The organism is Streptomyces sp. NPDC051452 (assembly GCF_044454765.1).
In the GTDB taxonomy this organism is placed as follows: Bacteria; Actinomycetota; Actinomycetes; order Streptomycetales; family Streptomycetaceae; genus Streptomyces.
On record NZ_JBITEB010000028.1, the window covers coordinates 1 to 56,041 of the forward strand.

Consider the following 56,041-nt stretch of genomic DNA (forward strand, 5'->3'; position numbering starts at 1 on the left):
CGATCCCCGTAACTACCTGGCATTTCTCGGGCTTGCCGCCGCCCTGTGCTGCTACAAACGACTAGTCCGCCTCACCACGTAGGACACGGTCTAAGCACCTAAAGGCTGTCCCTTGTTGCCGGCGAACGCCGGGGCGCCGGGCTGATTAGGTCGGGTTTACGCGGCCTGGAGCAGGTTGTGGAGACGGGCGATGCCGAGCATGGCGGTATGGACGCCGTCGCCCTTGAGGCGGCAGTCGCGGAGGATCTTCCAGGTCTTCATCCGCGCGAAGACGTGCTCGACGCGGGCGCGGACCTGCCTGTGCGAGTGGTTGTGCTCCTTCTTCCAGCCGCACAGCTCGCCGTCGGTCTCGGGAGTGAGGGCTTACCCCTTCACGCTCGCCGCGTAGACGGGCACGTACTCCTGGCCAGAGACCTCGGCTATGGCCTGAATGATCAGGTCAGAGACAGCCCTTCGGGCACGGGCGTCAGCGGCGGATCCCTGGTACAGGGAGAGGTCGACGGGCTTGCCGAAGGTGACCTTGACCTTGGCCGGACGTGGAAGTGCGCGCCCGGGCGGCAGAACGCGGTCGGTACCGCTCATGGCCACCGGCACCACGGGCGCGCTGGACATGAGAGCCAGCCATGCCACGCCCGTTTTTGCCCGGTAGAGCCTGCCGTCCGGGGAGCGTGTGCCCTCGGGGTTGATACAGAAGACACCGCCGTCCTTCACCACCCGAAGACACGCGTCAAGCGAAGCTACCGCCGCCCGTTGGTCGGCCCGGTCGACTGGAACCTGCCCACTGCCCCGCATGAAGGACGAGACGATCCGCGTCGGGCAGGAACTTCCCTCGAAGTACTCCGCCTTCGCCATGAAGGTCACCTGCCGGTCCAGCACCAGCGGCAGGAACGTGGAGTCCGCGATGGACAGGTGGTTGGACGCGAGAATGACGCCGCTCGACTGCGGCACATTCTCCAAGCCCACGGCTTCGAGCCGCGCCGCGGCACGCAGCACCGGGCCGGCCGACCGCTTCAAGTGCTCATACATCAATTCATTCCTCTGTGATCCGTGTCCACGAGAAGCGGAGCCGAGCGCCCCCCGGGTCGCCCGGTCATGAGGCCATCGGCCCGAGATGGGCGTCCAGCGCAGCTTCGATCAGCCGGTCGTGACTGTCGGAATCCTGGCCGCGGAGGGCGAGTTGCCCGCTGCCCCAGGACCACAGTTGGGCGATGCCGTGCAAGTTCGCCCACAAGGCGGCCGCGGTGACGGCCGCCGAAGGCTCCAGCGCCTGTGTCCGGCACCGAGCGACGAGCTCGGTGACATGCTGAAACATCGGGGGCGCACGCAGAATGCATTCGATAGGTACGCGATGTGTTCGCTTGCCGGGCTAGAGTGGGAGGAGGTGCCACATGTCCGGATTGTTCTACGCCGTGGACGCATTGATCACGTCCCGCTCCCCGCTGCCACCGCCGGCGAAGCGCAGGCGGCTGCGCCAGGCTCACGCGCTCCACCCTGGACGAGGTGGCCGCCGCCCTGGGCGTGCGGCGGGCGACCATCGGCGCCTGGGAGTCCGGCAAGACCGAGCCCGGCCGCCGGAGCGGGAGGCATACGCGCGCCTGGTGGAGCAGCTCGCCAAGCTCTACCCCGCCTCCGAGGGCACCGCTGCGCAGGAGAACACGCCGGCGCCTTCCTCGCCCGGCACACGGTCGCGGGCGACGAAACGGACGAGCGCGACGCGGTACACGGCGGCTGCTTCGAACCCCACCTCGGTCCCGAGGGCTACGTCGACTACGACGGAACCCCCCTCTGATTCCGCGCAGCGCGAAGCACGCGGGAACACTGCCGACCTGGCGCAAAGCGAGCACGCGAGACCGACCCGGCCCCCACACAGGCCGTATAAGGAGCGTCATGGACTTCCGCCCCATCCCCCGCGCCCCCGAAGCCTTCCAGCAGCCCGTCACGGCCGAGGACATTGAAGCGATCGCCCTGCGATCCTTCGGCCGCACCGTCCGCGTCACCTCGGCAGTCGAGCTGGGAGGAGGCATGTACAACAACACCTACCGTCTCGCGGCGGATGGCCTCGACGAGCCGGTCATCCTGCGCATCGCCCCCGCTCCGGAACGCCAGTTCGCCAGCGAGCACGAGCTGATGCGCAACGAGTACGCCACCGTCCCCTTCCTCGCTCCCATCGCCGACCTCGTTCCGCGGGTCCTGGCCGCCGACTGGTCGCAGGAGATCACCGGCCGAGACTGGATGGTGCAGAGCCACCTCGGCGGCACGCCCGCCCCCGACCGTCTCGGCGACTACCCCCGCACCCTCTGGTCGGGGTTCTTCGCCCAGCTCGGCACAATCACGAAGAACATCCACGCCGTAATCGGCCCGCGCTTCGGGCCCGTCGCCGGGCCCGGCTACGCCACGTGGAGCGAGGCCGTGCTGGCCTCCCTGTCCGCCATCGCGGACGATGTCAGCCGTGTCGGGCTGGACGCCACAGACGTACGCAAGGTCGCCGACCTCGCCGCCGAACACCACAAGGTCCTGGACGAGATCACCGAGCCCCGGCTTCTCACCGGCGATCTGTGGACGGTCAACACGATGCTCGCGGCCGCGCCCACGCCGGTCATCAGCGGTGTCCTCGACCTGGACCGCACCCTGTGGGGCGATCCTGCTGCCGACTGGACCAATCGCATGGCCAGCGCCAAGACGGATGAGCGCACGGCGTTCTGGGACACCTACGGGCCCCGCGCGGCCACGGCCGCCGACACGTGGCGGGCCTTGGTCTACGAGGCGCGGCATCTGGGGGCGATCCGGCTGGAGCGGCACCGTCTCCACAACCCCTCCGGCGTCGACGACACGTACACCTCCATGGCCGCCGTTGTGGCCCAGCTGATCTGAACGTCGCAGCTGGCCGCCGGGTACCGCCGTCTTCGTCGTCCTCGTACGAGCGGTTCCCGCGGACTTGTCTGCGCGTCGCGCCGCATTCGGCTCGGCCGCAGCGTAAAGGTGAGGGCGTGGATCAGGACTGCGGCATGAGCCTCACCGTCGCGATGGGCAAACTGTTCGGCCACCCTCTGGAAGGGTGGCCGGCGAGCACCCGGTACGTGCACCCGTATCTCGGCATCATCATCCGCAGCGTCGGCCTGGACGGGGCTGGTGGACTCTTCGAGGCAGCCCGCCAGGCCTACCTGCGTGAGCAGGAGTCCGAGCGGATCGGCGGATACCAGTTCGGCTTCCCCGCCTACCTTTCGACCGAGCTGGGCGATGTCGAGCCGACTTTGGCCCTGGCCGCGGCCGGGGAGGCGATCAAGGCTGTACACGAGATCGCCCGCCGCGACTCCGGCGCGGACTTCGGGCAGTACATCGACTGCGCGATCGTGGCCTGCGAACCAGCCTTGCCCGCCACCGTGTAGGGACACGGCGCGCTCGAGCGCCTGTCGCGGCCTCTTCCGTTCAGTCTCGTACGGCAGTGACGGCGACGCGGTGCAGCAGATGCGCGGTGGGCAGGCGCCGACGCGCCTCGCCCTGCAAGCCGGCGAGCGCCGAGCCGGGCTCGCCGTCCCAGCCCAGCGCGGTGCGGTAGATCCCCTGGTAAGCGTCGTCCCAGGCCGGGCTGGCGGCGCAGTGCACGTCGGTGAAACCCGCCGTGTGCAGCACACGGGTCCAGTCAGTGTGCCGGTGGCGTGGTGGCAGGCGCTCGTCGCCAGGGATGTGCGGGTGCCAACCGGTGAGCACCAGGCGGCCGCCGGGCTTGAGGATGCGCCGGGCCTGGCGGGCGGCGGCGACGCGGTCGGGGGCGTACTGCAGGGCGTCCAGCGACAGGGCCCGGTCCACGCATTGGCTGGTCAGGGGGATGCGGGCGAGGTCGGCCACGGCGAAAGCCGCATCGGCCGCGAAAGGCAGAGCCCGGTGGCGGGCCTGGGCGATCGCCACCGGGGAGAAGTCGATGCCGACCAGGGCCGCGTGCGCGCGGCCGGCGAGCCACAGCCCCGGACCGCCCCGGCCGCAACCCAGATCGGCCAGGATCTGCCGCGGGCGCAAGTCGAGCTGGCGGGCGATGTGGTGGAGCAGGTCGGCGCAGAGAAACGAGAACAGGTCGAGGTCCGGCGGAAGGCCCGGGTCGACCAGGCGCGCGATCCGGCTGAACGCGCTCTCCTGTCCCTCAGTGGTGAAGAGGCGGTCGAACTCCGACGCACTGGTGGTCTGGTGGCCCGCGGTGTCGACCGCGCGGGCGCCGGGTGGTGTGCTCACGTCCTGCCCCCCGGGGCGACCGTGACGGTGATCTGGCGCAGGATCTGGTCGGCCTGCTCGTCGACTGTGCGCGGATCGTGGCCGGTGACGATGACGTGGCCGAGGCGACCGCGGTTGGACGTCGCCGGGCCTACGTCCGAGCCCGCGGCCGCGCGTACGCGGGCAGCGGGGACGGTGCGGGTCACCGCTGGCAGGCCGGTGACGGCGACCAGCTGTCCCTCTTGGCGTGTGGTCAGGAACCGTACGGTGGCGTATCCGCCGCCGGGCGCCGGTGCGAGGGTGACCGGCCTGCCGAGGGCGATGTCCCACAGGGTGCGCCACGGGTCGATGCCGAGAGCGTGCTGGATAAGGACGCCGATGTGCCCGGCGCCGAGGCGAGCGCCGATCTCCAGAACGGTGCACCGGCCGTCCGGCCCGAGGACGAGTTCGGTGTGGGTGGCGCCGTTGCGTACGCCGACCGCGGTGATCGCCCGTCCGGCCTGGTCGAGCAGGGCCCGCTCGGCGGCCGCGGGCAGTTGGGCGGGCAGCGTGTGACCGAGTTCGACGCGGTGGATGCCGTCGGTGGTGTGCTTGCAGGTGATACACAGATGGGTGGTGACGTCGTGCTGGGTGACAGACTCGACGCTGAACTCGCGGCCGTGGACGTGTTCTTGGACCAAGACGCGAACATCGCGCGGCATGCCGTACATCACCTTCGCCATACGGGCGGCATGCCAGGCCGGCTCCAGCTCTTCAGGACCGGCGACCACGGTGACGCCGGCCGATCCGGCGCCGTCGGCTGGTTTGACGACGCACGGAAAACCGCCCTTCCCGGCCTCGTGCAGGTCCTGCAGCTCCCGCAGGTCCGCGACGACCGTGGTGGGGGGCATGGTGACGTGGCCGGCCTCGAACGCGGTCGCCATGAGGGCCTTGTTGCGGGCGGCGGCCGCACGGTCGGGATCGTTGCCGGGCAGGCCGAGTGCCGCGCACGAGCGGGCGGCGACCTCGGTGAGGTACTCGTTGACGGTGAGCAGGGCCCGCGCGCCGATCCGGCGCCCGTAGCCGGTGATGTCCGCGACGGTCTGGCCGGGCCGGGTGAAGTCGGTGACGAGGCAGCCCGCGAGGAGCTGGCGCAGTTCCCCGGAGTAGCTGGCGAGGGTGGCAGCGTCGGTGACGGCGTGCACTCGGTGGCCGGAGGCGGCCGCGGTCCGGGCAAGCACCTCGGACTCGGGGCCGGCCGCCTCCAGCAGCAGGACCGGCACGCTCACCGGTAATCCACCGGGCCTCCCGCGCGGTGCGTGTCGAGGGTGAAGCAGTGCGCGCCACCGCCGAAGAGCCTGCGGTGGCGGTGCTGGAGGGGGATCACGGTGAAGCCCGCATTCTCCAAGGTCTTGATCAGACCGGGGCAGTCGGCGTTGACCAGGACCCGCTCCTCGTCCAGGGACAGGACGTTGATGTCGATGTACGGGCTGGTCAGCAGCAGCTCGGCGTCCGTGTAGACGGGGAACTGGCCGGGCTCCGGTTCGGGCGGCACGATGAACTTCCAGCTGCGGAAGGGCGCGGGAAGCATGTCGCGCAGCCCAGCGTGCCGGGCGAGGAACACCCCGGGGCGCAGGGCCAGGAGCATGGAGTCGATGTGGTTGTCGGCCATCCGGTACACGGTGTGCACGCGGAAGCGGTCTTGAAGGTGCCGCGTCAGCCAGTCGACCGCGGCCCGGTGGTTGTCCTGGGCGACGTTGACGAGCAGGTCCTGGCCCAGGCGCAACACCTGCGCGCCGTCGAGCATCATCTCCACGCCCACGTCGTACGGGCTGGGCTGTGGGTCGGTGATCGGCTCGGTCGGTCCGCCCAGGGTGGTGGCTGCGGACTGGGCGTAGCTGAGGTCGAAGGAGCGGTCGGTCAGGGTGGGGCGGGGCATGGTCGTCCAGCGGGCGCCGGTGTCGAAGTAGGAGCGGAAGACATTGCTGAGGAGCCGGGTTTCCAGGTAGCGGGAGCGGATGGCCGGCGGCGTCTCGATGATCTCGTCGCCTAGGACGAGGGTGTTGTCCCGCACGTTCAGGGCCGGGATCGGGGCGGCCTGCCAGCCCAGTCCGGCGATCGGCAGGGCGTCTTCGGGCAGCGGCAGCGGCCGGTGCACGGTGATGCCGAGCGAGGTGAGCGTGGCGGCGAGGTTCTCGACGTCCTCGTGGAGTTCCTCCGTGTACTGCTTGCCGATCTTCCAGGTCTCGGCCTGTTCGCCAGCACGGGCGGCCAGGCGCGGATAGGCCCAGTCGGAGCGGTAGCCGCCGATGGACTCGTGGAAGAACAACTCGAACGTGAGGTCCCGGTCGTGCCCCACGTAGTTCTCCGCGGACCCCACGATGATCTCGCTCAGCGGGGTGAAGTCGTCGTAGCTGTTCAGCATGTGCGTCCTCGATTCGTCGTGTCAGGCGCCGGCCGGGATGCCGTCGGCGGCCGGGAGGGAGATCTGCTGGCTGGTCACGGCACGGCCATGGCGGGCGTGGAATACGACCTGGTCGTTGCCGAGCTGAAGGGTGCGCTGCTCGCTCCAGCCGGCGTAGCGGTACTCGCCGTCGACGACGTGCTCCAGGGCGAAGCTGCGCTCGGCCGCGGTGAGGACCCGATGGCCGGCGCGCTCGGTGAGCCGGATCGGCACTGTGGGGCCGTCCAGCGGGGTGTCCCGGCTGAAGTCGGTGAATCCGGAAGGCAAGTTCACGGTGCGCGGCAGCGCCGGGCCCGGCCGTACGGCCGGGGCGGGCAGCCGGTTGAAGAGAACGTCGGCGCCGGGAAGCGACTCCTGCCACTGGGCGGGAAACAGGGCGGCGAGTTCCCGGGTGAACAGCGCATCGATGACCGCGTGGACGCGCCGTACGGGCCCGGTGTTGCGCACCAGGTGCTCGTGGGAGAAGTCGCCGTACCAGAACTCGCCGGGCTGCCACCGGTGTTCGGTGCCGTCCAGGACGAGGACCGCGTCGGGATGGGTGACGATCGGGATGTGCAGGCGCACCATGCCCCGCTCCAGCGCGTACTTGGGGTCGCAGTGCGGCTGGGAGGCGGCGCCCGGGCCGAGGGCGAGCAGTCGTACGGCGTTCAGCGGGGCCGGGATCTGGTCGAGAATGTTGCGCAGGTACGGCATCTGGCCGAGCCAGTGGGTGGCGGCGTAGGGGTCGGGGCCGGGGCCGCCCGGGTCGGTACGGGTCGGGTCGCCGTCGGGGCTGCGCAGCGGCAGCACACGCCAGTCGGTCGGTGTGTCCGGGCCGATGTGGCCGGCCGCGTAGTGGGTGCGCTGGTGCTGCCACGGATGGCTGGTGACCGCGGCGAGTTCGTGGGCGAGCCGGTCCGCGTCGAAGTCCGGGGTGAGGCGGGCCGTCGGCGCCGGTCGGGCAGGGGTCGTGATGGTCATACGACGAGTGCCTTCCTGGAGTCGGTCCGCCGCGCGGTGGTGGTGAAGCGGTCTTCGAGGGCGTGCCAGATCGTGTCGCGCTCGTCCGGGCCGGCGTGGACGGTGGAGAACGTGAACTGCGCCCCGAGGGAGGGATGGTCGACGATGGGCATCGACACGATCACGCCGCTGCGGGTGGCGCGGTCGTAGCCGATGCCGAGCTCGGCGAGCGCGCGGTGGAAGGTTTCGCCGTCGGGCACGGTCCACTGCGGCGGGATGTGGGATTCGGTGACGGTGCGCTCGGGAGTCTCGTTCGCGTGCACGATGTGGTGCGCGAAGACCTCGTAGATGTGCCACGAGCCGGAGACTTGGGCGTTGACCTCGGTAAACAGCACCTGTCCGTCCGGACGCACGATCGCGTCGGTGCTGATACGGCCGCGATAGCCGACGGCCCGGTAGGTGTCGGCGAGGCGGGCGGACCCGTCGAGCAGCTGCTCGTCGACGGCTGCGGGCAGGTCGCGCAGGGGGACGCTTTCGTGGCTGAGGCGCCGGTCGGTGTAGCGCAGTTCCCCTTGCTCGGTGGGTAGGGTGCCGGTGTCGGTGAGGTGCTGCTCGCAGTAGACCGTGCGGGCGCCCGGGACGAACTCTTCCAGGACGACGGGGAACCGGCCGTCGGCGGAGGCCCACGTCCAGCGCTCGCGCCAGTACGCGGCGGCCGCCGAAGGAAGGTCCGTACGGTCCAGGTGATGGAGGTGGCGGGCGCCCGCGTGGCCGGTGGCCAGGCTGGGGTCGGTGACGAGCAGTTCGTTGCCCACCCCGGCCCCGTTGTGCGCCTGCTTCACGACCACAGCTCCACTGCCCTCCAGCAGGGTGAGGGTGGCGACGGCGGCCTCGCCCGGGTCGCGGACGACGGTGCCGGCCGCCACCGGCACGTTGGCCGCGGCCGCGAGAGTGCGGAAGACGGCCTTGTTGTTGACGAGTTCACCGCCACCCTGGGCGAGGAAGGCGCAGCCGGGCAGTTTCTCGGACAGGCCGAGCGCCGCGGCGAAGCGGGCGACGGACGCCGACGGCCACAGCGCCCAGATCTCCCCCACCGCGCCCGGGCCGCCGCGTGTGGCGAGGTACACGCGGACTTGGTCGAGCACGGCGGGGTGGGTCAGCATCTGCGGGTCGAGCAGCCGACCCTCGTACGCGCCGGTCGGCGCCACGACCAGGTGCAGCCGGTTCGGGTCGGTGCCGGTCAGCGCGGTCGCGTACCGCAGGAAGTGCGGGTCCGGCGGGACGCACAGGACGACCAGGTCGTCGTCGCGGGCGCCCCACAGGGCGCGCTGCGTCCATGCCCGCAGGTCACGGCGGTCGCGGATGGCGGGGTCGATGTGGTTGGCGATGATGATCCTCAACACGTGCTCCAAGCAACGAAGTTGACGGTGCGGGTCAGGGCTGGAAGGTGACGGGAAGCTGGTCGAAGGCCCGCATGGTGGCGGTGTTGCGGCGCCGCGAGACTCCGGCCGCCTGCAGGAGGCCCGGCTGGTCGACGAGGGCGTCGACGAGCGCGACCAGGACGCGCTGGGCGACCCTCGTGCCGAGGCAGGCGTGGGTGCCCCAGCCGTAGCCGAGGTGCCGGTTCGGCGAGCGGTCCAGCACCAGCCGGTCCGGGTGCTCGAAGTAGGCGGGATCGCGGTTGGCGGCCTGGAACAGCACCGTGACTGTTTCGCCGCGGTGCACCGTCGTCCCGCCGAGCAGGACGTCGGAGACGGCGAGGCGGCTGGTGCCCTGGACGGGTCCGTCGTAGCGGATCAGTTCGTCGACGCCCGTGGCCCGCAGCTGCGGGGCCTCGCGCAGGCTGCGCTGGACCTGCAGGTTGCGGACCAGCGTGTCGACGGAGTTGCCGATCGCCGCGGCCAGGGTGCTGTATCCGCCCTGGAACATCACGCGGGCCGTGTGCACGACGTACCGGCCGAGCTCCGGGCCGGAGTCGGCCGTACGGGCGCGGACGTGGCCGAGCAGCCCGGCCGTGCTGCCGGTGGCGGTGAACCAGGAGGCCACCAGATTGCTCAGTTCCTCCCGCGCGCGACGGCCGGGCTCGACCAGGCCGGGGTTGAGGCCGCCGTCCATGCTCCGCATGATCGTGTCGGATACCTCCACCCAGGCGGACAAGGGCGGCGGGCTGACCCCGAGCAGGTCGGCGATGGCGTTCAGGGCGACGGGCTGGGCGAGTTCACGCATCACGTCCCACGCGGGCCGCGAGGCAAGGACCTCCAGCCGGGCGGCGATGTCGCGTCGGGCCCGCTCCTGCAGCGCCGGCAGGTCCTGCGCGTGCAGCGAGGTCATGAAGGCCGACCGCACGGCGGCCTGATGGGGCGGGTCGAGGACCTGCACGCTCAGCGAGGCCTCCGGCACCACACGGTGCAGCCGTCTGGGGTCACGGGCGAAGGACTCGTGGTCACGCAGCACGCGTACGCAGTCGTCGTAGCCGGTGACCAGCCAGCACTCCATGGTGTCGTGCCACACCAGCGGCGCGTGCGCACGAAGGGCCGCAAGCACGGGATACGGGTCGGCGAGGGTGGCTTCGTCCAGCGGGTCGTACCGGACCGGGCAGGTGGGCGTCACGGCCACGGTGGTTCTCCTTCACACGGTAGAGAGCGGACCGGTCCCGGCCGGCGGCGAGAAACCGGCGGCCGGGACCGGAACGGGTTGCGGAGCACGATGCGCATCAGTGGTCGTACGTCATGGCCAACCCCCCTTCCGGTCTGGGGCGGACAGCCGCCGTGTGCTGCGACATCATGAGAATGGGCTCAACTGTTCGAGTTCGTCGACCAGTTGAGGGGGGTCCCGCGGGGGTCCCGCCTTCGCGAAGGTGTCACCGATCCTGTGCGCTGAGTGATTGGATGGAGACGTGGAAGAGACCACCGGTCACCCGTTGGTGGTGGCGCGTCGTGCGGCCGGCAAGACGATGGAAGAACTCGTCTCCGGTATCCATGCCGCCGCCGCTCGGCGGCATCTGCGCTCCGGGATCGACGAAGCACGGGTGCGTAAATGGCAGCGCGGCGTCCGCCCCAGCGATGACTCCCAGGTCTATATCGCTGAAGCACTCGGCTGGCCTGCGGACATCGTCCGCGCTGACGACTGGCCGAACTGGCTGCCGCTCACGGCCAACGGGGTGGTCCCCCTCGGTCCCCACAGCTTTGTGCCCGCCCTGAGAGAGGCCCAGCGAACAGCGATGGAACGCCGAACCTTCCTGACGATCTCCGGCGCTGCCCTGTCCGCCCTGGCCGCGGACTGGGCCGGCGGCCCTGCAGGCGCGCTCGCCCAGGCCCACGACGGCAAACCCATCGGCGAAGACCTCGTCGCGTTCCTGGAAGACTCCACCCGGCACCTGGCCGGCCTGCCCACCGAGCAGCGGCAGCACACCCCCGCTCTCCTGGACGCCCACCTCGCCACGGTGACCGAATTCCTCGAGAACGGCCGCTACTCGCCCGCCCTCGGGCTGCGCCTGCACACCCTGGCGGCCTCCCTCTCCCAGACCGTCGCCTGGCACGCCTTCGATCTGCGCCGCCACACCCACGCTAGCCAGAGCTGGATCGCGGGCCTGCACAACGCCCACGCGGCCGGGGATCGCGACATGGGCGCCGGCCTCTTGGGCGACCTCGCCTACCAGGCCGCCTGGCGCCACGACCACACGACCGCAGCCAGCATCCTCAACTACGCCCTAACCCGCGTTCAGAATCCTGCCGCCCGCTGCCTGCTCCACTTGCGCCTGGCCCGTACTCTCGCCGCACGCGGCGACCGCAATGAACGCGGTGCCGTGCTCCGAGCCCTCACCGCCGCCGAGCACCACCTCAACGACGCCGGCACCGACCGGCCCGCCTGGTGCGCCTGGGTATCCGAAGCCGACCTCGCCGTCGACTCCGGACAAGCCCTCCTCGACCTCGGCGACACCAGCCGCGCCCACCAGCTCATCAGCGAAGGCGAACGCCTGCTGCCGCCCGCCCGGGACAAGACCAAGGGCGTCTTCCTCGCCTACCGCGCCGCGAGCTACCTTGACCTGAAAGAACCCGAACCCGCCGCGGCCGCCGCGACCCAGTCCCTGCTCCTGGCCCGCCGTATCGGAGCGCCCCGCTGCGCCCGTCTCGTCGACGACCTGCTGCCCCGTTTCGAGCCCTACGCCCGCGCGCAAGGTGTACCAGAGCTCCTACAACTCGCCGCCGCCTAGTAGTGCTTCGTTAGGTTCTGGACTGCTGGTTGGCAGGGGGCGGCCGCAGGTGGTGCAGGTGCCGGTCCAGCACCTCAGCAGGTCCTGAAGGACGTCGAGGACCTGGTAGAGGGTCAGGCCGGCATCTGGGCTTTTGGGTCGAGCCGCCGGAGGGTGAGGAAGGCCTGGGCGGCGGTGACGAGGGTGACGTGGTGGTGCCAGCCGAGCCATGTCCGGCCCTCGAAGTGGTCCAGGCCCAGGCCGTGCTTGAGTTCGCGGTAGTCGTGCTCGATCCGCCAGCGCATCTTCGCCCACCGCACCAGATCGGCGATGGCCGTGGTGGCGGGCAGGTTGGTCATCCAGTAGCCGGTCGGCTCTTCAGTTTCTTCGGGCTGTTCGACCAGCAGGGTCCGCAGCGGCAGCACACCGTCCCACCGGCTGCGTCCCCCGGCCTGTTCCTGGGCGGTGCGGCAGGCTTCCTTGCGACGGCCTGACCTGCACAACGGCGAAGCGCGAGGTCATCGTGCCCTTGCTGCCCTGCCGCCAGGTGACCTCCTTGAACACGGCGGCCTCGGCAACGAGGCCCGGCAGCGAGCGGGGCGGATGCCCATGTCGTGCGGGACACTGTCATGCGCAGATCGACAGCGCAGCCTACCGTTCGCCGCCGCCTGGCGAAGGCCGCGCTGCAAATCACTCGACAACGGCGTTTGCCATCGCGTCCCGAAGTGAGGCGACGCGCCGTTCGGCGGTTGGTCCGGACGGCACGGTGTCGCCGGGCTGTGCGGGTGAAGAAACTTCCCGGGCCGCTACTCATTCAAGCGGGCCCCAGGATCTGCGCCCGCTGCGCGACCTGGGTGCGCCGGAGCTGGACGAGGACGATGACGGCGGGGAGCAGTGAGTACCAGGAGCCGGCAGGCCCGGACCCGTGTCCAGTGTTCAGGTATCGTTCCGGCGGCAGAACTTCGCCTCAAGTAGATCGGTGAAGATGCCGATGGGGTCGTCCCAACCGCCGTTGCTCCAGTCGCCGTTGGCGTTGGTGGTGACCATGTGTTCGCCATCGCGAGCGCCGTAGGCGTAGGACCACGATCCGAAGAGCGCACCTCCCATACCCCAGACCGTTTCCCCGCAGGGCAGTTTCACTGAGGAAACGCCGAGGCCGTAGGCGGCGTCGGGAATCCAGTCGCGGGTGGGCACGGTGGTGAACATGTCGCGTTGCTGGTCCGGTGGCAGTATGCGGCCCCCCAGCAAGGCGCGGAAGAACCGGTTGAGGTCCCCGGCGGTGGAGATCATGCCGCCGGCTGCCCAGAATATGGATGAATCAAATTCGGTTGCGTCGTGGACCGGCGCGCCGGGGTCGGTCTGGAACAGCTTGGTGTAGTGCCGGGAGTGCGGCCCGTGGATCGTCGGGTCGCTGCCGTGGGGCAGGTACGTATCAGCCAGGCCGAATGGGCGGGAGATCCGCTCTGTGACCTCCTCGGCGAGCGAGCGGCCGGTGGCCAGTTCGATGATCATTCCTGCGAGGACGTAGTTGGTGTTGGAATACGCAAAGCCCGAACCCGGTGTGCAGGTGGGCGGATGGGACATGGCGATCTGCACCAGTGACTGGGGCAGGTGTGTCTCGTGACGGTTCAGTGCTTTTTGGTCATCGGTGTAGTTGAAGATCCCGCTGGTGTGGTTGAGCAGCATCCTGATGTTCACCCTGGCAGCGTCGCGGTGATGGTCATGGACCACGCCGGGCAGCCATTGTTCCGTGGTGTCATCCAGGCTCAGCCTGCCTTCCGCCGACAGCTGTAGTACGACGGTGGCCACGAACGTCTTGCTGATGCTGCCGATGCGGAACCGATCCTGCTGTGAACGCTTGCGGCCGGTTCGGGTGTCGGCCACTCCTGCGGTCCCGAACCACTGCCGGTCGCCGTCGCAAACCTCAGCAAGAATGCCGGGAAGGCCGCCTTGAGCCACGGCTTGCTGAAGTAAGCGCTGGATCGCCTCATAGCCCTCCGTCCCTGACGCCGGCGCGGATTCAGATACCGCGCCCCCTGCTCTGGCCGGTTCGGCGCCCGGTCGGCTGCTGTCTTTCTGAGTGGTGTCTTGGTGCATGTAGTCCTCCTTGACCGTGTGTGACCCGTAGATGGCCGCCCGGCCCTTCTCCATCACGTGATTCACTGGTCCACCGGCTCTCACCAGGGGCTTAGCGCCCAGCGCAACGTGCGGATCCGTGGCGCACGCCCACCGGAGCCACTGCACATCACGGCAAGGGCAAGGCCGCGGGCGAACTGGCTGCGTCAGCTGATTCCGGTGGTCACTGATCCTGGCTGTTGAGCGTCTGCCGTACGCGGTCCGCCAGCTCGGCCTGATCGATGCCTGCCAAGGCAAGAGCACGTGGCACGGTGCCGATTTGAGCCTGCAGGACCCCAAGCAGCAGATGCGCTGACTGCAGGTCCTTCTTGCGAGCGGAGGCGAAGCTCCGCTCCAGAGCGAGTCTGGCGGACGCACCCATCTTGGGCTGCTGAGAAGCATGGCTCGGCCTGGGGAGATCATAGGCGGCCGGAGACACCCCAACCATGCTCAAGCTGTGCTCGAACTCTCGATCCAGTGCCCCGCGGACAGCAGCGCGATCGAGCCCGACCGAGGCCAGGACCTGCTGAGCGGTCGACCCCTGATCGGCGGCGAGCGACAACAGCAGATGGTGCGCGTCGATCGTCGCCGACCCTTCATCCTGAGCTTCGTTCATCGCCCGCACGATGACCGCATGGAGGTACTTGTCAAACGCGCTCATCGCCGCGCCTCCTCAGCTTGACTCCGGCGGCGATGAGCCGCTTGGCGTGCTTCTTGTGGACGGCTTGGCGGGTGACCCCGAGCGCCTCGGAGACCTGCGGCCAGCTCCAGCCCGCCCGCATGGCCTGCTCGACAGCGGCGTCCTCCAGTTGATCGGCAAGACGCCGCAACGCCACGACAGCCGCCAGGGCGTCAGCGGGCTCATGGGGAAGGGAATTATCGCCGACGGACATGCAAGCAACTGTAGTTGACTAACGACGATAGTCAACCTGAGTTGCTAATGGCTGGGACGGGGTTCACCGATCCCTTCGGAGGCTCGTAACTGGCCACCCTGTCGGCAAACGAAGGCACCCTCAAGTGATCAACGCACCGTGTGGGGCTCGGAAAGTCGTCGCTGCAGGTCAGGCCGCGTATCGGTACTCATTGATGACACCGCCCAGGATGCGGGCGCGTAGGAGCCTGCGGTGTTCGAGCTCGTGCACGGTGATGGGCTGCTGGTCGGCGCCCGGAGGTCGTTGGTTGCGGGCCGGGTGGGGGCGGTGGTCGTTGTAGTGCCGCTCGTAGGCGGTCAAGACGTGCCGGGCGTGGGCCTCGTTCGGGATAAGGACGTGTTCGAGGGCTTCGTGCCGGGTGCTGCCGATCACCCGCTCGCAGTGGGCGTTCAGCCGAGGTGTTCGCGGCGCACTCTGGAGGATCTCGCTCTCCTCGGCCTTGAAGACGGCGTCGAAGGACTGGCCGTACCTGCCGTCGCGGTCACGCAGCAGGAAGTGCAGGGACTCCACGCGCGTGCCAAGGTCTGCGGCAGGTTCCGCGCTTGCTGCACCGTCCACTCACGGGTTGGGCTTGAGGTGACGCCGGCGATGTACAGGCGTCGGGCGCCGTGTTCGAGGAACGCCAGCGCGTAGAGTCGGCGTCCGAGGGCAGTGCCGAGGCGGAAGAAGTCGACGGCCATGATGCCCTGAGCCTGGTTGGTGACGAACTCTCGCCAGGTTGGCCCGGTACGACGCGGGGCTGGATCGATGCCCGCTGCGTGGAGGATCTCCCATACCGTGGGGGCTGCGATGCGGTGCCCGAGTCGGGCCAGTTCGCCCCGGATCCGCCTGTGTCCCCACACCGCGTTCTCTCGAGCGAGCTGCAGGATCAGCTTTTTGAGCGCTGCCCTGGTGGACGGGCGTCCGGTGCGGCCGCGTCGGACGCTGTAGTCCCACTTTGCGGCGATGAACCTGCGGTGCCAGCCCAGCAGGGGTACCGGGACCGCGAAGACCTCGCGCCAGCGGCGCCGGGGTATCAGGCTGGAGAGTGCGGCCAGCCAGAACCGGTCGGCGGGCTCGTAGCGGACCGGCTGGCGATCTGACGCCGTAGCACCGCATTCTCGTGGCGGAGGACAAGCAACTCGGCGTCCTTCGAGGTGTCGCGGCGAAGCAGCACTGCGGGGACGGACAGCAGCCTGCGGGCTACCTTGTACAGCATCGAGAGGATCACGGCGGACACGGTCCCAACCGGGACCGCTCTACCGTCCTAACCTGCGGCGATGACTTTACGCGCCCCACAAGTCCGCCGGAAGCATGGTCTCCTCTATGTCCGGCGTTCGGTGCGGGATCAGCATCACCGCTTGTTCGGCCACCTGCCCCGGTGTCGGCGACGGAACGACAGCGGCGCGCTCGTCGGCGAGCTGTCGCTCATCCGCTCAAGGACCCGCTCGGCGACGGCGAGTTCGTCCCGCTCGGCCTGTACCTCCGCCAGCTGCTGGGCCAGCTGTTCCTCGAGTTCGGCCAGCTCCACGCGCCGCGCGGTGATCCGTTCCAGCAGCTCGGGATCCATGCACGGGATCGCAGAAGGCCGCCCGGCCCGGCGCGCGGGAATCATCGAACCGTCCGGCTCCGTCAGACTATCTACCTCGCAGACTCCCGCCCACGACCAGCACGAGCACCCCGGGAGCCGGTCACACCAGCTCTTTGGCCTGCGGTTTCAAGTTGGCGGAGGCTCAAGGGGCCGCATCTACAACCTCGAAGGGCAACTGATCGTGTCCGTGGTGCAGGAGGGGCTGTTCCGCAAGCTGGGCTGACCTTCGCGTACATGACGACGACAGGCCGTCGCCCGGCACTAAAGGCGTGGCTGCACCAGCAGCATCCGCACGACGTCCGCCAGTGGATCACGTTGCCGGTGACCGGCGGGTCGTAGGCATACCAGTGCTGCGCGCTCCTCGCCCGTCGTGTTGGGCTTGGCCTGTGCCGCCGCCGCTGGTGAGATACGTGAGCGCCTTGGTCGACGTCGCCTCCACGCAGCGGGGCCGAAGCGAGTCCGCCAAGGACTTCGGCGCCCCCGTCCGGTAATTCGTCCCTGAGGCGTGCAACCGCGGACCGATCGTGGCCGACGGCCAGGGAGAACTGCTCCCGCGGCGCGATGCAGGTCATTCCGCCGACCTTCGCGAAGCACCACCAGGCCGGTACGGCGACGACGCCGTATGACGTGGTCGCCGATATGTGCGCCGCGATCAACTATGTGCGTAGCCGTTACCGCGTCAACAATTCGGGCTAGGCTGCTGACGCGGGCCGGTTGGGGCTGCAGCGGGCTTCTTATTGGCCGAGGGCCTTTCCCTGCGTATGGCTGATGGCATAGTTCGCGATTCAGCCATCTTTAGTGGGCCTGCCCCTCACACCCATCGTGCGCGTGCGACGTGCGGCTGTCGAATCGCCGCTCTGTCGGGATGCCGAGGACGGACGAGCCGAAATAGGATGGCCGTAGCGACAGTGCACGGAAACACGTGCCCATGCCCACGGCAGTGGGCCCATGGAGGTGCACGATGAGCCACGCAACCGACATCGGCGCCGACCGGCTGCTGGGCATGTCGCGGCCCGAGCTCGACCGGTTGTTCCGTGTCTCCCCGCCCGGGGAGATTCCCCAGGGAAAGGGCCTGGGGACGGTACTCCTGGGACTCAGCCCGAAGACGAACGCCGTGGCAGCCGTGCTGGCGCGCCGTCTCACGTGGCAGGGTAAGGTCTTCGAGCCCGATGGCCGTGAACTGCGCAATCTCGTCACACCGTTCGGGATCCGGGCGGTGCGGGCGCGAGTCTACCGGGACTCGAGCTGGTCGGACGATGGCGCGTGCATCGTCCTCGACTACACGCACACCTCATTCGTGGCCCACTGGATCCGCGACGAGATCCGCAGCGTCGGGCAGGGAGTGTACCTGGGCAACGTCTACTGGGGGCGGCGCAAAGTCCTGGATTTCATCCTGACGTTCGGAGATGAGCCGACCTGAAGGCCCAGGCAGTGGCGGAGGTGCTTGAAGATGCCGTACCAGACGGCGGTCACCGTCCAGGCCGCCCTGCCGCCGGATCGAGTCGCCGAGGTGCGGGAACTGCTGCACGAGGCCGGCCGGAAGGGCACGGCCGGGGAGTTGTTCCCCTTCGCCGAAGTACCGGACATTCACTTCGCACGTGTCGTCCTCGTTCCCGAGGGACCCGGCGGCCCCACAGCGGGCATGCCGCCCAGCGTCGTGTACATGGGTGAGGTGGACGGGCCCGTGGAAGCGCACCTCACCGATCTCGTCCGCGAGGCGAGCGACGGCCTGGACCGGGTGTTCGGGCACTGCGCCGGATATCCGGCAGGCGGCTCCTCGGATGCGGCGCGGATCGGCTGGCTGCGTTCCCACTTGGTGCCGTGCGCCGCCTATTACGTCAACACCGTCGGGAGGGGACGGCAGCAGATCGAGCAGGAGGCCGTGCTGCGCGAGGTGATCGAGGAATTCCTCGACCGGAATGGACCGGCTCTGGCCGGCAGGACCCCGGTGGAGATCAGGGCCGCCATCCAGGAATACGTCGGCGGTCGCGATGACCTGGCCTGGGCTCGCACTGGGCCCGCGCCACCCCCGCTCGGATGGCGGATCCGCAGGGCCACCCACCTGGTCGTGGTTCCGCTGGCCGGCCTGGTGCTGCTGCCGCTTCTCATGATCGCCCTGCCGGTCTGGGCCGTCCTGCTCAGGCTGCACGAACGCCGCGATGTGCCCGAACATGCCCGTCCGAGCCACGACCACATACGTGAACTTGCGGGCTACGAGGATTTCGTGGCGCAGAACCCGTTCACCGCCGTCGGCTCCATCAAGACCGGTCCGTTCCGTCGGATCACCCTCACTGCCGTCCTGTTCGTCGTGGACTACGGCGTCCGCCACGTCTTCAACCGGGGCAACCTCGCCGGGGTCAAGACGATCCACTTCGCGCGTTGGCTGTTCGTCGACGGGAAGCGACGGGTGATCTTCGCGAGCAACTATGACGGCAGCCTGGAAAGCTACATGGACGACTTCATCGACAAGGTGGCCTGGGGGCTCAACGCCGTCTTCAGCAACGGCCTCGGCTATCCCCGGGCGCGCTGGCTCGTGCTGGACGGTGCCAGGGACGAGCAGGCCTTCAAGAACTACCTGCGGTGCCACCAGGTGCCTACGCAGGTCTGGTACTCCGCGTACGACACGTCGACCACACACGACCTCGAGATCGCCGCCCGCATCCGGGCAGGCCTCTTCGGGCACCTCGGTCCCGCCGAGACGGAGGCCTGGCTCGCCCTGTTCTGAAGAGCTGCGAAGGAAGGGGTGACACCATGACGATGCCGCTGGAACTCGGCGACATCCAGGGCTTGGTCACCCGTGGCTACCGCACCCTGACGTCGGCCTGCTTCCTGGTGCTCGCCGCCGGGCAGGCCGCCACCGCCCGTGCCGCGCTGGGGCGCCTGGCGCCCCGCGTGACGAACGGCCTCGCCGAACCCTCGGACACCGCGGTCAACGTGGCCCTCACCTCGGACGGCCTGCGCCGCCTGGGATTGGAAACACCCGAACTGGACGGATTTCCGTACGAGTTCGTCGTAGGCATGACCGACCCCGATCGCAGTCGCTTCCTCGGGGACGTCGAGGAGAACGCCCCCCGGTCCTGGCAGTGGGGTGGCCCGGCCTGTCCGCCCGTGCACGTCCTGGTGATGCTCTACGCGCGCGACGGGCGGCGGCTGGAGATGCTGGAGGCCGAGACGCGGCGAGATGTCCTGGCCCCCGGCGCGTTCACCGAGACCGTACGGCTCGGCACCGTCGAGCTGATCGGCCGTGAGCCCTTCGGCTTCCGCGACGGCATTTCCCAGCCCCTCGTCGAGGGGCTGCCCAAGGCAACGACGGGCCGCGACAGGGACACGGACGGTGAGCAAGTGGTCAGGGCCGGGGAGTTCGTCCTCGGCTATCCCAACGAGTACGGGCTGCTGACCGAGCGCCCGCTGCTACCGCTCGCCTACGACCCCCTCGGCGTCCTGCCCCGCGCGCCCGAGGGCGGTGCGGACTTCGGACGCAATGGCAGCTACCTGGTGTTCCGGCAGCTCCGCCAGAACGTCGAGGCCTTCCGGGACTACCTCGACGCGGAGACACGGCGCCCCGACGGCAGCAGCGACCCCGCCGCACAGGAGGCGCTCGCCGCGCGCATGCTGGGACGCTGGCCCGGCGGCGCTCCTCTGGTCCGGTCGCCCGAGCACGACGACCCCGCCCTGGCGACGGACAACAGCTTCGGCTACCACGCGACGGATCCGGAGGGTCTAAGTTGTCCGCTCGGGGCCCACATCCGCCGGGCCAACCCTCGTGACTCCCTCGATCCCCGCCCCGGCTCCGCCGATTCGGTCGCCGTCGGGCGCCGCCACCGGCTGCTGCGCCGCGGCCGGCCCTACGGTCCTGAAGGCACGGGGGGCGGCCTGGACGCACGCGGGCTGCATTTTCTCGGGCTGAACGCCAACATCTCCCGCCAGTTCGAGTTCATCCAGCACACCTGGCTCGACAACCCGAACTTCAATGGGCTCCACGATGGCCCCGACCCGATCGTCGCGGGGCGCCGGGAGCGCCGTTCGACGTTCACCGAGCAGGGCAGGCCCTTGCGTACCCGCCGCGTCGGTCTTCCCCAGTTCGTCACCGTTCAGGGCGGCGCCTACTTCTTCCTCCCGGGCCTGAAGGCGCTGCACTACCTCTGCACGGCCGTACCGGAAGGTGAGCGACAGTGAGTGCCGGGCAGCGACTCAGCGACGCGGTCCTGGGAGGCGTCCGGCTGGAGCGGCGCATCGACCCCTACGTGCGACCGTTGTTCGACCGGACCCTACTGCGTCCCGTCCGGGCCGCCGTGCAGTGGTGCATCAACGTACGCCGCCGCGACGAGCACCTGGGGCTCGCCGAAGAGCGTGCCGTGCCGGACGAGGCCGCAATCGCCGAGGCCATCGCACGCCAGATGGCCCGCTTCGTCCGGCGCCAGTACCGGTCAGGGGAGGCCCAACGAGCCGGCAACACCAAGACCTACGGGGTCGTCCACGCGGACTTCACCGTCCGGGACGGCCTGCCCGCACGGCTGCGGCACGGCGTGTTCCGAACCCCCGCCACCTACCGCGCCTGGGTCCGCTTCGCGGGTCCCGGCCCCCTCGCACCGCCCGACATCAAGGACAACGGGATCCTCAGCATCGGCGTCAAACTCCTCGGCGTCGGCGGCGCGAAGCTGCTAGACGACGAGCGGTGGACCCAGGACTTCACCGGCATCAGCGCGCCGACCTTCACCACGCCCGATGTCGTCGAGAACCTCAGGCTCCAACAGCACGTTTTCGCCGGTACTCCGGTCCTTTACTTCCTCGACCCTCGTCATCCGCACCTCTGCGACATGATCATGCAGGGGCTGTACGCGAAGACCCAGTCCAGCCCGCTGGAGGCCCGCTACTGGAGCTGCGCACCGTACCTCCTCGGGGCGGGCCAGGCCATGCAGTACTCCTTCGTGCCCCGCGCCGGGACCCGCAGCCGGGTTCCCTGGCACCCGCCCGACGACTACCTGCAGCAGGCCCTCGCCGCCACACTGCGGGAACGCGACGTCTACTTCGACTTTCTCGTCCAGGTGCAGTCCGACGCTCATCGAATGCCGGTCGAGAACGCTTCCGTGGTGTGGCCCGAACGCCTCTCGCCGTTCGTGCCGGTGGCAACCCTGCGCCTGCTCCGGCAGGAATGCGATCCGGCGGACCAGTTCACCCGTGCCGACCGGCTGTCCTTCAATCCTTGGCACGCCGTGCCCGAGCACCGCCCGCTGGGCAACCAGAACCGTGCCCGCCGCACGATCTATCTGCAGCTCGCGCGGCTCAGACAGGACATGAACGGCACGCCACACCGGGAGCCCGGAGAGGAGGGATGACGGACGGCGGCCGCCCCGCGGCCCCGACGCGCACACCAGGACCGTTTCTCATATCGTAAGGAAAGGGAATGAACACTCCCTGGATTCCTGCCCGGAAGGGACGCTGAGATGGACGTGCGGACGGCCGCACGCTGTTCCCTGGCCGTGATCCGACTGGTGAACGGCGCAGCGGCGCTACTGACCCCGCGAGTGATGGCCCGGCGTCTGGGCGCTGACCCCGGACGGCCCGCCTTGGTCTACGTGCTTCGCATGTTCGGCGTGCGCACCGTGGTCATCGGCGCCCAACTCCTGTGCCCCGCGGACACGGACGACCTTGACCGGGCGCTGCGGACCGGCACGCTCATCCACGCGAGCGACGCCCTGGCAGCCGCCTGCGCCGGCCGCGAGGGCCTGCTTCCGCGCCGCATGGCCGCTGCGACCACGGCAATCTCGACGGTCAACGTCGCCCTGACACTAGTCGCCCGGGAGTGGCGGGGCCGGCCGCCGGCCGTCCGCTGACGGTGGACGCCGCGCCTCCCGGAACGGGACGCCGGAAGGAACCTCTCATGAGCACAGCACCACAAGGCCGGGCCCCGTGGTTCGTGCAGCTGCACGACCGACTCGCGGTCGCCGTCGACCAGAAGATCGGCTGGCAGCGCCTGCCCAAACCCCTCGGTCTGCTGACCCTCATCGGTCTGCGGGACAACCTGCGCCGCAAGAACCTCTTCGACACCGGCTCCTACCCGTCGAGCAACCTGCCGCCCGTCGGCCCTCCGGACATGCAAGGCCTCACGGGACGCACAGCCGACGGCACCTACAACGACCTGGCCGATCCCCGTATGGGCATGGCCCGTTCGCGCTTCGGCCGCAACGTGCCGCCGGACCGGGCCTTCCCCGAAACCGAGCCACGTCTTCTCTCCCCGAGTCCTCGCGAGGTGAGCCGGGCCCTGCTCACCCGGCACGCTTTCGTACCGGCAGAGTCCGTCAACACCCTGGTCGCCGCCTGGCTCCAGTTCATGATCAAGGACTGGGTCAGTCACGGCCAGGGCATCATGGACCGCCCCTGGCGCATCGATCTGGCCGATGACGACCCGTGGCCCGCACCACCGATGCTGGTGCCGCGGACCATCCCGGACCCAACCCGGGTGGATGGGCACGACGGCCTGCCGCCGACCTTCCTCAACGAGAACTCGCCCTGGTGGGACGCGTCTCAACTGTACGGAAACACCCTGGACGAGCAGCGGTCGCTGCGCACCGGCGAAGGCGGCAGGCTCCGCGTCCCCAACGGTTCGCCGTTCCCGGACGCCCCGGACAAGGACCCGTCGGCCATTCCCGGCTTCTGGCTGGGACTGGCCATGATGCACCTGGTCTTCCTACTGGAACACAACGCGATCTGCGACGCGTTGCACGACGCCTGCCCCACGTGGCCCGACGAGGAGCTCTTCCAGCGGGCACGGCTGATCACCGCGGCGCTCATCGCCAAGATCCACACCGTGGAATGGACGCCCGCCGTCATCAGCCACCCGACGACCGTCGCCGCCATGCACGCCAACTGGTACGGCTTGCTGGGCGAGCGCCTGCACAAGATGTTCGGCCGTCTCAGCAGGAGCGAGGTACTCAGCGGCATCGTGGGCGGCCGCACGGACCACTTCGGCGTCCCGTACTCCCTCACGGAGGAGTTCGTCGCCGTCTACCGTATGCACCCCCTCATCCCCGACGACTGGAGCTTCAGGTCTGCCGCCGACGACTCGCTCCTACAGCAGGCCACCTTCGCAGAACTGACGGGGCGGCAGGCGTACGACGTCCTCGGCAAGCACTCCCTGACCGACCTGCTCTATTCCTTCGGCACATCGCACCCGGGCCTGGTGACCTTGCACAACTACCCCAGATTCCTACAGGAGTTCCAACGGCCCGACGGCAAGCTCATGGACCTGGGCGCCGTCGACATCCTGCGCTCGCGGGAGGTGGGCGTGCCCCGGTACAACGAGTTCCGGCGCCAGCTCCATCTCCTGCCTGCCAAGGACTTCGACACCCTCACGGACAACCCCGTATGGGCCGAGGAACTGCGCAGGGTCTACGACGGGGACATCGAGCGTGTCGACCTCTCGGTGGGCATGTTCGCCGAACCCCGCCCGAAGGGCTTCGCGTTCAGCGACACGGCCTTCCGCATCTTCGTCCTGATGGCCTCTCGCCGACTCAACAGCGACCGGTTCCTCACCACGGCCTACACGCCGCAGGTGTACACACGGACCGGCCTGGACTGGATCGAGAACAACAGCATGACCAGCGTTTTGCTCCGGCACTTCCCGGGGCTGCGAGCGTCGCTGCGGTCGGTGGACAACGCCTTCGCTCCCTGGTCCGCCGTGGGGGTCCGCCAGTGAGAGCAATGAGACAGGAGGCGGCCGACGGGACGCGCAGCCTGCCGGCCTCGCCGGGAGACACCCGCCCCGCCACGCTGTCGCCCGTGCACAGCTGCATCCTGGCCCTCATGGCCCTCGCCGTCTTTGCAGCGGGGCTCTCGATCCGCCTCCAAGCCCCCGCCGTCGACGACACGGAGCTGCAACTGGCCGGCAGCGCGCGTGCGGCGCGCACCATCGTCGGCGTCCGAACGGCCGACTTCCGCACGGCACTGACGGCCGACTTCGTCCTCATCGGGGCGTACACCGTCAGCACGGTGCTCGTGTTGTGGCTGAGCGGCCGCACCATAGCGGTGCGCATGAGACACCGCTGCCTGGTCGTGTACGGGATCGGCGCAGTCGTCGCAGCGTGTGTGTGCGCCGTGACCGAGAAGCTGCTGCTCCTGCATGGGCTGAGCGGCGCGGATTGGCCGTTCGCATGGGCGGCGGGCTTCGCGACGGTCAAGTGGTTGTTGCTCGTCCTCACCGTGCCAGTGACCGCGGTCGTGGACGCGATCATCCTCAAGCGGGCCGTGTTCTACGGCTGTGCCCGGCGCAGGTACACCAGGGAGCACACGGGTCACAGCACCTGCGCATGCGGGAGCGAGCACAGAGGCCACAGGACCGGCTCCGGCCCCGTGGGGCCCGATGTCATCGCGCCCTGGCCCGTGATGGAGCGGGGCCGACGGCGCTGGCCGGGGACGGGGCGCGGTGACCTTCCCCCTTCCGGGGAGGCGCGTTCGGAGTTTTCCAGGGAGGCCCGCTGGGAGAACGGCAGCCGGGTGCCGCCCGGCCGGGAACAGGGCGGCCTCGGCTTCTGCGTCTCGGGCGGCGGCATCCGCTCGGCCTGCGTCACCCTGGGCGCGCTGCAGGCGCTCCGGCCCCAGCTGCGCAGGGCGCGCTACCTGGTATCGGTATCCGGAGGCGGCTACACCGCGGGTGCCCTGCAACTGGCGCTCGCCGAGGAGAGCCGGAGTTGTGGGCAGGGCCGGTACAGGGCCGGGGCCGGTACCGAAGACGTGTTCATGCCCGGCACGCCGGAAGAGGACCACACACGCCGGCACTCGAAGTACGTCGCGGAGGGCGCCGGCCAATGGCTGGCCGCCATCGGGGCCGTCCTGCGGGGCCTGCTGGCCTCCCTGGGGCTGCTTATCGCCGCCCTGCTGGTTTTGGGGCTCGCCCTGAGCTGGGGTTACCACCTCGTACCGCTGGCAGACCCGACCCGGCTCCCGGGCTTCCGGGGGCCACCGCTGTGGGCCCTGCTGGCCCTGTTCTGCTGCGCGGCCGTGTTCTGGTTCCTCTGGCTGGTGTCCTTGTTCTTCGCCAGGCAATTCCTCTCGGGCGTGCTGAAAAAGGCCTTCCTCACGTTCGTCATGGCGGGCCTGCTGCTGGCCGTCGTGGTGGTCGTCCTCCCCGCCCTGGAGTGGGTGACGGCGCGTTTGTGGACGTTTCATGCCCCGGCGACCGCGGTGACCGGTGGATCCGTGGGGCTGCTCACCTATCTCACCGTGCTGGTCAGCACCACATGGCGGCGCATCGAGACCACCGAGCGCGCCGTCGCGCCCGTCAAGCGTTCACGACTGGTGCGCGCCGTGCCTGTCATCACCAAGTATCTGCTGGTGTGGGTGGTTCTCCTCGTGGTGGCAGTGGCTTCCCTGCTCGTTCTGGGCGCGGCGATCCACGTCGGACGGACCTGGCCGGTGGCCGCCCAGATCGGCCTCCCCGTCGTCCTCGGCGTGGTCGCGCTGAGCCTCGACCAGACATGGACGAGTCTCCACCCCTTCTACCGTGCCCGACTGGCCACCGCTTTCGCCGTCCGCCGCAGGACCGACCCGGACGGCGAACAGCTGGCGGTCCCCTACGACTTCGACGAGTCGACGCCGCTTGCCTGCTACGGCAGGCGGCGCCCCGGCTTCCCCCAGGTCGTCTTCGCCGCGGCGGCCAACCTGTCCGGCGACGACCGCACACCGCCAGGACGGCACGCGGTGTCGTTCACGCTGTCATACGACTACGTCGGCGGTCCCGACGTCGGGTACGCCCGGACGGACGTCCTGTGGGACCGCGCCGGGCCGGTCATCCGCAAGGACCTGACCGTGGAGGCAGCCGTTGCCGTCTCCGGTGCGGCCTTCGCCTCGGCCATGGGACGTCAGGCGCGCGCGTTCCAGACACTGTTCGCTCTCTCCAACGCCCGGCTCGGCACCTGGCTGCCCAACCCCGGTGCGCTGGGAGCTCTCTGGGACGAGCGCGCCGACTGGGGGCTGCCTCCGTTGCCCGGCATCCGCCGCCTGCCGTACCTGCTGCGGGAATTGTCCGGCCGCTACCCGATGGACGACCGGATGCTAATGGTCACGGACGGCGGGCACTACGAGAACCTCGGCTTGGTCGAACTACTCCGGCACGGCGTCACCACCGCCGTGTGCGTGGACGCCAGCGGGGGCTCCGGGGCCTTCGCTGCCGCCCTGGGCGAGGCCATCGCCCTGGCTCGGGAGGAGCTCGGCATCGAGATCACGATCGAGCGCGAGGACTGGCAAAAGCTCGTTCCCGGCGGCGCGCCTCCCCTCACACCCCAGCCGCCTCAGGCGGGCCTGCCGCCCCCGCCCAACCCACTGGCCGCCCTCGATCTCCGGCTCTCGGTCGACACAGTGGTCGAGGGCCAGATCGTCTACCCGTGCGCGCTGGTGGACGAGCACGGCCAATCGCTGGGGACGCGGGGCCGGCTGATCGTCGCCCGGGCCACTCTGACACCCGACATGCCCTACGCACTCCTCGCCTACGCTCAGTCCAACCAACAATTTCCGCACGACGGCACCAGCGACCAGTGGTTCGACAGCCGGCGATTCGACGCCTACCAGGCACTCGGTCACCGGATGGGCCTGCGGGTGGCGGAACTGCTCCCTATGGACTGCAGCGCGCCCAATTGGAGGCCGTGGCACCGAGGAGCAGGACCCGTGCGTGACGGCAGGGCGGGCGGAACAGTGACCTGAAAACGTACTCGTCGACCACGAGCCGCCTGGGCGTCGTGCAGGTGCTCGACCACGTAGTCGCGCAGGTCGTCGCGGACTGCGTCGGCGTCCCACTTGTCGCGGCTCAGCAGGTGCTGCATGGCGTCGGGAGTGGCCTCGCCGGCCCATTCGGCGATGGTCCAGTGTGCAGATAGGCGTATCCGGTCCCGGTGCGGTTGCGTCGGCCTTCGGCACGGCCCTGTGTGCGGTGCCCGCCGCCGTCGGGGATGCGGCCGAGTTTCTTGACGTCGATGTGGACCAGCTCGCCGGGCCGGGCGCGTTCGTAGCGGCGGATCGGTTCGCCGGTGGCCCGGTCGCAGGCTGCCAGGGCAGGCAGGCCGTGCCGGACGAGGATGCGGTGGGCGGTGGAAACAGCGACACCGGCGCGGGCGGCCAGCCGCACCGGCCCGATCCGGTGCTCACGCCGCAGTCGCACGATCTGCTGTTCGACCGCGGCGGGCGTCTGGCAGGGGCTGTGGTGAGGGCGGCTGGAACGGCCGTGCATCCCGCTCGCGCCCAGCTGCCGGTAACGGCCCGCCCAGCGGGCTGCAGTGGTGGGGCTGACCTGGAAGCGTTCGGCGGCCCTTCGCAGGGGCCAGCCGTCGTCCACAACACACCGGCCAGACGCAGCCTGCCAGTCGGCGTCAGCGGGGCATTACGGTGGGACACGAGGGCCTCCTGGCGGTCGGCGGTAGATGTCGCAATCCACACCGAACCCAGAAGGCCCTCACCTGTTCAAGCACCCAGCCCGCGTGTCACTAACGTCCCGGGACAGCACAACTAGAGCCTGTCCGATGGATTGCGTGACCGCCAAGTTGAAGGGCAGTGCCTGCCTCCGTAGACCACGGTCTGCAACGCACGGCACCCCGGACGCCTCGCAACTCACATGATGCGGAGGCCGCTTCACAGGCATCGTCCGCCACGTCTCGTGGGCGTAGCTGAAGCTCAGGGTGGCACGGTCGGCAAGGCGAGGATTTCTCCTGGGTGTCCTGGCCCGGGGCGGCGGCGTCCGTGCTTCAGGGCCGGAAGATCCGGTCCAGGTGGTAGTGGAGGACGGCCATGGCGGAGTCGGCGTCGCGCTGGCCCACCAGGACGCTGGTGCCGAGCCCCGCGGACATGGCCAGCAAGCCGACCGCTTCGGAGTGGGTGTCCGTGCCGGCCTGGAGCAGACCGGCGTCCGCCGCCTGCTGCAGCAACCCGGCGAGGGTGGTCTCGGCGGTGTCGGGATCCTTGATGAAGGGCTGGGCCGCGAGGGCTTCGTCGGTGACCGACAGCACGGCGTACGAGGTGTAGAGGTGATGGAACAGGCGGCTCTCCTCGTCGACAGGCAGGGCGGCCGTCAGCAGCGCCTCGATCACCGCCCGCGGCCCGGGGTTGCCATCGGCGGCGCGAATCTGGGCGGTCACCCGTTCCCCGAACCTGTCGGCCAGATGCCGCAGTCCGAAGAGGAGCAGCTTCTCCTTGGACTCGAAGTAGTACTGCACCAGCCGCAGTGAGACGCCTGCCTCGGCCGCCACGTCCCGCATACCCACAGCGTGCAGCCCTTGTCGTCCGGCGGCCCGGACGAGGGCCTGCGCGATCTCGGTGCGCCGCTCTTCGTGATCCACGCGCTTGGGCATGGTTCCACTCTCCACTCCTCGGATCGTGCCTCCGATTTTTGATGGTACAGCCGTACCATGTTTGTGGTACGTTCGTATCATAAAGATCGACTGCCCAGGAGGTGGCCGTGCCCGAGCCCACAACAGCCCGTTCCCAGCCCGATGTCGGCCGCTTTGTCAGCGACGCCTGGCGCGATCGCTACTTCGCGGCCTGCGACGCGGTCTACGCGCTGGGCGCGCCCGCGTCCGCGGAGCACGACGTGGAGACGTCCTTCGGGACCACGCACGTCTACCGCTACGACCCCGAGGACCCGGCCGCCCGCGAGCGCACCCCCATCGTCCTCGTCCACGGAGCCGGCTCCTGCTCCGCCATGTGGTACCCGAACACTCCGGCCCTCAGCGCCGAGCGGCCCGTCTACGCCATCGACACCCCGGGCGACCCGGGCCGCAGCGTGCAGCGCGCGCCCATCCACGAGCCCGAGCGGGCCGCGCAGTGGCTGGACGAGACACTCGCCGGCCTCGGGCTCGACCACGTGCACCTCCTCGGCTCGTCATACGGCGGTTGGCTCATCCTGAACCAGGCATACCGCGCACCGGAACGCCTCGCCTCGGTCACGCTGCTCGACCCCGGGGGCCTGGAGAAGGTGGGACTGCGCTTCTTCGTGTGGATCTTCGCCAGTCTGTTCGCCACCTTCGCCCCCAAGGCGCTGCGGCCACGGCTCGCGTCCTGGCTGGAACAACCCGTCCTCGTCGTCCCGGAACTGCGCACCATGATCCGCACCGGCGTCCGCGCCTACCGCATCCGCCGACCCGTGCCGCAACCCCTCACCGACGCCGAACTGGGGGCCATCCGCACACGGTTGTACCTGGTGCTCGGCAGGCGCAGCCTCCTGGTGCACCCCGACAGGCAGGTCGAACGCGTGCCCCGGCTGATCCCCGGCGCAAGGGCCGAGATCATCTCCCGGACCGGCCATGGCCCGCAGATCGACCACGCGGAGCTGACCAACCGGAAGATGCTCGACTTCATGAATGCCGCCGACCTCGGCCTGCCGACATCACACTGAGGACCGCCCAGCGGGTCACGAGCGAAGCCAAAGTCGGACCGCGGCCCCCGTCACGGTGCCATGAAGGCCCTCTTGTCGAAGCGGGTTGCTGCGGCCCGGAAGCTCTTGAGTTGATTGATTGTCCGCTCGACCTCGTTCCTGCGGGCGTAGCGTGAACGGTCGAAGCTGGTGGGTCGACCTCCTCGGCTGCCGCGGTTCTGGCGGTAGGTCCGCTGATCGCGGCGCTCGGGGATGGTGTGTTTGATGTGCCGGCGCCGCAGGTAACGGCGGTTGCGGCGGGAGCTGTACGCTTTATCGCCACTCAGATGGTCCGGCCGGGTGCGAGGGTGCCCGCCTGCCGGGCGGGGAACGCGGATTCGGTCCAGGACCGGGATCAAATGTGGGGAGTCGCCCCACTGGCCGGAGGTGACCAGCAGCGCCAGAGGTCGCAGTCCGCCTTCACCAGCTAGGTGGATCTTTGTGCTCAGTCCGCCGCGTGAACGACCGAGGGCTTCATCGGGGTGATGCTGGACGGGCTGGGTGCGCGTACCGGGTTTCCGTGGTGGCTGCTTGCGAGCGCCGGCGGCGTGCTGGTGGGCGCGGCGCACGGTGGAGTCCACACTCGCCATGGACCAGTCGATGCGGCCCTCCGCGTCGGCATCGGCCTGGACGGCCCGCAGAATCCTGTCCCATGTGCCGTCCGCCGACCACCTTCGATGCCGGTCATGTACCGTCTTCCACTTCCCGAACCGCGTCGGCAGATCCCGCCACGGGATGCCGATCCGCTGACGGAACAGGATCCCGTTGATCACCCGACGGTGGTTCTTCCAACGCCTTCCGCGTCCAACGTTCTTCGGCAAGTGAGGGCCCAGACGGGCCCATTCCTCATTCGACAGATCACGTCGCCCCATACTGGACGGAACGATCGCAATGCAAGGCAGTCACCTGGACCCACCGGACAGGCCCTAGTTCACGTCGAGAGCGTCAGCACTTCTCCTTCCGCGCCTGCTGGATCAGCGGCTCGGCCTTGTCCAGCGTGAAGGTGACCTGCCAGGTCACGGCCGCCCGGTGCAGGGTGTCGGCGAACTCCTGGTAGTCGTGGTCCTGTTGAGCCGCGTCGGCGGCGCGGTTCGTCGCCGTGTTCAGGTACTGCTCGGCGGTCCGGTAGTAGGGGTCGGTCAGATCCGACGGCCGGGGGCGGGCGAGGTGGTCGGTCAGCTGCTGCAGGGAGGCGCAGGAGGACTTGGCAAACCCGCGCGCCGCCACCGTGGCCTTGGAGGGCGTCGAGCTGCAGGCCGCCAGGGAGAGCGTGGACGCCAACAGCAGGGGCAGGGGCAGTGACAGACGAAGTATCAGATGACGTCGACGAGTCATGGGTCAATCCTAGTTACCATGACGGCCCGACCGCCCGGAAATCCGGTGGGCCCGCCGCCACCGTCCTGCCTGGCCCGCATCTGGGCCTTGTCCGCTCTGGCCTGCAACGCGGCCATCAACGACGGCACCGCCACCGCCCACCCTCGCCTCAACGCCCGCGCACCTCGGCGGGCTCATCATCCGCGACGGTAGAAACCAGCCACACGATCACATGCCAAAATCCCGCGAAGCACCCCAACGAGGCACCCTCACTGAGTATGCACCCACCCCAATCGCTCCAACTTCCTCGTCGCTATACAGCGTTGGTCCAACTTCCTCGTCGCTAAACAGCGTTGGTCCAACTTCGGTGGCAAACCGTCCAACTTCGCTGTCACAGGTCAGCGGGCCCGCGCACGAGGTGAAGGGGGCCAGGTGGCGGGGATCGAGCGGGAGCCGGCGGAGGTGCGGATACCCAAGGCGGCGCTGGACGCCTTCGCCTTCGCGCTGAGCGTGCGCACGGTGGCGATGCGGACTTGGCCCGACGGCATCGAGTGGATGTACCCGGTGGGCACGTGGAACGAGGCGCACCTGGAGGTGGCGCTCATGCCCGGCGGCGAGGAGGTGTGGCTGCGGATGTCCACCGACCGCTCCAGCGTCGCCGTGTGGACCATCGAGCAGTGGTGGGCCTTCTCCGGGGAACTGCCCGGCGAGACGCCGCCGCCAGCCTGAGACGCGAGGCCCACGGCGGTTCGGCCGGCGCACGGACGGCGGAGGTCGGCATGGCTTCGGCGGGCCCGTGTCGTTGAGCATCCGGCCGCACCGCAGGCCCTACGGCGGAGCGCTGACAGCCGTGCAATGCGAACGAGGACCCATGCCGAAGAAGCCCGCCCACGACCCGACGTACGGCTACGACCCGCAGACGCACACGGTCCGGGTCCACCAACACGACCTGGCGCGGCTGCTGCTGATGTTCCGCTCCTTGGTGCGTGAGCAGGAGCCGGGCTCGTGGGAGCACATGCGGGACTACGACCTGTCCTTCGAGCGCCTCGCGGACGCGGTCGATGCCAGCTCGCAGATCCGGTACGGCAAGTGCTGGACGGAGCCTGATCTGCGGATTCGCTGCACCACGACCGAGCCGGTGTACGACTGGCCGGCGGGCGCACCGTACGACGGGGAGGCGACGTTCACCTGGATGGTGCCGGGCCACGGCTCGCACGCCTCCGAGGACGATCAGGTGGACCTCTACTCGAACACGGCGCTCTGCGGGTTCTACTGGGTGAAGGCCGACAGACCGCGCCGGGTGGAGGGCCTGCCGGACTGCCCGGAGCGCCGGCGCGAGGTCCAGCTCGGCGCCGAACGGCCCCGCGGCAGCTGGTGACTACGAGGCGGAGACGCGTTGCCGCCCGGGTGGCAACCGGTGGATACGGCCGTGGCTACGATCGGCAACGCCCTGACCCCGGCAGTTGCGATGCCGGGGTCAGGGCGTTGCCACCGGGTGACTATCCGAGCCAGGTGATGGTGAGGACGGACAGGCGGCGCAGGGGCCGGTTCACCCAGTAGGTGAGGGAGAGCTGGCCGACGGAGGCGTGCCGGACGTCCTCGCCCTCGGGGTCGTCGGTGTTCCACTGCCAAAAGCCCCACGGATCGGCCGCGGCCGCGTCCAGAACGTCCCACACCGTGTCCTCGATGTGCTCGGGCAGGGTGGCGAGGACCTTCGCGGCTGGGACGGAGAAGCGGACCGCATACGGCTGTCCGGTCACCGGCGCCGCCTGCGGAGCTCCGCCATGTCGATGAAGTCGCTGTCGTCGTAGCCGGAGGCGACGAAGGCGTCGACGGCCGGGGCGGAGGCGAGGCGGCCCTGCCAGTTCTGGAGGACCTCGTACAGCCCGGCGAGGGAGAACGTGCGCCGCGATTCCTCGAGGGCAGCAGTCCACTCCCGCTCGAAGGCCGGCACCCACGTGCTCGCGCGCTTGTCGGCGCGCAGCTGGGCGAGGAGTTCGGCTGGCGCCCCGGGCGCGGGGGCGTACGCCGTGACGGGTGCGTGGTCGGGCTGCGCGCTCATCTGGTCCTCCCGGCGGGTCGTCACCTCACGGTACGCGCGCCGGATCGCCGTGGATGCGGTCATGGGCAGATCCCTCCTACGGGGTGAGCGGGCGGCACGAGGGCCGGCCCCGGCAGTTGCGATGCCGGGGCCCGGCCCGTGGGGGCCGACCAGGGGCAGACGGCGGGGCTGAGGGCCAGGGCGTAGTGGCGGCCGGTGGCCAGGTGGACCGTGAGGGTGTCGCCGTCGGCGGTGGCGGCCCGGTAGGCGGGGTGGGCCAGGAGCGCGGGGACGACGACGTCGCGCAGCACGTCGGCGCCGGGGCCGTCGGTCGGGGCCGGGGCGCCGGTCGGGTTCTGGAAGACCTCGCCGTCGGGGCCGGACTGGAAGTCGAGCACCCAGGAGCGCCCGGCCGCGGTGAAAACGATGTCGCCGCGGGTGTCGGCGTCTGTGACGTCGCCGGTGCCCGGGTGGTCCTCCAGGACGTCGGCCAGGCGCACGGCTTCTTCGTCCACGGCGGTCAGGTGGGTCTTGTCGCGGTCGATAGGCGGATGAGCCGAAGCTCAGAAGTTGTCACCAACGGGACCGGCTGAGATGGCGAACGGGAACGGCCGAAGCAGCCTGGTTGTCACAACCGAGGCATCCGACTTGTCGCCTGCGCTCATTCAGCAGTCTTTCTGTCACCAGTAACGAAGATCGGGAGCCTCTGGCTCTCTGCGGCGCCACCCGAGAAGGTGACGCGCCACATCGCAAAGGTCACCTCCTGATGAACCGGAGACATCACCCGACTGGCGCATGTCTCGCACGGGGAACTGAACGAGTTGTCCGCAGACGCGCGGCTGACGGCAGGCACGGGCGGGACACGGCCGTACGCGAAGGCGCTGCTGCGGTGTTGCGTGTCCTTGTGAGTCGCTGAGCTGCGCAAATACTGCGAGGGTCCGGTCCGCCGACCGATTCCTCGATTGGCCGTCTGTTCCTACCCTCTTACCGCCGGATCGCACTCCACAGGTCCCGACGCCACCAACAGCACACAAGGCGCTGGAAGGGCTGAACAGCTTACTTGCCTGGAATGTGCGACATGATGCTTTTGCCCCCCTCTCCCCTCCCGCGAGGAGCACGACCGTGTCCGAAAAGACCGAGGCCCCCGTCACGCCGTTCACCATCGGCGACCCGCTCGACTCTCCCTCCCGCCGGGTCGAGGTACCGGACTTCGACGAGGAGTGGACCGTCGACGGTGGATTCACCTGGGTGTTCTACGGCGAGGGCAACACCTCCCTGACCCGGCCGGTGATCATCGCCGATGGCTTCAACCACGGCAGGAGCAAGCTCAAGGAGCTCTACGAGTTCCTGGAGGGCGAGGACTACTCCTTCATCAGCGAACTCCGCCGGCGCCACAAGGACGTGATCCTGCTCGGCTTCGACAACCGCACCGACTCCATCCTGACCAACTCCAAGGCGGTCGAGGGGACCATCCGTGAGGCGATCAACCGTCGCTCGGGCAACGAGCGGCTGATCGTCGGCGGCTTCAGCATGGGCGGCCTCATCGCGCGCTACACCCTCGCCCGGATGGAGACCGACTTCCACGAGAACGAGCACCAGACGGGCGTGTACTTCTCGTTCGACACCCCGCACCGCGGTGCCTCCATCCCCCTCGGCGTCCAGGCGTTCGCCTACCTGCTCCCCTACGGCCTGGACCTCAAGCCCCACCCCTTCGAGCAGCAGATGAACAGCCCGGCCGCACGGCAGATGCTCTGGCAGCACTACGACAAGAAGACCCAGAAGATCGGGGTGGCCCCCGAACGCATCGCGCTGCTCGACGAGCTGGACCGGGTCGGCCAGTGGCCGCGGATCCCGCGCAAGCTGGCCGTCGCCAACGGCCGCGGCGACGGCATCGGCCTGCCCGACGTCAAGCCCGGCGAGGTCGCGCTGCGGCTCGACGTCCGCTACCCCGGCACCACCTTCTACGCTCAGGCGCAGGGCGACGACGTGACGGTCGCCTACCTGAAGCGGGCGTTCCCGGCGACCGAGCGGACCATCCCGACCAGCGGCTTCCCGGAACTGGACGGCGCACCGGGTGGCACGCTCGCGACGTACGAGATCCTCGCCCACTCGATGACCGAGGCCGGCGGCGAGGCCGACCTGCGGTATCCGCACGTGTGCTTCGTCCCCTCGGTCAGCGCGATCGACATCTCGGACTTCGCACGCCAGGAGGACCTATACGCAAAGGTCGATGGCCTGAACCCCGACCAGAGCGGCCTGGACGAGTTCCGCTGCTCGTCCACGACGACCCCGCACACCCTCCCAACCGAGGAGCTGTGCACCTGGCTGCTGGACCGGTTCTAGCCACCCCGGCCGCCCGGCGGACACCCATCCCCGCACGGCCGGCTGCCCGGCGGGCGGTTGGCGGGAAAGGCCGCAGCGGAACATCTGCATGGTTCGGGCCGCATGGGCCACTTCGAGCATCGAAGTGGCCCACGCGAGCGAGTGTGGCCCCGCTGCCATAGCCGATCGCCTCAACAGGGCACGGCAGACGAGGCTTCGGCCGTCGTCACGGAAGCGCGGCCGGATCCGCCCTGAGCCTCCAAACGCGGAGGCAGCTGCAACCGAGCTCCATCATGCTCTGGGAGAGATGCTGGAAGCGGCTCGGCCCGCTCGTCACCTTTGCCCCGGGAAAGCCCGCATAGCCACGTACCTGGGGGCGCTGACCCACCGGGCTGAGACACAGCAGTCCTTCCAGCACGCGGCGAGGCTGGCTCTGGGATTCTCTGACCAGGCAGGTGCCAGTCAACTGATTTCACCTCCAGGCCCGCACTGCCGCCACCGCCTTGACGGAAATAGGTGTCCGCGATGGCCTCCGCGACCGCGTCGTGCAGATCGCTCTCCGTCGCACCTTCCTCCCGTGCGGCCATGATGGCGGCCGCGTGGGAGGGGCGGGAACCATGCGGCAGCGCTGCGCGTGCCCGACCGACGAGGCCAGCGGGTGCTTGCCCCGGTCACCAGCCCCCGTGACACCATCGGGGTGCTGGAGCTCTACCTCACCCATGTCACGGCCGCGCACGCGCTGGCGTACGTCATCGTCACCGATCACCGCTTCACCGACCTCCACCCCTGGGGCAACCGCACCACCACGGTCACCCTGGCCGCGCTCCTGCCCTCGGCACCTCAGGTCAGGCTGGTCGGCTTGCGAGGGAGCGGGACCGCCCGCAGCAGTTCCCACAGGGGGCGTGAGCCGGATGCCCATGTGCCGAGGGTGTGGCGGTCGACGACGTGGAGGCGCTGTTGCTTAGCGAAGGCCACAGCTGGCGCCGTGACCCGGCCATTGGTGACGATGACCGCGACGTCTGCGCCGTGAACCTGGCGGGCGGTGCCGTTGAGGACCTGGAGTTCGGGCGTTCCCACCGCGGAGCCGGCCAGGCCGTTGCAGCGGTGCTTGCACTGGATCACCCACCGCCTGCCGTAAGGGTCGGTGGCCTTCACATCGGCGCCCAGGTCGCCGCCGCCCCCGACACGGATCGCGTCCTGACAGCCGTCACGACGCATCAGCTCCCGCACCGCGTCCTCGAACCGGGAATGGTGCAGAGCGTCCAGCTGGGACAGCCCCCAGGGCCTGATGCGCCCAGAGTCGACATGCGCGGGTTGGCACGAGAGGTCCAAGCGGACCGAGCTCATTCTGAAACGATCAGTTAGAAGCCGTTTTCACGAGCCGGGGTTCAGGCCCTCGGAGCGCCGCTGCGCATGCCCGGGCGTCGGGTCCAGGTACACCCGGCGCACCGCCGGGAATGCCTCGTGCAGTCGCTGCTCGGCCCGCTCGCAGGCCCACTCGACCTCGGCGGCGGTCGACAGGTCACGGAAGTCGACCTTGGCCGCCACCAGGGCTTCTCCCGGCGCCTGCACCAGCGTCGTCAGCTCCAGCACCGCCTCGATGTGCTCGACCTGCAGGAGTTCCGCCCGGATGCGCTCCCGCACCGGCCGGGGCAGCGGCCGCCCGATGAGAAGCTCCACGTTCGACCGGCCGAGCACCCAGGCGACGTACAGCAGCAGCACGCCGATGGACAGGGAGGCTATGCCGTCCCACACCCCGGATCCCGTGAGCTGCCCGCCCAGCAGGCCGCCCGCCGCCAGCACCAGGCCGATCAGCGCTGCCGAGTCTTCCAGAACCACCGCCTTCACGGCGGTGTCGGGCGTGTGCCGCATATAGAGCCGGAAGGGCATCCCGCGCCGGTCCGCGTCACCGCGCGCCTGGCGGACCCCGGTCCGCAGCGAGAAGCCCTCCAGCATGCAGGCGACCGCGAGGACGATGTACGACACCCGCGGGTCGCCGAGCGTCTCGCCCCTCGTCAGGGTGTGGATGCCGTCGTAGAGGGAGAAGACCGCGCCGCCGACGAAGGTGGCGACTGCGGCGAGCAGCGCCCAGACGTAGCGTTCGGGGCCGTATCCGAGGGGATGGTCCTCGTCGGGGGGTTTCCGGCTGCGCTTGAGCGCCGTCAGCAGCAACACCTCCGTGACCGTGTCGGCGACCGAGTGCGCGGCCTCGGAGAGCATGGCGCTGGAGCCGCTGATGAGGCCGGCCGCCACCTTAGCCATCGCGATGCCGAGGTTGGCGAGGGCGGCGACGACGACCGTGAGGGTACTTCCGGCGTCGGTGTCCCGCCGGTCCGGGTGCAGAGCTTTCGCCATGCCCCTCAGTGTTCCCGCGGAACCCGTACCACGCTCTCCTGAAAGACCGGATGGCCAGGCGCCGGTCCTGCGTGTACATGCGGGCCTGAGCGAGGCCGCGGCTGCCGTACGCCGACGGGGCCATCTGGTCGTACAGCACTCAATCGTCGGCCCGGAACGGCCGGTGGAACCGATGCAGGGACTCGGCGACGGCCGAGTCCTCGAGCACGGTGACGCACCAGGCGAAGTGCTCGTCACCGCCGCCCGGCGCGAAGGCGTCGCTCGTGGCCATCGCATAGGCGGCCTGGTACAGCAGGAGCTCGTCGACCGCGTAGCCGAACTCGTCGGCGAACCGCGTGGTGAGCTGCCGGGTGATCTCCAGGGCGTGCTCGGTGCCCGCCGGGAAGATGGCCGCGGCCACGGCGGCGTCGAACCGGGGGTCCCCGCCCGTGGACAGGAAGCCGTAGTCCAGGAGGGCGAGCGGGCGCAGGTCGTCGTCCACCAGCACGGTCTCCGGGAAGACGTCACCGTGGACGACCGCGTCGTCGGTACGGGGCAGCGAGCGCAGCTTCCGAAGCAGCCGAGCGCGCGTGTCGTCGAAGTCGCGCACATGCGTGGAGAGCCGGTCCGCGCACCGGCTGACCCGCCGGTCCACCAGGTCCGCCAGGGCGGATCCGAAAGTGGTGTGGCCTTCCCACAGCGGGCGTTCCTCGTCCAGCACAGGAAGGTGCTTGACCTCGTCGACGTCATGGGCGTCCGCGAGGGCGCGCAGCACGCCGACCAGGCAGTCGACCGCTTCAGGCAGCACCTCGTCCGGGTCGTCGGTGCGGATCCTGGCCGCCAAGGGCTCGCCGGTCAGCTCCCGCTCCACGGTCATCGGGACACCGTCGATGTCCTCGACGGCCAGGATCTCCGGGGCGCCGAACGGCAGGTGCGCCGCGGCATCGGCATAGAAACGCTGCATCCGCCGCAGTTCGGATCCCCGTCGGCGCTCCCACACCTTGGCCACCGTTCCGTCCCCGAGCCGGTAGACGGCTCCCTCCACCGCCGCCTCGACGGGCCCGGCGTCGGGATATCCGGCGTCGACGAAATGTCGTACGCGCCGGGCCGTGGTGTCCCGAATCGCATCGGACATCTCGTACCTCCTTCCGCCCCCGGCGTGAACGACCGGCCGGTCGGCGGGGCCGACACAGGGACATTTCCCACGGTAGTCCCCTCGCCCGCGCGACACCCGGTGACGATGCGCTGCCGGGCGCCGTTGCGGTCCGCCACGCCTATACGGCGGAACAGTGCCGTCGGATCCTGGGTATCCGGAGCCGGCAGTGGGTGTTCCTTCGTGCACTGGCGGCCGTCGCCCGCCGACGGCCGTGACAGGCCTACGTCCGTCACCCCACTCGACCAGCAGCGGGAACGGCCCGCATACCTCGGCGGGCAGCTCCCGGTGGAACCGTACGACCATGCCCGCCGTGAACGCGGCGTCCGAGGCCATCGCCTGCCTGCCGCGACGGCTGCCGGCGGCCTGCGCGTCTCAGGGGTCAGGACCCCGTGCCGGATGTGCCGGACTCCTGGAGGAAGAAGGTGATCAGCGTGGCCGCGCCGTCCTTGTCGACTATCCGGACCGCTGGCTCGGGAATGTCCTGCGTGGCGACGTCGATCTCCCTTGGGTGCCACACCAGGTGCCGCAGGACCACGGGGTAGCGCGGCGACCGTCCGCCGACGGAGACGGCCACTACGTCGTCCTTCGGGTCGTACACGATGGTGGCGAAGGGCAGCCGGTCGGCTTCGCTCTGGTGCCCGAACTCGGGGTCCAGTACCTCGATGGTGACGAACTCCCCCTGGTGTTCCTCGGTCATCTGGTTGAGAGCGGTCTCCCAGGTGCTGCGGTCGAGTGTTTCGGTACCGGCCATCGTCGTTCCTCCTCCGGAGGCAATCTGCTCTCCCGACGGTAGCCGCAGCCCTGAGCGACTGCCTCGGCCTGACAGGTCGAGTCGTCCGGCCCTGCTGGACCTGCCTGGACGAATGCGGGCCGAAGCCCCACGGGGCGGGCTCCCGTACGGGCAGAGCGGGGGCGATGGAGGGCGCCGTAGCGTTCGATGGCCAGGAGAGCGGCGTCGTCTCCGGGTTCGTGACCGATGTGGTTCAGCAGGTCGCGGTGGATGTGGCGGATCAGGGCTTCGGGTCCGGACGCGGGCGCGGAGGCGGCGCGCTCGGTGAGGGGGTAGAAGGCTCCTTTGGGCGAGCGGGCCTCGGTGACGCCGTCGGTGTTGAGCAGCAGCGTGTCGCCGTCCTCGAACGTGAAGGGGTCGGCGTGGTGGCTGGGGACGGAACAGTTCGCACATGCCCACGCCGTGCGTGCAGGACGGTGACCTGACCGTCGTGTAGCAGCAGGGGCGAGGGGGGTGACCGCAGTTGACCATCTCGACCTGCGTGCCGTCGTCGGGGATGTCGAGCAGTAGGGCGGTGATGAAGTGCTCGCCCGCGTCGTGCTCGGTGTCGGCGACTTCCTTCATGTGCCACCAGACGCTCGCTTCCAGGCCCGCAGCGAGTTCGGGCAGGGTGTCGTAGCGGTGCGCCCCCTCGCGGAACGCGCCCAGCACCATGGATGCCTCACCGATGGCGGCCAGTCCCTTGCCGCGGACATCGCCGATGATCACGCGGGTGCCGCTCTCGGAGCGGGCGATCGCGAACAGGTCTCCGCCTATGCGGGTCTCGTCCTCGGCTGCCAGGTACAGCCGCGCCACCCGCAGCGGCCCGATCCGGCGGCGTGGTGGCCGCAGCAGTACGAGCTGCGCCGTCTCGGCCACCGACGGTGCCCGGTTCAGCTCCCGGCTGCGCCGCTCCCGCACGTGGCAGACGAAGACGACCAAGGCGGACAGCAGGGTCAACCCAGTGATCTGTGGGTGGGTGTGGTCAGTCCGCCGTGGAACACGGCGATGAGCACCTGGGCGGCCACAGCCAGTGCTCCGACAAGGGCGGTCAGTCGCGGCCCGGCCAGGGACGCGGTCAGGGCCGGCGTGATCACCAGCAAGGGGCCCAGATGGACGTCCGGCGGGGAATGGATGTCCACCACCGTGATCACGACGACCAGCGCAAGCGGGATTGCCACCAGCCTGCGGCCCAGCTGCTGCTCCGGGAGGCGGTCCACCGGCACACGCCCGGTACCCATGTACATCGGTATACACCCGCCCGTAATCGCTGTAGTGATTGACGGCTGTCTGCCCGGCTGACCTGCGGCGGAACACCGACGCCGCCTGGTGGGCGTGCCGCCGTTTCTCCCGGCTCCCCCCATGGCTTCCCGCAGAATCTGGCACCCGTCTGGCACAGGCATTGCTGTCCAGGACCCTGGTCGTTGAGGTCCTGGGCGGCTGTTGAGAGCCACCTGCGGTGGCGGCGGTTGCTACCCGGCTGCTTGCGCAGCAGTCACCCCATGGGCATGGCGTGCCAGGTGGGGGACGGGCGGGGCTGGCCTTGCCGGCATGGAGGGAGGAGAGTGAGGGAACGAAAAGCCGCATATGCCTGGGAGGTGCCGGTATGACGATCCTCCTGGGCGGGGCCGAATTCCCGCAGCTGCGCCCGTTTGAGTCGGCAGACGAGGCGGGGGTGCTGGAGTTGCTCGCGGCGGACCGGCTGCCGGGCCAGCCAGCGTGTTCTACGCGGATGCTTGCCGACGCCGTGGTCGGCCGCTCGGCTACTGACCTCGCCGGGTTGGAGGGGCCGGTCGTCACCACGGTGCTGTGTGCGCCCGGCGGTGGTATCGAGGGCGTCGTCTGCTGCGCCGGGCGCCCCAGCGACGGCCCGCCGTTGTTGCTGTGGTTGCACTGTCGTGAGGACTTCTCCACGGCGCAGGCTTTGATCGCCCAGGCACTTCAGTTCTGTGCTGCCGGGCCGATGCATGCCTTCACGCTGGCGTGTGCTCTGACCCGAGGCCTGGTCGGTCTGCCCGAGCGCCACCGTCGGGTCACCCGGGAAGCTCTTCGAGCTGCAGGTTTCACGAGTTGGGGCCGGTGCCGCTACCTGCGTGCCGAGCTGCCCGTCGCAGGCCTGCCCCACCTCGCCGGCGTCCAGATGAACGACACCACCGCACCGCCGGGCAAGCACCTGGAGGTCCGTCGCCGCGGCCGCGTCCTGGCCCAGGCCGCCCTGGAGCGTCCCATCGATGGGGCCGGCTTGATCCGCAGCGTCACCGTAGCCCCGTACGCCCGCGGCGAGGGCCTGGGTCTGGGCCTGCTCGGCAACGCGCTGGACGTTCTCACCAGCCTGGGCGCCCGCGAGGCGATCGTCTACCTGGACGAACTCCCCGCCGACCTGGAACGGGACCCGATCGCCGCCCTGCGCACGTACGCGGCTTCCGACTTCACCGAGGTCGATCAGCTGCTCACGTTCACCAGGACGCTGGCGCCGCGTTAGGCGTCGGGGCGGGCGCGCAGTCCGCCGCGCCAGGCTGCGGTGAGTGCGGCGGTGCGAACAGGCCGTCATGGAGGGCGCGGAACTCGGTTCCGGGGCCGGTGGTGCAGTCGGCGCAGGTGAGTGCGTGCACGGGGGTGCCCTTTCAGGGTGGGGGTCCTGGTGAGGCACGCGAGGCCGCGCGGTGGCGCCGGGCTCTGGACGCGGAAGTCGACCGTGAGCACGTCACGGCCCGCCAGGCGGTCGACGACGAGGTCCCAGGTACGGGCGGAACCACCCCAATAGTGCAGGAACACCAGAGTCGGTCCGATCCCCGTCCGATGGGCGTAAGTGGGCAGTAGCGTCTGCTGCGTCGTATCCATGATGGCTCTCCCGGTCGATGCTCTGGGCGATTGCCCTGCGCATTCATTGAACTGTTGCACCGCGGACAGGGCATCGGCCTGACTGGTCACCGGAGGGTGAAGACTGGACTCATCAGCGTAATCCGGCAGATGACCTACCAACCCGCGGGGCGCCGCGCCGTCTCGGTCGAGACGATGACGTTCGGCCGCCTTCGCGAGTTGAGCGACGGCGGCACGCAGCGCGCCGACTTCCACGTCCTTGCCGTCATCGACGCCGGACCCGGCTCGGTCAGCGTCGACTTTTGCCATCACCCGCTCCAAGACCGGTCCGCGGTGTGGACTCCACCCGGCGCCGTGCACCGGTGGGATGACCTCGCCGGCGTGGCAGGGCACCTCGTGCTGTTCGTGCCGACCGCGCCGGTCACCCACGCCACCCGAGAACTGGTCGCCTCCCCCGACCCGGCCGCGCACTGGAGCATCCCCGACGCGGACTGGCCCTTCGTCGACACGGCGCGCAGCCATCTCCTCCTCGAAGCATCCGCCCCGCCCAGTGACTCCCGGACAGAGCTGCCCCAAATCCTGCTCTCCGCGCTCATCACCCGGCTGCACCCGCCGCACGCCGAAGGACCGCTCACTCCTCAGGTGTTCCGGTTGTTCCGCTCCAGCGTCGAAGCGCACTTCCAGCACCACGACGCCGGCTACTACGCCAGTGCGCCGGGATACGCTCCCCGCACCCTCTCACGAGCGGTGCGGCAGGCCACCGGCCGGACCGCGAAGGCGTACATCGTCGAACGGAGCGTCCTGGAGGCCAAACGGCTCCTCGCACACGACCGTCTCACCGCCGCCCGCTGCGCCGACGTACTCGGTTTCCCCGACGCATCCAACTTCTCGGTGTTCTTCCGCAAGGCGACAGGCATGCGCCCGGGCGCGTGGCAGGCGACGGTGGCCGTCGAGTGAGGGCGTCCGGCTCAGAGTCCTTGGCGGCTTCTTCCACCAAGATTCGCTCGATGTGAGCGAACCCGCTGTTCCGCCAGTGCCGCTCTTTGGTGCCGATGTCTCAGGAGGCGGCGCGGCATGCGGGTCGTCCGGCCTCTCGTGCAGAACGCGCGTGAAGGCAGCCGTCATGTACAGGTCGGCAGCGAGGCGGTCGGCGGAGGCGGCTGGTGTCCGCGGCCGTCAACCGGCCGGGCTGTCCGAGGGCTGGGGCTTGCCGAGCATCTGACAGGTCGCGGCTTCGACGAGGGCCTTGTTCGTGGTGGCGGCCTTCTTTTCCTTGATGCCGAAGTTCGTGATGGTGAAGACCGCGACGCTACGGGTGCCGGTGGCGTCGGTGTAGATCTCGCTGGAGTAGCCGGGCAGGCCGCCGGTGTGACCCAAGACCGTGCCGCAGGCCGTTTCCACCTTGATCAGGCCCAGACCGTAACCTCCGCCTTCCTCGGGGGCGTCCACGGTGGTCCGCATCTGCTTCAGCTGGGCCTCGGGCAGCAACCGGCCTGATATGAGCGCGGTGAGGAAGCGCTGCCAGTCCTGAGCGGTGGAGACCATACCGCCTGCCGCCCACGACCAGCTCGGGTCGATGGCGGCGGTGTCGACGTTGTCACGGGGGCGTTCGGGCCCAGCGAATCCGACGCCCTCGGGCAGGTCCACGGTCCCCGAAAGGAGGGCCTTCAGGCGCTTGGCGTCCGGCTCGTAGCCGATCGCGTGGCGTTTCCCGGCAGGCCAGGCCGCGTCCGTGGCGAGGAACGAGTCCTTCATGCCGAGCGGCTTGGTGATCTTCTGCTCGATCAGCTCGGCCAGACTGCTCCCGGTGGCCTTCTCGAGGATCAGCCCCAGCGCCTCGTAATTGGCGTTGCTGTAGGAGTACGTCTTGCCGGGCTCGGTCGGCGGGTCCTGCTCGGGGGTGATGGCGAGAAGTTCCTGCGGCGTCCAGGTGCGCTGCTCCTGGCCGGTGAGCGAGGGCAGGAACTGGGGTGTCAGCAGGAAGTCTCCCAGGCCGCTGGTGTGGTTGAGCAGCATCCGTACGGTGATGTGCTCGCCGCCCTTGACCAGGCCGGGCAGCCACTTCTCGACCGCGTCATCGAGGCTGATCTTCTGCTGGGCGACCTGCTGCAGGACGAGGGTCGCGGTGACCGACTTGGTGTTGGACCCGACTCGGAACCGGTCGCCGGCGGCGAGGCTGTGGTCGTCCTTGGTCCAGGCGGCCTGCTTGGCGATTTCGACGGGCTTCCCGTCGCCGGAGTCGACGCGGACGATGACGCCCAGGGAGCCGGTGTCTGCCGCCTGCTGCGCGAGGCGGGCCAGCCGCGCGTCGGCCGCCGGGCCGGCCGCGCTCTGCCCGGCCGCCGGTTCGGCCTCGTCCGAGCAGCTCGCGAGCGCCGCGCCCAGGCAGGTCGTCAAGGCGATGGTGAGCGCTCCGCGGTGGATTCGGTGACGGCGGGACAGTGTGGGTGCTGACATGGCAGTTCCCTTCGGCGCGTGACGATGTGCTGCGTGCGTCGAGGGAACCGGGCAATCGCCTGATGAGCGCTCGTTCGGCGGGTCCCGCGCACACCATTCATTCAGTCAGTGGCGCGCCGCTGGTACATCGCTCGATGGAGGGCTTCCCACCGGCGCGGGGTCACTCCAAGGGGTGACCCCGCGGGGTACGGCGCCCCGCCGGCCCGCCCTGCGATCGAGGGCGGGTCAGGACAGGGTGTTCCTGGCCAGCACCGCCGCCTGTGCGCGGCTCTGGCAGCCGGTTTTCGTGAGCACGCGGCTGACGTGCGTCTTGACCGTGTGCAGGCTCACCACGAGCCGGTCGGCGATCTCGGCGTTGCTCAGCCCGTCCCGGATCAGACGCAGCACGTCGACCTCTCGCTGGGTGAGATCCCTCAGCCGGGCCAGGTCATGATCGCTGGGCTGGCGCCGGCCGCTGAGATGGCCCTCGATGATCCGCTGGGTCACCGCGGGGCTCAGCGCGCTGTGCCCGGCAGCCGCGGCACGCACGGCCGCAGTCAGCTCTTCGTACGAACTGTTCTTCAGCAGGAAGCCGGAGGCCCCGGCCGTCAGCGCATCGTCGACGTAGGCGTCCAGGTCGAACGTGGTCAGCATGAGCGCCCGGCTGCGTCCCGGCCCGAGCAGTCCCCGGCGGCCCAGCTCGGCCAGCGCCCACAGGCCGTCGCGGCGCGGCATCCGGATATCCATCACCAGCACGTCCGGCCGCAGCCGCGCACACACCTCGACGGCTTCCTCACCGTCGTTCGCGGTGCCCGCCACGGTGATATCCGCCTGGCTGTCCAGGATCACGCTCAACCCGGTGCGGATGACCGGCTCGTCGTCCACGATGAGCACGCTGATCTGCTCAGGCATCCGCACGCTCCAACGGCATCGTCGCCGCAACACGGAAGCCGCCGTCACCGGTGGGGCCCGCGGTGAGTTCGCCGTCCAGCGCGCCCACCCGCTCCTCCATGCTGACCAGGCCGAGCCCGATGCCCGCGCCGGCCGCGGCCTGCCGCACGCCGCGGCCGTTCACGATCTCACATCGCAGCTCTCCTCCATCTTTGCCGCGGACGGTCACCTGGACGGGCGCTCCAGGCGCGTGCCGACGGGCGTTGACCAATGCCTCCTGCACGACGCGGTATACCGCCAGCTGCACCGGCCCCGGCACGGACTCCGACGCGACGTCCGTCGTCAGCTCGACCGTTCCGCCTGCGGCACGGTGGCTGTCCAGCAACGCCTCCAGCTCACCGAGGTCCGGCACGGGCTGGAGCGGGACGGCGTCCGCGGGGTCGCGCAGCATCCGTAGCAAGTCACGCAGCTCGCCGCTGCTCTGCCGGCCCGCCGCCGCAAGGCCGTCGACCTGGGCACGGGCCCAGTCGGGCAGCTCGCCGCCGCGGGCCCGCAAGGTCTCTGCGTGCACGACGAGGAGGGTCAGCGAGTGCGCGACCACATCGTGCATCTCACTCGCAATCCTTGTCCGTTCGCGATGCGTGGCCTGTGCCGTCTCCAGGGCCTGTGCCCGGCGCGCGTCTGCCGCCCGCCGCTCGGCCGCAGCCAGCAGTTCCTGCCGGGTGCGCGCGGCGAACCCCATCACCCAGGCCAGCGGCATCGGGGCCAGCGCGGCGAGGACGTCCAGGCCGCCCCGGAAGTCGCCGGAGTCGGTCGTCATCCGGTTCAGCCACAGACCAGCCACGCTCAGCACGCTGACGCCGAGGACCGCCGACACGGTCCGCCGCCAGCTCACGCCATGATGGCCCAGGTTGTAGAGCAGCACCGCCAGCGGCAGGAAGACCAGGGGTGACAGCTTGGCCCCCTCGCCCGCACTCCCCACCAGCGCCGCCAGAAGAGCCCCGAACCCCACGACGAAGGCGGTGGCCGGCCGCCGCCGCAGCAGCAGCACAACCACCACGCCCACCGCCTCGTACGCCATGAGCGATACCCAGGCCGGCCCGGAAGTGTCCACGTACGGCTGCGACAACAGCGCCGGCACAAACGTCAGTACGACCAGCCCGGCATCGGCACCCCGCCCGGGCCACCTGCCGTCCCTCACTCTCATCCGTCCGACACTACGACCTCGCACACAGGTCTTCGTCACTCCAAAGAGCCACTTCACGTCACCTCGCAGAACCCCTCGAGCAGCGACGGCGCCGAAAGCCAGCACGGGACGTTCACGGCCGTCCGGTGGCCAATCCCGCTACGGACCGCCCACCTGCCGACAGGCATCCACCACGACGCCGAGGACCTGTGCGCCACTCGCCCGGTGAGCCGCGAGAAGTTCGCCCCACGGGCGGAACTCGCACGTGGGCCAAGTCGCCACCAAAGGGCCCTTACCGTGCGGAGGATCGGACCTTATCCGTCACCAAACCCGTTTGAGGGGGCGCGCGGCGTGGGCACGACGGCCGATGCCGCCGCCCGCTGCGGGCTTCGGCAGGTGCGGGGCGGGCGAGGCCGGGTTCCACCCAAGGCCAACCACGCGGCGGCACCGGCGAACGGGCCGGAGCGTTCGGCGAGCATCGCGAGGGCCTGACCGGGGGCGGCGTCCACGGCCTGGTGCTCGGTGTCATGCCCGTCAACGGCAGCACCTGGAGCGGCGGCCATCGCATCCACATGTACAGGAGCGCGTCCAGTCCGGCGCTCGCGGTGAGAGTAGGCCGTGGCCGGAGAGATCGACGAGGCGATCGAGCCGGCCGACCGGGAAGCGTTCACCCGTCAGCCGCCCAAGACACTCCAGGCACGCATCAACTTCCTGATGAAGCAGCTCAAGACGACCAAAGCCGTTGCCCAGGAGATCGGGGTCAGCCAGCGGTCGGTGGAGCGCTACCGCAGAGGCGAACGTAAGCACCCGCCCAAGGCGATCGCGGACCGGATCGACGCCGCCGTACGGGCCCGCTGGCAGCCCCAGGTACGCAAACGCCAGCAGAAACAGGCCGCTACCACCGGCGGGATCACCGTAGAGACGAGGGCCCGGTTCGGGTACACCGCGCCCATCGGCACGACCGACGACGGGCGCTTCCGGCGCCTGACCGTGCATCTCCCCCCGGCGTACGCGCAGCGCCTGTTCGACGCTCGCAACACGGGTGCCAGCGACCAGCAGATGCGGGGGATCATCGCGGAGGGATTCAAAGAGATCTACTTCCAGGACGGCGGAGCCCGCGCCATGGGACTCTTCGACGTCACCCTCAACGACATCGACTACCTCGACCTCGACTACTGACGTGACGCTGGTCGCAGGCCCAGCACCTGCTTTGTTGAGCCGAAGCACGGTAGTTGTCACGTAGGCATACTTGTTGTCACCGGCGTAGTGGAGTACGTGCGGTGTGCCTGTGCCGGGCCACGTCAGTTGGCACCAAACCAAGATGGTTGGCACCGCGCCTACGATCTTCGGCGCGGCATTGCGACTTTCCGTGCTGGATGACCCTTGGTCGAGCCAACTGCCGCCAGAAGCCCGTACCGAGAGCGCAGGACGACCGACAGCGTGATGACCAGCGGAGACAGCCCTCTGGTTGGTGGCAGTCGGCCCGAAAGCTCGGAGCAGGCGTCAAGTAGCGCGAACACTCCGCTGCCGTGGCCCAGGTCAGCCTGCTGCGTCGGTGGCATGTAGCGCGAAAAGTCACAGGCATGTGGGACGGACAGAGGTAGTTGCGAACAGCAAACGACCTGTCGGCTCGGCACAGGCACCGGCTCGGATGGCGAACTGCGGTTTTTCCGGGGTTGACCTTGACCTAAGGTCAGGCCTCACGCTGAACGCATGACGAACTCGAACGCGAACCCGAACTCGACCTGGACCGGCATGGTGCCGGTGGAGGACACGGCGCTGGCCGTCACCGACACTCGTGGGCCCGGTCAGCCCGTGGTCTACCTCAATGGGTCCTACGCCGTCCAGAAGAACTGGCGGCACGTCACCGAAGAACTCGGAAACGACTACCGGCACATTACCTACGACGAGCGCGCCCGCGGCCGGTCGAAGCAGTCGGCGGACTACTCGTTCGAGGCCTGCATCCGGGACATCGACGCCGTCCTGGAGGCGACCGGGGCGGAGCGGCCGCTGCTGGTGGGCTGGTCCTACGGGGCGGCGCTGGCGTTGCACTGGGCCACCCGGAACCCGGACCGCGTCGCCGGTGTGGTGATGGTCGACGGCGGCTACCCGTGGGACTACCTTGCCACCGTCGAGGGCGGCCAACAGGCCGGCCGGGAAGAGATCCGGAAGATGTTTCGGCGTTTCGGTTGGATCATGCCGCTGGTCCGGCCGCTGGGTATGGCCGCGCGGATGAGCGCCGATCAGCACGCGGAGGTCAACATCGAGTTGAACGAGATCGTCGCTGCCAGCGATCCGGTCTTCGACCTCGTGACCTTCCCGATGCGGTTCCTCGTGGCCTCGGGTGCCAGCCTCGGCGGGACCGCGGAAGGACTGGCGGCGATGCGTGCCACGCTGGACCCGATCCTCGCCCGGAACCCCAACGTGAAGGTGAGCGCGACAGTCGGAAGCAAGCACACGACCATCGTGCGCAAGGACTTCCGTGCCATCGCCGCGGGAGTTCGAGAAGTTGTCAATGTGGTGGGCCGCGGGGCCAACTGACGCCATGACAGAAGGAATCACCATCAGCCAGGCCGCGGCCTTCGCCGGCGTCACGGTGAAGACCATCCGGCACTACCACCAGAACGGCCTGCTCGACGAACCCCGCCGCGACAGCTCCGGCTACCGACGCTACGGAACGGCCGACCTGCTCCGACTGGTCCAGGTCCGGACGCTGGCCGGCGCAGGCGTACCGCTGGCCGAGATCGGCTCCATACTCGATGCCGATCCCGACCGGTTCGCGGCCGCGCTCAACGATGTCGAGGAGAGCCTCACCAGCAGGATCGACGAGCTGATCGCGCGGCGCGAGACGCTCCGCCAACTCGCCCACGGTGACCGGGTCCTGCTGCCCAACCGTGCTCTCGCGTTGCTGGACCGGATGCCCGGGCTCGGATTCTCCGCAGACGACGTGACGACGGCACGAGAGGGCCTGGTCCTGGTCAGGGCCCTGATGCCGGAGGGCTTTGACAACTACCTCTCCCAGATCGAGCACGGCCTCGGTGATCCCCGGCACGTCGCCATGATCAAGCTCACCTGGAGCGCCGGCAACTGGGACTCCGACGACCCCCGGATCGAGGAACTCGCCGAGGAAGTGGCCGCCCATTTCCTCGCCAACCCCGCACTCCTTCCCACGCTGACCGGCCTCCAGAACCGCGACGACGGCGAGACCCGCTACGAACTGCTCACCCACCACGGAGAAGACAACAGGCCTGGCTGGACCCGCTTGACCGCGCTGATCCAGGAGAAGATGCGCTCGGCCGGCATTGACATCCCGTGACAGACTCCACGCCGCCCGGCTTTTCGGCCTGATCCTGCGCGATCGGGGACTGAGGACCAGCTCCCGCGATGAAACCCGCCCGAGGCCTGGCTGGCGGCACCGTGGCCCCAAACGCTCGGCCACGGTGCCAACTGCAGCGGCAACTAGCAACAGGTGCCAACTATCCTGGCCAGAGAGTGCCGACCAGCGTGGCCAGGCCGTTGGAACGCCCCTGGTCGCGCAGCCCGTTCAGTGCCAACTGTCGCGGCTCGGCACAGTGCCTGTTCGGCATCACCGAGCAGACCGCCATGCGCTACCTCTGCGCGGCCCGCCCGCGGTAGCCCGCCTGGTTCAGCCCTGGATAGTGGCGAGCCAGTCGGTCAGCAGGCTGTTGACCTCGTCGGGGCGTTCCTGCTGGATCCAGTGGCCGCAGCCGTCCAGGAGGTGGGAGGCGGACAGGGCGGGGAGGGTGGTGGGGTAGGCGTCGATGGCATCGGCCATCCAGGTGGTGGAGGCGTCCAGTGCGCCGCCGACGAACAAGGCGGGCTGTTTGATGGGGGCTCCGCGGTGGGGGGCGAGGTCTTCCCAGTCGCGGTCCATGTTGCGGTAGCGGTTGAGGGCGCCGGTCAGGCCGGTGCGCTCGAACTCTCCGGCGTAGACGTCGAGGTCCTCCTCGCTCAACCAGGCCGGGAGCGGGCCGGTGGGGAAGCGGTCGCGCAGCTGGCCGCCGTGGCCGACGAAGTGCGGGTCGGGCTCGCCCTCGGCTGGCATGGTGTCGGCGGACAGGGCCGCGTAGAAGCCTGCGAGCCAGCCTCGTACGTCGGGCTCGATCTCCGCTTCGGCGCGGCCGGGCTCCTGGAAGTAGGAGACGTAGAACTCCTGTTCGGGGCCGCCGATCCGGCCGAAGATGTCGGTGGGGCGGGGGCCGCCGGGCGGCGCGTACGGGACGCTCAGCAAGCCGACCGCGCGGAAGACTCCGGGATGGAGCAGGGCGCAGGCGGCGGCGATGTTGGAGCCCCAGTCGTGGCCGACGATCACCGCGCTGTCCTCGCCGAGGGCGCGCACGACGGCGACGTTGTCCTCCACAAGGTCGAGCATTCGGTAGGCGTCGGTCGCGGTGGGCTTGGAGGAGCGGCCGTAGCCGCGTACGTCGATCGCCACTGCCCGGTACCCGGCCGCGGCGAGGGCCGGGAGTTGGCGGCGCCAGGAGTACCAAGACTCGGGGAAGCCGTGCACGAGCAGGATCAGCGGGCCGGTGCCCTGCTCTGCCAGGTGCAGGCGTCCAGCAGGGGCCTCGACGGTGCGGTGGCGGAGTGCGGGTGTCGGCTCGGATTGCATGGGGACTTCTCCTCGGTTCGCGGGCGACCGGCAGGTACCCCTCGATCATGCGGCGCGGCGGCCACTCGGCGCGATCAGCGTTGCCATTCTGGCAAGCTTGCAGGAAAGGGCGGTGAAGCGGGACGGCGGGAAGGAACAGGGACGGTGGCAGGGGACGACGTGGCCCAGACGCTGGCGGCGATGGGGCCCCGGCTACGGGACGTGCGCGAGCGCCGTGGCGTCACACTCGCCGATGTCAACTGCGCGACTGGCATCTCGCCCAGTACGCTGTCGCGAATCGAGACCGGCCGGCGCAAGCCCACCCTGGAGGTGGTGCTGCAGCTGGCGAAGGAATACGGAGTCGCCCTGGACGAGCTGGTCGGCACCGCAACCGCCACTGCGGCCGAGCCCCGCAGCACGGCGCCGCACAGCTTCGGCGACGACAAGGCGGTGTTGCCACTGACCCGCTACGTCGGCGGCCTGCACGCCCACAAGCATGTCCTGCCTGCCGTCGCGGAGCCGCCTGGGCGGCTCCGGCAGGTCTCCCACGAGGGCTACGAGTGGCTGTGCGTTCTGTACGGGCGGTTGTGGCTCGCACTCGGCAGCCAGGACCTCGTCCTGACTGCCGGGGACGTCGTCGAGTTCGACACCCGCATCCCCCACGGAGTCGCGAACGCCGGATCCGACGGACCGGTCGAGTATCTGATTATGTTCGGGCCTCAGGGAGAACGTCTACGGCCGCGCACCCCTCCAGCCGTTGGTCGCGGGACTGGTGACAGAAAGGCTACTGAATGAGCAGTTGTGAGTGGGCGGTTCGTGAGTCTTTGAGTCGTTCTGTGGTCGCCTGATGGTGTGGGGTGCGGGCGGAACCCCCGGGTCCGCGGTTCGGAGTCTGCTGGCGTTGGCGGGGTGAGCGAACGGAAGCCGCATCCCAGCGACTTATCGGACGAGCAGTGGTCGTTGATCAAGCCGGTGATCACCGCGTGGCATGTGAGAGGGCGCGGCCGGAAGATCCTGCTCGGCGACCTCAGCAACGATGAGGCCGGGAGGGTCATGCGGCCCATGGATTTCGCGAAGGATGAGGTCGCCTGGCCGCAGGAGGTAGCGGGGCGGGGCCTTGACCCAATAGCTCTCGTCCGTGGCCAGCGAGATGGATCCGTCGCGCAGCACGTCCCGGCCTCCCAGGAGGCGGACGGCGCCCGGCTGCTCCTCAGTGGTGATCCAATGGGCGTCTGCCGTCATGTTGATACGTGGAACGGCCTCGTAGAGCTCGCCCAGGGTGGTGAGGCTACCGAAGCCCGCCAGGTCTGCTTGCTGTGACACGACGTCCGGGTGGTTGCGGTCGAAGTCGAGGCTCTCCTCAGGTGGCGGGAGTTCGCGCACTACGTAGCCGTACCGGGTGCTTCCTCCCCCGCGCTGCAGAAGGACCTCGAAGTCCTTCTCGACGGACGCAACGTCGTCCGTGTGCGGCATCCGCATGACCTTCATCGGCGGCCTGTGTGCCTGCTTGGCCTTCAGGAAGACGGCCGCCACCATGTAGGACCGGTGAATCTGCGGGATGACGCCCGTGCCATAGAGCACGGCCAGGGTGTCCCAGTGCTCGGCCAGCGTCCTGCGCAGCTGCGCTGCACGCGGTGAGTCCGAGACCCAGAGTTCGACGGGAGTCAGGACCGCCATGGTACTTCCAGCACCAGCGGGTCGGCATGCGCTCAGAACGTCGTCGTAGACGAAGCGGGCGCCAGCTCGGCCTCGCACCGACCGGGAGACAGCGTGACGCACCCACGGCGGCACGAGGAGCAGCGGGCCCTGCCCGAGCAGCCGCGTTGCGCTGGCGGCAAGGCCCTCCCAGGACGGCTCCTCAATAGCATGCCATGACACCGGCGGCTCAAAGAGGGACTGGTCTTCTTTCGAGCGGGCGGTCAACACCGTCATGGGGCCCGGAGCCAGATGCGCGAACCCCACGGCGAGCAGGCGCTCGAACACCGGACTTAATGCCCCGCTCTCTTCAGACATCTCGCGCCCCTCAGCCCCTCCGCTGTGGCCCATCAGACCAGTGCGTACTCTCCCGCCGGCAGCGGTGTACGAGGAGTGATCTTATGCCCGGCAGGGACGCTGGTTCGGGTGTAAGCCCAGGTTCTGCCATGCCGGCGCGGTGGCCTCGTTCACCGACCGCTTGGGGGTCGGCGTCCTTGTCCTGGGCAGGTGTGGGAAGCACGCCACGATGACAGAGGCCAAGGAGCCCACCCGCCGATGGGGGACGCCTAGGGCGTGTATTGAGTCATGATCAATTGGTGGCCCGGGTGAGGTCTTTGATCCAGATCATCGAGGCCCGTAGGTAGAGGCCGGCGAGGTAGCTGTCCGGGGTCTTGTCGTATCGGGTGGCGATGCCTCGCCAGGCCTTGAGCTTGTTGATCAGGCGCTCGACGGTGTTCCTCTCCTTGTAGAGGGCGGCGTCGTGGCTGACGGGCCGACTGCCTCCGGAGCCCTTCTTCTTCCGGTTGGCAGCCTGGTCCCTCTTCTCCGGGATCACTGCCTTGATGTGGCGTTGACACAGGTGGGCCCGGTTGCCGCGGGCGAGTAGGCCTTGTCCCCGGCGACCGCGTCCGGCCGGGCGCGGGAGCGGCCGACAGGGCCGCGCACCCGTAACTTCTTGAGCACCGGGATGAACTGTGGACTGTCCGCGGCCTGGCCAGCGGTCAGCACGAACGCCAGCGGGCGGCACTTGCGGTCGGCGGCCAGATGGACCTTGCTGGTCTGCCCGCCCCTGGAACGTCCGAGGAGAGCGGCCTTCAGGCGGACTCTTCGCCGACGCCGGACGCGTCGTCGTTCCTCCCGCTCGGGATCCGCTGTGACGTCCTGCCCGCTTTGTTCCTCGAGGCTGCCCCCCTTCGCTCGACGGAGGGCTGCTCGTTGCGCTTCTTCGGCCTGACGCGCGGCCGCTCTAAGCTCGATCTCATCGATGACGGTTTCGACGCCTGTGCTCGCGGACGGGTGGGTAGGCGGTTGCGGTGCCTGCGGGCGGCGGCTTGGGTTGTGGATGTCGGCGAGCTTCGCGAGCTGCTCCCCGATGCCGCACGAGTGGCGCGGACAGCCCCGGCCATATGCTGCGGCTTACCTCGACGTAGGCGCGGGGGCCGAAAACGGTGACGTCGGCGTCGAGGATGCCCAGATCCACGGCCTGGTCGCCAAGCTGCTCCCGGGACACTGAGCCCTCCTCCCCCATCCGCATGTCGTAGAGGCCGATGGGGTCGTGCAGCTCGAGCAACCCTGCAAGCGCTGACAAGTTATGGGGGTCTCTCGTCCGTGTCCGTTGTCCATGCCAATAAGGCACCCGCCCACGTCGACGAATCCAACTAGTCGGCCCGCACCCACGGGTGCACGGCCGAGGCCACCTCCTTCTTTCGTCTCTCAGAGCAACGCCTTCGAAGCAGTCACCCACTTGGAGTCAACGACCCGCAGCAGCGCTGGTGGGCGGCTGCCTGGGGGGGGCGTCGTCCACGCCTGATTGGCGTACACCGCACGGCGTGCCAGGAAAGTGGCCGGGTCAGGCTGTCATGAGGCAGCTGTGCTGCGAAGACAGCTCGGCGTCCTCGGAGCGGTTGCGGAAAAGGCAGCGAACGTGGCTAATTCCGTTCACGGACAGGGAGGGGGCGGGCTGGCTGTTGCCGCTGCGTCGTTGCACCTCGCGGAAGACATCGATCATGTTGAGGTGTGGGGCTCCTCCGGGAACTCCAGACCGCAGCGTTTTCAGGAGTTGGCCGGTGAACAGGCCGTTCTCGCCGTCAACCATCGAAAGCTGGAAGCGGCCTGATGCGGTGAGGATGTAACAGCCGGAAAAGGAGGAGAAGGCTTTTGCGAGCTTTCCCCCGTAGCAAATATCAGCGATCACGACGAGTTCCCGTGCCCGGGAGCTTCCGAGTATGTCGGCGAGGGTCCGAGCGGGTGCTGCAGTATATGGCGAACGGTCTAGCTGGCTTGTACTGACAAGAAGTTGGAGGTCTCCTGAGCGGCTGACGACGGAGTGACCGGAGTAGTAGATGAGAAGAAGGTCTTCGGCTTCCTCTGTGGCGTCGTCTACAGGCCCGAAGAACTCGGCGGGTGTCGCTGGGTCGGTGATTAGTGCACAGTGCTCCGGTTTGAACCCGAAGATGTCGGTGTCTAGGAGCGTCTCGTGGATCTGGACGGCGTCGTTCCGGCTGGATGGCAGTTGTACGAGGCGGTCGTCTTCGTAGGTCGCGCAGCCGATGACAACGGCACGTGAGCGGCTGAAGTCGAGTTCGGGTGATGCGGGTCGGGTAACTGGTGACGCGTACGCCCGGTTGCGCACGAGGGGGAAGGCTCCGGCGTCCTTCTTGTTGCACTGTTCCGGCAAG

48 protein-coding genes and 12 pseudogenes (1 of these 60 cut by a window edge) are annotated in these 56,041 nt (G+C 69.3%); 23 read left to right on the plus strand and 37 right to left on the minus strand.

Translation table 11 applies throughout. The features are described from left to right. Positions 1–156: 156 nt before the first annotated feature. The 3 genes and pseudogenes from ACIBA9_RS37060 to ACIBA9_RS37070 all read right to left on the minus strand — a co-directional run. Positions 157–339, minus strand: a pseudogene (locus ACIBA9_RS37060) (transposase); the annotation flags it as partial. A gap of 24 nt (positions 340–363) precedes the next feature. Then, complete coding sequence (locus tag ACIBA9_RS37065; RefSeq protein ID WP_399370018.1) at positions 364–1,026, minus strand: lysophospholipid acyltransferase family protein; 663 nt, start codon at positions 1,024–1,026, stop codon at positions 364–366. 64 nt (positions 1,027–1,090) lie between these two features. Beyond that, entirely contained in the window at positions 1,091–1,312 is a 222-nt protein-coding gene (locus ACIBA9_RS37070; RefSeq protein ID WP_399370019.1) for a hypothetical protein, read from the minus strand. A 76-nt stretch (positions 1,313–1,388) separates the two neighbouring features. Between ACIBA9_RS37070 and ACIBA9_RS37075 the strand changes: the two are divergent. From ACIBA9_RS37075 to ACIBA9_RS37085, 3 genes and pseudogenes are all read left to right on the plus strand, one after another. Next, positions 1,389–1,628: pseudogene (locus ACIBA9_RS37075) on the plus strand (helix-turn-helix transcriptional regulator); the annotation flags it as partial. A gap of 259 nt (positions 1,629–1,887) precedes the next feature. Continuing rightward, positions 1,888–2,871: a phosphotransferase family protein gene (locus ACIBA9_RS37080; protein ID WP_399370020.1), complete on the plus strand. Its 984-nt coding sequence runs from the start codon at positions 1,888–1,890 to the stop codon at positions 2,869–2,871. Positions 2,872–3,005: 134 nt separating this feature from the next. Next, entirely contained in the window at positions 3,006–3,386 is a 381-nt protein-coding gene (locus tag ACIBA9_RS37085; RefSeq protein ID WP_399370022.1) for a hypothetical protein, read from the plus strand. Positions 3,387–3,426: 40 nt separating this feature from the next. Here the strand turns inward: ACIBA9_RS37085 and ACIBA9_RS37090 are convergent, their stop codons facing one another. From ACIBA9_RS37090 to ACIBA9_RS37115, 6 genes are read right to left on the minus strand one after another with little or no spacing between them, the layout of a single operon-like run. Then, entirely contained in the window at positions 3,427–4,224 is a 798-nt protein-coding gene (locus ACIBA9_RS37090) for a class I SAM-dependent methyltransferase (protein WP_399370024.1), read from the minus strand. Then, positions 4,221–5,471 carry an ATP-grasp domain-containing protein gene (locus ACIBA9_RS37095; RefSeq protein WP_399370025.1) on the minus strand — a complete coding sequence of 417 codons (1,251 nt, stop codon included), beginning with the start codon at positions 5,469–5,471 and terminating at the stop codon, positions 4,221–4,223. The genes ACIBA9_RS37090 and ACIBA9_RS37095 overlap by 4 nt, the downstream gene beginning before the upstream one ends. Next, positions 5,468–6,607 carry a glycine amidinotransferase gene (locus ACIBA9_RS37100; RefSeq protein WP_399370026.1) on the minus strand — a complete coding sequence of 380 codons (1,140 nt, stop codon included), beginning with the start codon at positions 6,605–6,607 and terminating at the stop codon, positions 5,468–5,470. Before ACIBA9_RS37100 ends, ACIBA9_RS37095 begins: the two co-directional genes overlap by 4 nt. A gap of 21 nt (positions 6,608–6,628) precedes the next feature. Further along, on the minus strand, positions 6,629–7,606 hold the full coding sequence (locus ACIBA9_RS37105; RefSeq protein WP_399370027.1) for an aspartyl/asparaginyl beta-hydroxylase domain-containing protein: 978 nt from the start codon (positions 7,604–7,606) through the stop codon (positions 6,629–6,631). Beyond that, the gene (locus ACIBA9_RS37110; RefSeq protein WP_399370029.1) at positions 7,603–8,985 is read right to left on the minus strand and encodes a hypothetical protein; all 1,383 of its coding nucleotides are present in this window, start codon (positions 8,983–8,985) and stop codon (positions 7,603–7,605) included. The genes ACIBA9_RS37105 and ACIBA9_RS37110 overlap by 4 nt, the downstream gene beginning before the upstream one ends. A 34-nt stretch (positions 8,986–9,019) precedes the next feature. Beyond that, a complete protein-coding gene (locus ACIBA9_RS37115; protein ID WP_399370031.1) occupies positions 9,020–10,201 on the minus strand; it encodes a cytochrome P450 in 1,182 nt (393 codons plus the stop codon). 280 nt (positions 10,202–10,481) lie between these two features. Between ACIBA9_RS37115 and ACIBA9_RS37120 the strand changes: the two genes are divergently transcribed. Continuing rightward, complete coding sequence (locus ACIBA9_RS37120; protein ID WP_399370033.1) at positions 10,482–11,798, plus strand: XRE family transcriptional regulator; 1,317 nt, start codon at positions 10,482–10,484, stop codon at positions 11,796–11,798. A gap of 113 nt (positions 11,799–11,911) precedes the next feature. Here ACIBA9_RS37120 and ACIBA9_RS37125 read toward each other — a convergent pair. From ACIBA9_RS37125 to ACIBA9_RS37150, 6 genes and pseudogenes are all read right to left on the minus strand, one after another. Beyond that, positions 11,912–12,374 (minus strand): annotated as a pseudogene (locus ACIBA9_RS37125) (IS701 family transposase); the annotation flags it as partial. A gap of 339 nt (positions 12,375–12,713) precedes the next feature. Then, positions 12,714–13,874, minus strand: coding sequence for a serine hydrolase domain-containing protein (locus ACIBA9_RS37130; RefSeq protein WP_399370035.1), 1,161 nt, complete (start codon positions 13,872–13,874; stop codon positions 12,714–12,716). Positions 13,875–14,076: 202 nt separating this feature from the next. Then, a complete protein-coding gene (locus tag ACIBA9_RS37135) occupies positions 14,077–14,553 on the minus strand; it encodes a Clp protease N-terminal domain-containing protein (protein ID WP_399370037.1) in 477 nt (158 codons plus the stop codon). Beyond that, entirely contained in the window at positions 14,540–14,785 is a 246-nt protein-coding gene (locus tag ACIBA9_RS37140; protein ID WP_399370039.1) for a hypothetical protein, read from the minus strand. The genes ACIBA9_RS37135 and ACIBA9_RS37140 overlap by 14 nt, the downstream gene beginning before the upstream one ends. A gap of 168 nt (positions 14,786–14,953) precedes the next feature. Further along, positions 14,954–15,334 carry an integrase core domain-containing protein gene (locus tag ACIBA9_RS37145; RefSeq protein WP_399370041.1) on the minus strand — a complete coding sequence of 127 codons (381 nt, stop codon included), beginning with the start codon at positions 15,332–15,334 and terminating at the stop codon, positions 14,954–14,956. A gap of 823 nt (positions 15,335–16,157) precedes the next feature. Further along, entirely contained in the window at positions 16,158–16,373 is a 216-nt protein-coding gene (locus tag ACIBA9_RS37150; protein ID WP_399370043.1) for a hypothetical protein, read from the minus strand. Positions 16,374–17,355: 982 nt separating this feature from the next. On the opposite strand from ACIBA9_RS37150, the gene ACIBA9_RS37155 reads away from it, so the two are divergent. The 7 genes from ACIBA9_RS37155 to ACIBA9_RS37185 all read left to right on the plus strand — a co-directional run bounded on the left by ACIBA9_RS37155 (position 17,356) and on the right by ACIBA9_RS37185 (position 27,089). Further along, entirely contained in the window at positions 17,356–17,814 is a 459-nt protein-coding gene (locus ACIBA9_RS37155; RefSeq protein ID WP_399370045.1) for a hypothetical protein, read from the plus strand. Positions 17,815–17,844: 30 nt separating this feature from the next. Continuing rightward, complete coding sequence (locus ACIBA9_RS37160) at positions 17,845–19,119, plus strand: hypothetical protein (protein WP_399370047.1); 1,275 nt, start codon at positions 17,845–17,847, stop codon at positions 19,117–19,119. Positions 19,120–19,145: 26 nt separating this feature from the next. Further along, the gene (locus tag ACIBA9_RS37165; RefSeq protein ID WP_399370049.1) at positions 19,146–20,570 is read left to right on the plus strand and encodes a Dyp-type peroxidase; all 1,425 of its coding nucleotides are present in this window, start codon (positions 19,146–19,148) and stop codon (positions 20,568–20,570) included. After that, positions 20,567–21,730 carry a hypothetical protein gene (locus ACIBA9_RS37170; RefSeq protein ID WP_399370051.1) on the plus strand — a complete coding sequence of 388 codons (1,164 nt, stop codon included), beginning with the start codon at positions 20,567–20,569 and terminating at the stop codon, positions 21,728–21,730. Before ACIBA9_RS37165 ends, ACIBA9_RS37170 begins: the two co-directional genes overlap by 4 nt. 108 nt (positions 21,731–21,838) lie before the next feature. Continuing rightward, entirely contained in the window at positions 21,839–22,228 is a 390-nt protein-coding gene (locus ACIBA9_RS37175) for a hypothetical protein (RefSeq protein WP_399370053.1), read from the plus strand. Positions 22,229–22,275: 47 nt separating this feature from the next. Then, the gene (locus ACIBA9_RS37180) at positions 22,276–24,090 is read left to right on the plus strand and encodes a peroxidase family protein (RefSeq protein ID WP_399370055.1); all 1,815 of its coding nucleotides are present in this window, start codon (positions 22,276–22,278) and stop codon (positions 24,088–24,090) included. Between the two features lie 83 nt (positions 24,091–24,173). Next, positions 24,174–27,089, plus strand: coding sequence for a hypothetical protein (locus ACIBA9_RS37185; RefSeq protein ID WP_399370057.1), 2,916 nt, complete (start codon positions 24,174–24,176; stop codon positions 27,087–27,089). Between the two features lie 23 nt (positions 27,090–27,112). Here the strand turns inward: ACIBA9_RS37185 and ACIBA9_RS37190 are convergent. From ACIBA9_RS37190 to ACIBA9_RS37200, 3 genes and pseudogenes are all read right to left on the minus strand, one after another. Next, positions 27,113–27,250: pseudogene (locus ACIBA9_RS37190) on the minus strand (IS701 family transposase); the annotation flags it as partial. After that, positions 27,250–27,776: pseudogene (locus tag ACIBA9_RS37195) on the minus strand (leucine zipper domain-containing protein); the annotation flags it as partial. The pseudogenes ACIBA9_RS37190 and ACIBA9_RS37195, both read right to left, overlap by 1 nt. Positions 27,777–28,123: 347 nt before the next feature. Continuing rightward, on the minus strand, positions 28,124–28,726 hold the full coding sequence (locus tag ACIBA9_RS37200) for a TetR/AcrR family transcriptional regulator (RefSeq protein WP_399370058.1): 603 nt from the start codon (positions 28,724–28,726) through the stop codon (positions 28,124–28,126). A gap of 107 nt (positions 28,727–28,833) precedes the next feature. On the opposite strand from ACIBA9_RS37200, the gene ACIBA9_RS37205 reads away from it, so the two are divergent. Beyond that, on the plus strand, positions 28,834–29,769 hold the full coding sequence (locus ACIBA9_RS37205; RefSeq protein ID WP_399370060.1) for an alpha/beta fold hydrolase: 936 nt from the start codon (positions 28,834–28,836) through the stop codon (positions 29,767–29,769). 15 nt (positions 29,770–29,784) lie between these two features. Here ACIBA9_RS37205 and ACIBA9_RS37210 read toward each other — a convergent pair. Beyond that, a pseudogene (locus ACIBA9_RS37210) lies at positions 29,785–30,659 on the minus strand (IS5 family transposase). A 73-nt stretch (positions 30,660–30,732) separates the two neighbouring features. Next, on the minus strand, positions 30,733–31,122 hold the full coding sequence (locus ACIBA9_RS37215) for a hypothetical protein (RefSeq protein WP_399370062.1): 390 nt from the start codon (positions 31,120–31,122) through the stop codon (positions 30,733–30,735). 411 nt (positions 31,123–31,533) lie between these two features. On the opposite strand from ACIBA9_RS37215, the gene ACIBA9_RS37220 reads away from it, so the two are divergent. Both ACIBA9_RS37220 and ACIBA9_RS37225 read left to right on the plus strand, forming a co-directional pair. Next, complete coding sequence (locus tag ACIBA9_RS37220) at positions 31,534–31,830, plus strand: hypothetical protein (protein ID WP_399370064.1); 297 nt, start codon at positions 31,534–31,536, stop codon at positions 31,828–31,830. Positions 31,831–31,972: 142 nt separating this feature from the next. Continuing rightward, positions 31,973–32,479, plus strand: a complete 507-nt coding sequence (locus ACIBA9_RS37225) for a hypothetical protein (protein ID WP_399370066.1) — start codon at positions 31,973–31,975, stop codon at positions 32,477–32,479. A gap of 121 nt (positions 32,480–32,600) precedes the next feature. On the opposite strand, the gene ACIBA9_RS37230 is transcribed toward ACIBA9_RS37225, so the two are convergent. The 3 genes from ACIBA9_RS37230 to ACIBA9_RS37240 are packed head-to-tail and all read right to left on the minus strand — an operon-like array spanning position 32,601 to position 33,657. Then, entirely contained in the window at positions 32,601–32,861 is a 261-nt protein-coding gene (locus ACIBA9_RS37230) for a hypothetical protein (RefSeq protein ID WP_399370067.1), read from the minus strand. Next, positions 32,858–33,163 (minus strand): DUF6247 family protein, encoded by a 306-nt coding sequence (locus ACIBA9_RS37235; protein WP_399370103.1) that lies wholly within the window; start codon positions 33,161–33,163, stop codon positions 32,858–32,860. The genes ACIBA9_RS37230 and ACIBA9_RS37235 overlap by 4 nt, the downstream gene beginning before the upstream one ends. Before the next feature lie 59 nt (positions 33,164–33,222). Beyond that, on the minus strand, positions 33,223–33,657 hold the full coding sequence (locus ACIBA9_RS37240) for a hypothetical protein (protein ID WP_399370069.1): 435 nt from the start codon (positions 33,655–33,657) through the stop codon (positions 33,223–33,225). A 607-nt stretch (positions 33,658–34,264) separates the two neighbouring features. Here ACIBA9_RS37240 and ACIBA9_RS37245 point away from each other — a divergent pair. Together ACIBA9_RS37245 and ACIBA9_RS37250 are read left to right on the plus strand one after the other, a co-directional pair. After that, the gene (locus ACIBA9_RS37245) at positions 34,265–35,485 is read left to right on the plus strand and encodes an esterase/lipase family protein (protein ID WP_399370071.1); all 1,221 of its coding nucleotides are present in this window, start codon (positions 34,265–34,267) and stop codon (positions 35,483–35,485) included. Between the two features lie 625 nt (positions 35,486–36,110). After that, a pseudogene (locus ACIBA9_RS37250) lies at positions 36,111–36,305 on the plus strand (serine/threonine-protein phosphatase); the annotation flags it as partial. Here ACIBA9_RS37250 and ACIBA9_RS37255 read toward each other — a convergent pair. From ACIBA9_RS37255 to ACIBA9_RS37285, 7 genes and pseudogenes are all read right to left on the minus strand, one after another. Beyond that, positions 36,305–36,745: pseudogene (locus ACIBA9_RS37255) on the minus strand (restriction endonuclease); the annotation flags it as partial. The pseudogenes ACIBA9_RS37250 and ACIBA9_RS37255 sit on opposite strands and share 1 nt — an antisense overlap. A 93-nt stretch (positions 36,746–36,838) precedes the next feature. After that, on the minus strand, positions 36,839–37,819 hold the full coding sequence (locus tag ACIBA9_RS37260; RefSeq protein WP_399370073.1) for a cation diffusion facilitator family transporter: 981 nt from the start codon (positions 37,817–37,819) through the stop codon (positions 36,839–36,841). A 139-nt stretch (positions 37,820–37,958) separates the two neighbouring features. Then, complete coding sequence (locus ACIBA9_RS37265; protein ID WP_399370075.1) at positions 37,959–38,933, minus strand: phosphotransferase family protein; 975 nt, start codon at positions 38,931–38,933, stop codon at positions 37,959–37,961. Between the two features lie 400 nt (positions 38,934–39,333). Further along, complete coding sequence (locus tag ACIBA9_RS37270) at positions 39,334–39,705, minus strand: DUF5335 family protein (RefSeq protein WP_399370105.1); 372 nt, start codon at positions 39,703–39,705, stop codon at positions 39,334–39,336. Further along, positions 39,648–40,073, minus strand: coding sequence for a SpoIIE family protein phosphatase (locus ACIBA9_RS37275; RefSeq protein WP_399370107.1), 426 nt, complete (start codon positions 40,071–40,073; stop codon positions 39,648–39,650). The genes ACIBA9_RS37270 and ACIBA9_RS37275 overlap by 58 nt, the downstream gene beginning before the upstream one ends. 166 nt (positions 40,074–40,239) lie before the next feature. After that, positions 40,240–40,644, minus strand: a pseudogene (locus ACIBA9_RS37280) (SpoIIE family protein phosphatase); the annotation flags it as partial. 35 nt (positions 40,645–40,679) lie between these two features. Next, a complete protein-coding gene (locus ACIBA9_RS37285; protein WP_399370077.1) occupies positions 40,680–40,964 on the minus strand; it encodes a hypothetical protein in 285 nt (94 codons plus the stop codon). Positions 40,965–41,329: 365 nt separating this feature from the next. On the opposite strand from ACIBA9_RS37285, the gene ACIBA9_RS37290 reads away from it, so the two are divergent. Continuing rightward, positions 41,330–42,205 (plus strand): GNAT family N-acetyltransferase, encoded by an 876-nt coding sequence (locus ACIBA9_RS37290; protein ID WP_399370079.1) that lies wholly within the window; start codon positions 41,330–41,332, stop codon positions 42,203–42,205. A 200-nt stretch (positions 42,206–42,405) separates the two neighbouring features. Here ACIBA9_RS37290 and ACIBA9_RS37295 read toward each other — a convergent pair. After that, a pseudogene (locus ACIBA9_RS37295) lies at positions 42,406–42,564 on the minus strand (alpha/beta fold hydrolase); the annotation flags it as partial. Between the two features lie 111 nt (positions 42,565–42,675). On the opposite strand from ACIBA9_RS37295, the gene ACIBA9_RS37300 reads away from it, so the two are divergent. Further along, positions 42,676–43,500 carry a helix-turn-helix domain-containing protein gene (locus tag ACIBA9_RS37300; protein WP_399370109.1) on the plus strand — a complete coding sequence of 275 codons (825 nt, stop codon included), beginning with the start codon at positions 42,676–42,678 and terminating at the stop codon, positions 43,498–43,500. A 219-nt stretch (positions 43,501–43,719) separates the two neighbouring features. On the opposite strand, the gene ACIBA9_RS37305 is transcribed toward ACIBA9_RS37300, so the two are convergent. The 3 genes from ACIBA9_RS37305 to ACIBA9_RS37315 form a co-directional block, all read right to left on the minus strand. Next, positions 43,720–45,000, minus strand: a complete 1,281-nt coding sequence (locus tag ACIBA9_RS37305; protein ID WP_399370081.1) for a serine hydrolase domain-containing protein — start codon at positions 44,998–45,000, stop codon at positions 43,720–43,722. A 225-nt stretch (positions 45,001–45,225) separates the two neighbouring features. Further along, positions 45,226–45,891: a response regulator gene (locus tag ACIBA9_RS37310; RefSeq protein WP_399370083.1), complete on the minus strand. Its 666-nt coding sequence runs from the start codon at positions 45,889–45,891 to the stop codon at positions 45,226–45,228. Then, positions 45,884–47,077: a sensor histidine kinase gene (locus ACIBA9_RS37315; RefSeq protein WP_399370085.1), complete on the minus strand. Its 1,194-nt coding sequence runs from the start codon at positions 47,075–47,077 to the stop codon at positions 45,884–45,886. The genes ACIBA9_RS37310 and ACIBA9_RS37315 overlap by 8 nt, the downstream gene beginning before the upstream one ends. Before the next feature lie 597 nt (positions 47,078–47,674). Here ACIBA9_RS37315 and tpg point away from each other — a divergent pair. The 3 genes from tpg (at position 47,675) to ACIBA9_RS37330 (ending at position 50,372) form a co-directional block, all read left to right on the plus strand. After that, on the plus strand, positions 47,675–48,235 hold the full coding sequence (gene tpg, locus ACIBA9_RS37320; protein ID WP_399370087.1) for a telomere-protecting terminal protein Tpg: 561 nt from the start codon (positions 47,675–47,677) through the stop codon (positions 48,233–48,235). 534 nt (positions 48,236–48,769) lie between these two features. Then, on the plus strand, positions 48,770–49,597 hold the full coding sequence (locus ACIBA9_RS37325) for an alpha/beta fold hydrolase (protein ID WP_399370089.1): 828 nt from the start codon (positions 48,770–48,772) through the stop codon (positions 49,595–49,597). 4 nt (positions 49,598–49,601) lie between these two features. After that, a complete protein-coding gene (locus tag ACIBA9_RS37330) occupies positions 49,602–50,372 on the plus strand; it encodes a MerR family transcriptional regulator (RefSeq protein ID WP_399370091.1) in 771 nt (256 codons plus the stop codon). 330 nt (positions 50,373–50,702) lie between these two features. Here ACIBA9_RS37330 and ACIBA9_RS37335 read toward each other — a convergent pair whose 3' ends face one another. After that, a complete protein-coding gene (locus ACIBA9_RS37335) occupies positions 50,703–51,689 on the minus strand; it encodes an alpha/beta fold hydrolase (RefSeq protein ID WP_399370093.1) in 987 nt (328 codons plus the stop codon). Between the two features lie 144 nt (positions 51,690–51,833). On the opposite strand from ACIBA9_RS37335, the gene ACIBA9_RS37340 reads away from it, so the two are divergent. Both ACIBA9_RS37340 and ACIBA9_RS37345 read left to right on the plus strand, forming a co-directional pair. Next, on the plus strand, positions 51,834–52,463 hold the full coding sequence (locus tag ACIBA9_RS37340; RefSeq protein WP_399370095.1) for a helix-turn-helix domain-containing protein: 630 nt from the start codon (positions 51,834–51,836) through the stop codon (positions 52,461–52,463). A gap of 114 nt (positions 52,464–52,577) precedes the next feature. Beyond that, positions 52,578–52,670 (plus strand): annotated as a pseudogene (locus tag ACIBA9_RS37345) (transposase); the annotation flags it as partial. A gap of 1,282 nt (positions 52,671–53,952) precedes the next feature. On the opposite strand, the pseudogene ACIBA9_RS37350 reads toward ACIBA9_RS37345, so the two are convergent. Continuing rightward, positions 53,953–54,590 (minus strand): annotated as a pseudogene (locus tag ACIBA9_RS37350) (IS5 family transposase); the annotation flags it as partial. Between the two features lie 622 nt (positions 54,591–55,212). Beyond that, a protein-coding gene (locus ACIBA9_RS37355) for a caspase family protein (protein WP_399370097.1) crosses the window boundary here: on the minus strand, positions 55,213–56,041 show its 3' portion. 641 nt of this gene lie beyond the right edge of the window; 829 of the gene's 1,470 nt are visible here — the last part of the coding sequence; its start codon lies beyond the right edge, outside the window; the stop codon is at positions 55,213–55,215.

What these genes read in the sequence shown, in the direction of transcription:
- ACIBA9_RS37080 (WP_399370020.1), top strand. Translation starts at nt 1,888, where the DNA reads ATGGACTTCCGCCCCATCCCCCGCGCCCCCGAAGCCTTCCAGCAGCCC.
- ACIBA9_RS37215 (WP_399370062.1), bottom strand. Translation starts at nt 31,122, where the DNA reads ATGACTCGTCGACGTCATCTGATACTTCGTCTGTCACTGCCCCTGCCC.
- ACIBA9_RS37165 (WP_399370049.1), top strand. Translation starts at nt 19,146, where the DNA reads ATGACGATGCCGCTGGAACTCGGCGACATCCAGGGCTTGGTCACCCGT.
- ACIBA9_RS37130 (WP_399370035.1), bottom strand. Translation starts at nt 13,874, where the DNA reads ATGCACCAAGACACCACTCAGAAAGACAGCAGCCGACCGGGCGCCGAA.
- ACIBA9_RS37175 (WP_399370053.1), top strand. Translation starts at nt 21,839, where the DNA reads ATGGACGTGCGGACGGCCGCACGCTGTTCCCTGGCCGTGATCCGACTG.
- ACIBA9_RS37135 (WP_399370037.1), bottom strand. Translation starts at nt 14,553, where the DNA reads ATGAGCGCGTTTGACAAGTACCTCCATGCGGTCATCGTGCGGGCGATG.
- ACIBA9_RS37325 (WP_399370089.1), top strand. Translation starts at nt 48,770, where the DNA reads ATGACGAACTCGAACGCGAACCCGAACTCGACCTGGACCGGCATGGTG.
- ACIBA9_RS37290 (WP_399370079.1), top strand. Translation starts at nt 41,330, where the DNA reads ATGACGATCCTCCTGGGCGGGGCCGAATTCCCGCAGCTGCGCCCGTTT.
- ACIBA9_RS37260 (WP_399370073.1), bottom strand. Translation starts at nt 37,819, where the DNA reads ATGGCGAAAGCTCTGCACCCGGACCGGCGGGACACCGACGCCGGAAGT.
- ACIBA9_RS37265 (WP_399370075.1), bottom strand. Translation starts at nt 38,933, where the DNA reads ATGTCCGATGCGATTCGGGACACCACGGCCCGGCGCGTACGACATTTC.
- ACIBA9_RS37180 (WP_399370055.1), top strand. Translation starts at nt 22,276, where the DNA reads ATGAGCACAGCACCACAAGGCCGGGCCCCGTGGTTCGTGCAGCTGCAC.
- ACIBA9_RS37065 (WP_399370018.1), bottom strand. Translation starts at nt 1,026, where the DNA reads ATGTATGAGCACTTGAAGCGGTCGGCCGGCCCGGTGCTGCGTGCCGCG.
- ACIBA9_RS37070 (WP_399370019.1), bottom strand. Translation starts at nt 1,312, where the DNA reads ATGTTTCAGCATGTCACCGAGCTCGTCGCTCGGTGCCGGACACAGGCG.
- ACIBA9_RS37100 (WP_399370026.1), bottom strand. Translation starts at nt 6,607, where the DNA reads ATGCTGAACAGCTACGACGACTTCACCCCGCTGAGCGAGATCATCGTG.
- ACIBA9_RS37150 (WP_399370043.1), bottom strand. Translation starts at nt 16,373, where the DNA reads ATGGATCCCGAGCTGCTGGAACGGATCACCGCGCGGCGCGTGGAGCTG.
- ACIBA9_RS37285 (WP_399370077.1), bottom strand. Translation starts at nt 40,964, where the DNA reads ATGGGTACCGGGCGTGTGCCGGTGGACCGCCTCCCGGAGCAGCAGCTG.
- ACIBA9_RS37140 (WP_399370039.1), bottom strand. Translation starts at nt 14,785, where the DNA reads ATGTCCGTCGGCGATAATTCCCTTCCCCATGAGCCCGCTGACGCCCTG.
- ACIBA9_RS37330 (WP_399370091.1), top strand. Translation starts at nt 49,602, where the DNA reads ATGACAGAAGGAATCACCATCAGCCAGGCCGCGGCCTTCGCCGGCGTC.
- ACIBA9_RS37335 (WP_399370093.1), bottom strand. Translation starts at nt 51,689, where the DNA reads ATGCAATCCGAGCCGACACCCGCACTCCGCCACCGCACCGTCGAGGCC.
- ACIBA9_RS37200 (WP_399370058.1), bottom strand. Translation starts at nt 28,726, where the DNA reads ATGCCCAAGCGCGTGGATCACGAAGAGCGGCGCACCGAGATCGCGCAG.
- ACIBA9_RS37235 (WP_399370103.1), bottom strand. Translation starts at nt 33,163, where the DNA reads ATGAGCGCGCAGCCCGACCACGCACCCGTCACGGCGTACGCCCCCGCG.
- ACIBA9_RS37270 (WP_399370105.1), bottom strand. Translation starts at nt 39,705, where the DNA reads ATGGCCGGTACCGAAACACTCGACCGCAGCACCTGGGAGACCGCTCTC.
- ACIBA9_RS37225 (WP_399370066.1), top strand. Translation starts at nt 31,973, where the DNA reads ATGCCGAAGAAGCCCGCCCACGACCCGACGTACGGCTACGACCCGCAG.
- ACIBA9_RS37305 (WP_399370081.1), bottom strand. Translation starts at nt 45,000, where the DNA reads ATGTCAGCACCCACACTGTCCCGCCGTCACCGAATCCACCGCGGAGCG.
- ACIBA9_RS37085 (WP_399370022.1), top strand. Translation starts at nt 3,006, where the DNA reads ATGAGCCTCACCGTCGCGATGGGCAAACTGTTCGGCCACCCTCTGGAA.
- ACIBA9_RS37155 (WP_399370045.1), top strand. Translation starts at nt 17,356, where the DNA reads ATGAGCCACGCAACCGACATCGGCGCCGACCGGCTGCTGGGCATGTCG.
- ACIBA9_RS37160 (WP_399370047.1), top strand. Translation starts at nt 17,845, where the DNA reads ATGCCGTACCAGACGGCGGTCACCGTCCAGGCCGCCCTGCCGCCGGAT.
- ACIBA9_RS37315 (WP_399370085.1), bottom strand. Translation starts at nt 47,077, where the DNA reads ATGAGAGTGAGGGACGGCAGGTGGCCCGGGCGGGGTGCCGATGCCGGG.
- ACIBA9_RS37105 (WP_399370027.1), bottom strand. Translation starts at nt 7,606, where the DNA reads ATGACCATCACGACCCCTGCCCGACCGGCGCCGACGGCCCGCCTCACC.
- ACIBA9_RS37310 (WP_399370083.1), bottom strand. Translation starts at nt 45,891, where the DNA reads ATGCCTGAGCAGATCAGCGTGCTCATCGTGGACGACGAGCCGGTCATC.